60 protein-coding genes and 1 tRNA gene (1 of these 61 cut by a window edge) are annotated in these 54,373 nt (G+C 69.4%); 39 read left to right on the forward strand and 22 right to left on the reverse strand.

All coding sequences use genetic code 11. From position 1 onward, the window contains the following. From sufB to AC1DCT_RS01890, 7 genes are all read left to right on the forward strand, one after another. Window positions 1–450 carry the 3' portion of a Fe-S cluster assembly protein SufB gene (gene sufB, locus AC1DCT_RS01860; protein ID WP_440731682.1) on the forward strand. It extends 969 nt beyond the left edge of the window, so the window shows 450 of its 1,419 coding nt (coding positions 970–1,419); its start codon lies beyond the left edge, outside the window; the stop codon is at window positions 448–450. Next, the gene (sufD, locus tag AC1DCT_RS01865; RefSeq protein ID WP_441975849.1) at window positions 451–1,653 is read left to right on the forward strand and encodes a Fe-S cluster assembly protein SufD; all 1,203 of its coding nucleotides are present in this window, start codon (window positions 451–453) and stop codon (window positions 1,651–1,653) included. Then, window positions 1,650–1,985 carry a non-heme iron oxygenase ferredoxin subunit gene (locus AC1DCT_RS01870; RefSeq protein ID WP_292721013.1) on the forward strand — a complete coding sequence of 112 codons (336 nt, stop codon included), beginning with the start codon at window positions 1,650–1,652 and terminating at the stop codon, window positions 1,983–1,985. Before sufD ends, AC1DCT_RS01870 begins: the two co-directional genes overlap by 4 nt. A gap of 46 nt (window positions 1,986–2,031) precedes the next feature. After that, complete coding sequence (gene sufC / locus AC1DCT_RS01875) at window positions 2,032–2,802, forward strand: Fe-S cluster assembly ATPase SufC (RefSeq protein ID WP_440731684.1); 771 nt, start codon at window positions 2,032–2,034, stop codon at window positions 2,800–2,802. Window positions 2,803–2,811: 9 nt separating this feature from the next. Then, window positions 2,812–3,141: a metal-sulfur cluster assembly factor gene (locus AC1DCT_RS01880; RefSeq protein ID WP_045252088.1), complete on the forward strand. Its 330-nt coding sequence runs from the start codon at window positions 2,812–2,814 to the stop codon at window positions 3,139–3,141. 77 nt (window positions 3,142–3,218) lie between these two features. Beyond that, entirely contained in the window at window positions 3,219–4,394 is a 1,176-nt protein-coding gene (locus tag AC1DCT_RS01885) for a MalY/PatB family protein (protein ID WP_441975850.1), read from the forward strand. Next, the gene (locus tag AC1DCT_RS01890) at window positions 4,391–5,827 is read left to right on the forward strand and encodes an MFS transporter (protein ID WP_477427176.1); all 1,437 of its coding nucleotides are present in this window, start codon (window positions 4,391–4,393) and stop codon (window positions 5,825–5,827) included. Before AC1DCT_RS01885 ends, AC1DCT_RS01890 begins: the two co-directional genes overlap by 4 nt. Here the strand turns inward: AC1DCT_RS01890 and AC1DCT_RS01895 are convergent. Beyond that, window positions 5,790–6,362: a TetR family transcriptional regulator gene (locus tag AC1DCT_RS01895; RefSeq protein WP_477427178.1), complete on the reverse strand. Its 573-nt coding sequence runs from the start codon at window positions 6,360–6,362 to the stop codon at window positions 5,790–5,792. The genes AC1DCT_RS01890 and AC1DCT_RS01895 overlap by 38 nt on opposite strands. Before the next feature lie 99 nt (window positions 6,363–6,461). On the opposite strand from AC1DCT_RS01895, the gene AC1DCT_RS01900 reads away from it, so the two are divergent. The 4 genes from AC1DCT_RS01900 (at window position 6,462) to AC1DCT_RS01915 (ending at window position 10,018) form a co-directional block, all read left to right on the forward strand. Continuing rightward, window positions 6,462–7,031, forward strand: a complete 570-nt coding sequence (locus tag AC1DCT_RS01900; protein ID WP_477427180.1) for a biotin transporter BioY — start codon at window positions 6,462–6,464, stop codon at window positions 7,029–7,031. After that, entirely contained in the window at window positions 7,021–7,698 is a 678-nt protein-coding gene (locus tag AC1DCT_RS01905; protein WP_477229139.1) for an energy-coupling factor ABC transporter ATP-binding protein, read from the forward strand. Before AC1DCT_RS01900 ends, AC1DCT_RS01905 begins: the two co-directional genes overlap by 11 nt. 10 nt (window positions 7,699–7,708) lie before the next feature. After that, complete coding sequence (locus AC1DCT_RS01910; RefSeq protein ID WP_441975855.1) at window positions 7,709–8,311, forward strand: energy-coupling factor transporter transmembrane component T family protein; 603 nt, start codon at window positions 7,709–7,711, stop codon at window positions 8,309–8,311. Between the two features lie 108 nt (window positions 8,312–8,419). Next, the gene (locus AC1DCT_RS01915) at window positions 8,420–10,018 is read left to right on the forward strand and encodes an ABC-F family ATP-binding cassette domain-containing protein (protein ID WP_441975856.1); all 1,599 of its coding nucleotides are present in this window, start codon (window positions 8,420–8,422) and stop codon (window positions 10,016–10,018) included. Window positions 10,019–10,075: 57 nt separating this feature from the next. On the opposite strand, the gene AC1DCT_RS01920 is transcribed toward AC1DCT_RS01915, so the two are convergent. The 4 genes from AC1DCT_RS01920 to AC1DCT_RS01935 all read right to left on the reverse strand — a co-directional run bounded on the left by AC1DCT_RS01920 (window position 10,076) and on the right by AC1DCT_RS01935 (window position 12,090). Beyond that, window positions 10,076–10,906, reverse strand: a complete 831-nt coding sequence (locus AC1DCT_RS01920) for an SURF1 family cytochrome oxidase biogenesis protein (RefSeq protein ID WP_440731692.1) — start codon at window positions 10,904–10,906, stop codon at window positions 10,076–10,078. Beyond that, window positions 10,903–11,052, reverse strand: coding sequence for a hypothetical protein (locus tag AC1DCT_RS01925; protein ID WP_440731693.1), 150 nt, complete (start codon window positions 11,050–11,052; stop codon window positions 10,903–10,905). The genes AC1DCT_RS01920 and AC1DCT_RS01925 overlap by 4 nt, the downstream gene beginning before the upstream one ends. Window positions 11,053–11,117: 65 nt before the next feature. After that, a complete protein-coding gene (locus AC1DCT_RS01930; protein WP_440731694.1) occupies window positions 11,118–11,450 on the reverse strand; it encodes a DUF3099 domain-containing protein in 333 nt (110 codons plus the stop codon). A 76-nt stretch (window positions 11,451–11,526) separates the two neighbouring features. Next, entirely contained in the window at window positions 11,527–12,090 is a 564-nt protein-coding gene (locus AC1DCT_RS01935; RefSeq protein ID WP_477427182.1) for a DUF4190 domain-containing protein, read from the reverse strand. Between the two features lie 132 nt (window positions 12,091–12,222). Here AC1DCT_RS01935 and fabG point away from each other — a divergent pair, with 132 nt between their 5' ends. After that, window positions 12,223–12,933 (forward strand): 3-oxoacyl-ACP reductase FabG, encoded by a 711-nt coding sequence (gene fabG, locus AC1DCT_RS01940; RefSeq protein WP_440731696.1) that lies wholly within the window; start codon window positions 12,223–12,225, stop codon window positions 12,931–12,933. 39 nt (window positions 12,934–12,972) lie between these two features. On the opposite strand, the gene AC1DCT_RS01945 is transcribed toward fabG, so the two are convergent. The 3 genes from AC1DCT_RS01945 to AC1DCT_RS01955 all read right to left on the reverse strand — a co-directional run bounded on the left by AC1DCT_RS01945 (window position 12,973) and on the right by AC1DCT_RS01955 (window position 15,684). Further along, window positions 12,973–13,665, reverse strand: coding sequence for an alpha/beta fold hydrolase (locus tag AC1DCT_RS01945; RefSeq protein ID WP_477427184.1), 693 nt, complete (start codon window positions 13,663–13,665; stop codon window positions 12,973–12,975). A gap of 74 nt (window positions 13,666–13,739) precedes the next feature. After that, a complete protein-coding gene (gene serB, locus AC1DCT_RS01950; protein WP_441975860.1) occupies window positions 13,740–14,375 on the reverse strand; it encodes a phosphoserine phosphatase SerB in 636 nt (211 codons plus the stop codon). Between the two features lie 64 nt (window positions 14,376–14,439). Further along, window positions 14,440–15,684, reverse strand: a complete 1,245-nt coding sequence (locus AC1DCT_RS01955) for a glucose-1-phosphate adenylyltransferase (RefSeq protein WP_440731699.1) — start codon at window positions 15,682–15,684, stop codon at window positions 14,440–14,442. A gap of 46 nt (window positions 15,685–15,730) precedes the next feature. Here AC1DCT_RS01955 and glgA point away from each other — a divergent pair, with 46 nt between their 5' ends. The 3 genes from glgA (at window position 15,731) to AC1DCT_RS01970 (ending at window position 18,057) form a co-directional block, all read left to right on the forward strand. Then, window positions 15,731–16,927, forward strand: a complete 1,197-nt coding sequence (glgA, locus tag AC1DCT_RS01960) for a glycogen synthase (RefSeq protein WP_441975861.1) — start codon at window positions 15,731–15,733, stop codon at window positions 16,925–16,927. A gap of 4 nt (window positions 16,928–16,931) precedes the next feature. Then, complete coding sequence (locus AC1DCT_RS01965; RefSeq protein ID WP_477229135.1) at window positions 16,932–17,714, forward strand: ABC transporter ATP-binding protein; 783 nt, start codon at window positions 16,932–16,934, stop codon at window positions 17,712–17,714. A gap of 85 nt (window positions 17,715–17,799) precedes the next feature. Then, the gene (locus AC1DCT_RS01970; protein ID WP_233309421.1) at window positions 17,800–18,057 is read left to right on the forward strand and encodes a type B 50S ribosomal protein L31; all 258 of its coding nucleotides are present in this window, start codon (window positions 17,800–17,802) and stop codon (window positions 18,055–18,057) included. Window positions 18,058–18,108: 51 nt separating this feature from the next. Here the strand turns inward: AC1DCT_RS01970 and AC1DCT_RS01975 are convergent, their stop codons facing one another. Both AC1DCT_RS01975 and AC1DCT_RS01980 read right to left on the reverse strand, forming a co-directional pair. Further along, on the reverse strand, window positions 18,109–18,330 hold the full coding sequence (locus tag AC1DCT_RS01975; RefSeq protein WP_441975863.1) for a hypothetical protein: 222 nt from the start codon (window positions 18,328–18,330) through the stop codon (window positions 18,109–18,111). A gap of 96 nt (window positions 18,331–18,426) precedes the next feature. Further along, a complete protein-coding gene (locus tag AC1DCT_RS01980; RefSeq protein WP_441975864.1) occupies window positions 18,427–19,173 on the reverse strand; it encodes an exonuclease domain-containing protein in 747 nt (248 codons plus the stop codon). 90 nt (window positions 19,174–19,263) lie between these two features. Between AC1DCT_RS01980 and AC1DCT_RS01985 the strand changes: the two genes are divergently transcribed. Further along, entirely contained in the window at window positions 19,264–20,190 is a 927-nt protein-coding gene (locus tag AC1DCT_RS01985) for an alpha/beta fold hydrolase (RefSeq protein WP_477427186.1), read from the forward strand. On the opposite strand, the gene AC1DCT_RS01990 is transcribed toward AC1DCT_RS01985, so the two are convergent. Next, a complete protein-coding gene (locus tag AC1DCT_RS01990) occupies window positions 20,150–20,635 on the reverse strand; it encodes an Lrp/AsnC family transcriptional regulator (protein WP_440731705.1) in 486 nt (161 codons plus the stop codon). The two genes, AC1DCT_RS01985 and AC1DCT_RS01990, sit on opposite strands and share 41 nt — an antisense overlap. A 159-nt stretch (window positions 20,636–20,794) precedes the next feature. Between AC1DCT_RS01990 and AC1DCT_RS01995 the strand changes: the two genes are divergently transcribed. Genes AC1DCT_RS01995 through AC1DCT_RS02005 form a run of 3 tightly spaced genes read left to right on the forward strand, consistent with a single transcriptional unit; the run spans window position 20,795 to window position 24,301 of the window. After that, a complete protein-coding gene (locus AC1DCT_RS01995) occupies window positions 20,795–21,904 on the forward strand; it encodes a thiamine pyrophosphate-dependent enzyme (protein ID WP_477427188.1) in 1,110 nt (369 codons plus the stop codon). A gap of 1 nt (window position 21,905) precedes the next feature. Beyond that, complete coding sequence (locus tag AC1DCT_RS02000; RefSeq protein ID WP_477427190.1) at window positions 21,906–22,916, forward strand: alpha-ketoacid dehydrogenase subunit beta; 1,011 nt, start codon at window positions 21,906–21,908, stop codon at window positions 22,914–22,916. Beyond that, the gene (locus AC1DCT_RS02005) at window positions 22,913–24,301 is read left to right on the forward strand and encodes a dihydrolipoamide acetyltransferase family protein (RefSeq protein WP_477427192.1); all 1,389 of its coding nucleotides are present in this window, start codon (window positions 22,913–22,915) and stop codon (window positions 24,299–24,301) included. Before AC1DCT_RS02000 ends, AC1DCT_RS02005 begins: the two co-directional genes overlap by 4 nt. 33 nt (window positions 24,302–24,334) lie before the next feature. On the opposite strand, the gene AC1DCT_RS02010 is transcribed toward AC1DCT_RS02005, so the two are convergent. From AC1DCT_RS02010 to AC1DCT_RS02020, 3 genes are all read right to left on the reverse strand, one after another. After that, entirely contained in the window at window positions 24,335–25,615 is a 1,281-nt protein-coding gene (locus AC1DCT_RS02010) for an MFS transporter (RefSeq protein ID WP_440732426.1), read from the reverse strand. A gap of 112 nt (window positions 25,616–25,727) precedes the next feature. Next, the gene (locus tag AC1DCT_RS02015; RefSeq protein ID WP_440731709.1) at window positions 25,728–26,312 is read right to left on the reverse strand and encodes a histidine phosphatase family protein; all 585 of its coding nucleotides are present in this window, start codon (window positions 26,310–26,312) and stop codon (window positions 25,728–25,730) included. After that, window positions 26,309–27,145, reverse strand: coding sequence for a Sir2 family NAD-dependent protein deacetylase (locus AC1DCT_RS02020; protein WP_441975870.1), 837 nt, complete (start codon window positions 27,143–27,145; stop codon window positions 26,309–26,311). The genes AC1DCT_RS02015 and AC1DCT_RS02020 overlap by 4 nt, the downstream gene beginning before the upstream one ends. A 114-nt stretch (window positions 27,146–27,259) precedes the next feature. On the opposite strand from AC1DCT_RS02020, the gene AC1DCT_RS02025 reads away from it, so the two are divergent. Then, the gene (locus tag AC1DCT_RS02025) at window positions 27,260–28,075 is read left to right on the forward strand and encodes a TrmH family RNA methyltransferase (protein ID WP_441975871.1); all 816 of its coding nucleotides are present in this window, start codon (window positions 27,260–27,262) and stop codon (window positions 28,073–28,075) included. A gap of 51 nt (window positions 28,076–28,126) precedes the next feature. Here AC1DCT_RS02025 and AC1DCT_RS02030 read toward each other — a convergent pair whose 3' ends face one another. Next, the gene (locus AC1DCT_RS02030; protein WP_441975872.1) at window positions 28,127–28,951 is read right to left on the reverse strand and encodes an SGNH/GDSL hydrolase family protein; all 825 of its coding nucleotides are present in this window, start codon (window positions 28,949–28,951) and stop codon (window positions 28,127–28,129) included. A 141-nt stretch (window positions 28,952–29,092) separates the two neighbouring features. Here AC1DCT_RS02030 and AC1DCT_RS02035 point away from each other — a divergent pair, with 141 nt between their 5' ends. The 3 genes from AC1DCT_RS02035 (at window position 29,093) to AC1DCT_RS02045 (ending at window position 32,499) form a co-directional block, all read left to right on the forward strand. Further along, window positions 29,093–30,835 carry a DEAD/DEAH box helicase gene (locus tag AC1DCT_RS02035; RefSeq protein ID WP_477229131.1) on the forward strand — a complete coding sequence of 581 codons (1,743 nt, stop codon included), beginning with the start codon at window positions 29,093–29,095 and terminating at the stop codon, window positions 30,833–30,835. A 162-nt stretch (window positions 30,836–30,997) separates the two neighbouring features. Then, a complete protein-coding gene (locus AC1DCT_RS02040; RefSeq protein WP_477427194.1) occupies window positions 30,998–32,107 on the forward strand; it encodes a VIT1/CCC1 transporter family protein in 1,110 nt (369 codons plus the stop codon). Window positions 32,108–32,223: 116 nt separating this feature from the next. Continuing rightward, window positions 32,224–32,499: a hypothetical protein gene (locus AC1DCT_RS02045; RefSeq protein ID WP_477427196.1), complete on the forward strand. Its 276-nt coding sequence runs from the start codon at window positions 32,224–32,226 to the stop codon at window positions 32,497–32,499. A 62-nt stretch (window positions 32,500–32,561) separates the two neighbouring features. Here the strand turns inward: AC1DCT_RS02045 and AC1DCT_RS02050 are convergent. Beyond that, window positions 32,562–32,646: transfer RNA gene (locus tag AC1DCT_RS02050), tRNA-Leu, on the reverse strand. A 109-nt stretch (window positions 32,647–32,755) separates the two neighbouring features. Here AC1DCT_RS02050 and AC1DCT_RS02055 point away from each other — a divergent pair. Then, window positions 32,756–34,057, forward strand: coding sequence for a M20/M25/M40 family metallo-hydrolase (locus tag AC1DCT_RS02055; protein ID WP_441975875.1), 1,302 nt, complete (start codon window positions 32,756–32,758; stop codon window positions 34,055–34,057). Window positions 34,058–34,122: 65 nt separating this feature from the next. Then, window positions 34,123–34,947 carry an undecaprenyl-diphosphate phosphatase gene (locus AC1DCT_RS02060; protein ID WP_477229128.1) on the forward strand — a complete coding sequence of 275 codons (825 nt, stop codon included), beginning with the start codon at window positions 34,123–34,125 and terminating at the stop codon, window positions 34,945–34,947. 55 nt (window positions 34,948–35,002) lie between these two features. On the opposite strand, the gene AC1DCT_RS02065 is transcribed toward AC1DCT_RS02060, so the two are convergent. Beyond that, window positions 35,003–35,854, reverse strand: coding sequence for a PAC2 family protein (locus tag AC1DCT_RS02065; RefSeq protein WP_477229127.1), 852 nt, complete (start codon window positions 35,852–35,854; stop codon window positions 35,003–35,005). Between the two features lie 92 nt (window positions 35,855–35,946). On the opposite strand from AC1DCT_RS02065, the gene AC1DCT_RS02070 reads away from it, so the two are divergent. From AC1DCT_RS02070 to lnt, 9 genes are read left to right on the forward strand one after another with little or no spacing between them, the layout of a single operon-like run. Next, window positions 35,947–36,633: an HAD family hydrolase gene (locus AC1DCT_RS02070; RefSeq protein WP_441975878.1), complete on the forward strand. Its 687-nt coding sequence runs from the start codon at window positions 35,947–35,949 to the stop codon at window positions 36,631–36,633. Next, window positions 36,630–37,661 carry a tRNA (adenine-N1)-methyltransferase gene (locus tag AC1DCT_RS02075; protein WP_477427198.1) on the forward strand — a complete coding sequence of 344 codons (1,032 nt, stop codon included), beginning with the start codon at window positions 36,630–36,632 and terminating at the stop codon, window positions 37,659–37,661. The genes AC1DCT_RS02070 and AC1DCT_RS02075 overlap by 4 nt, the downstream gene beginning before the upstream one ends. Before the next feature lie 10 nt (window positions 37,662–37,671). Next, a complete protein-coding gene (locus AC1DCT_RS02080) occupies window positions 37,672–38,580 on the forward strand; it encodes an FKBP-type peptidyl-prolyl cis-trans isomerase (protein ID WP_440731720.1) in 909 nt (302 codons plus the stop codon). Next, a complete protein-coding gene (locus AC1DCT_RS02085; RefSeq protein ID WP_441975880.1) occupies window positions 38,581–39,567 on the forward strand; it encodes a helix-turn-helix transcriptional regulator in 987 nt (328 codons plus the stop codon). Beyond that, on the forward strand, window positions 39,564–40,553 hold the full coding sequence (locus AC1DCT_RS02090; RefSeq protein ID WP_440731722.1) for a helix-turn-helix transcriptional regulator: 990 nt from the start codon (window positions 39,564–39,566) through the stop codon (window positions 40,551–40,553). The genes AC1DCT_RS02085 and AC1DCT_RS02090 overlap by 4 nt, the downstream gene beginning before the upstream one ends. Before the next feature lie 37 nt (window positions 40,554–40,590). Beyond that, window positions 40,591–40,875 (forward strand): Sec-independent protein translocase subunit TatA, encoded by a 285-nt coding sequence (gene tatA, locus AC1DCT_RS02095; RefSeq protein ID WP_440731723.1) that lies wholly within the window; start codon window positions 40,591–40,593, stop codon window positions 40,873–40,875. 59 nt (window positions 40,876–40,934) lie between these two features. Further along, window positions 40,935–41,690 carry a twin-arginine translocase subunit TatC gene (tatC, locus tag AC1DCT_RS02100; protein ID WP_440732427.1) on the forward strand — a complete coding sequence of 252 codons (756 nt, stop codon included), beginning with the start codon at window positions 40,935–40,937 and terminating at the stop codon, window positions 41,688–41,690. After that, window positions 41,687–44,161 (forward strand): DEAD/DEAH box helicase, encoded by a 2,475-nt coding sequence (locus AC1DCT_RS02105; protein WP_441975882.1) that lies wholly within the window; start codon window positions 41,687–41,689, stop codon window positions 44,159–44,161. The genes tatC and AC1DCT_RS02105 overlap by 4 nt, the downstream gene beginning before the upstream one ends. Before the next feature lie 2 nt (window positions 44,162–44,163). Continuing rightward, window positions 44,164–45,753, forward strand: a complete 1,590-nt coding sequence (gene lnt / locus AC1DCT_RS02110; protein ID WP_477427200.1) for an apolipoprotein N-acyltransferase — start codon at window positions 44,164–44,166, stop codon at window positions 45,751–45,753. Here lnt and AC1DCT_RS02115 read toward each other — a convergent pair. From AC1DCT_RS02115 to AC1DCT_RS02130, 4 genes are all read right to left on the reverse strand, one after another. Beyond that, window positions 45,750–46,133: an RNA polymerase-binding protein RbpA gene (locus tag AC1DCT_RS02115; protein WP_440731726.1), complete on the reverse strand. Its 384-nt coding sequence runs from the start codon at window positions 46,131–46,133 to the stop codon at window positions 45,750–45,752. The two genes, lnt and AC1DCT_RS02115, sit on opposite strands and share 4 nt — an antisense overlap. 154 nt (window positions 46,134–46,287) lie before the next feature. After that, window positions 46,288–47,061 carry a glycerophosphodiester phosphodiesterase family protein gene (locus AC1DCT_RS02120; RefSeq protein ID WP_477427202.1) on the reverse strand — a complete coding sequence of 258 codons (774 nt, stop codon included), beginning with the start codon at window positions 47,059–47,061 and terminating at the stop codon, window positions 46,288–46,290. Continuing rightward, window positions 47,058–48,065 carry an SPFH domain-containing protein gene (locus AC1DCT_RS02125; RefSeq protein WP_477427204.1) on the reverse strand — a complete coding sequence of 336 codons (1,008 nt, stop codon included), beginning with the start codon at window positions 48,063–48,065 and terminating at the stop codon, window positions 47,058–47,060. The genes AC1DCT_RS02120 and AC1DCT_RS02125 overlap by 4 nt, the downstream gene beginning before the upstream one ends. A gap of 21 nt (window positions 48,066–48,086) precedes the next feature. Further along, window positions 48,087–48,563: an NfeD family protein gene (locus AC1DCT_RS02130; protein ID WP_440731729.1), complete on the reverse strand. Its 477-nt coding sequence runs from the start codon at window positions 48,561–48,563 to the stop codon at window positions 48,087–48,089. A gap of 136 nt (window positions 48,564–48,699) precedes the next feature. Here AC1DCT_RS02130 and AC1DCT_RS02135 point away from each other — a divergent pair, with 136 nt between their 5' ends. Then, window positions 48,700–49,464, forward strand: a complete 765-nt coding sequence (locus AC1DCT_RS02135) for an SDR family oxidoreductase (RefSeq protein ID WP_440731730.1) — start codon at window positions 48,700–48,702, stop codon at window positions 49,462–49,464. Window positions 49,465–49,525: 61 nt separating this feature from the next. Here the strand turns inward: AC1DCT_RS02135 and AC1DCT_RS02140 are convergent, their stop codons facing one another. Then, window positions 49,526–50,110: an HdeD family acid-resistance protein gene (locus AC1DCT_RS02140; protein WP_477427206.1), complete on the reverse strand. Its 585-nt coding sequence runs from the start codon at window positions 50,108–50,110 to the stop codon at window positions 49,526–49,528. 105 nt (window positions 50,111–50,215) lie between these two features. Between AC1DCT_RS02140 and AC1DCT_RS02145 the strand changes: the two genes are divergently transcribed. From AC1DCT_RS02145 to AC1DCT_RS02160, 4 genes are all read left to right on the forward strand, one after another. Next, window positions 50,216–50,653, forward strand: coding sequence for a helix-turn-helix transcriptional regulator (locus tag AC1DCT_RS02145; protein WP_477229121.1), 438 nt, complete (start codon window positions 50,216–50,218; stop codon window positions 50,651–50,653). A gap of 10 nt (window positions 50,654–50,663) precedes the next feature. After that, a complete protein-coding gene (locus AC1DCT_RS02150; protein ID WP_477229120.1) occupies window positions 50,664–51,074 on the forward strand; it encodes a VOC family protein in 411 nt (136 codons plus the stop codon). A gap of 90 nt (window positions 51,075–51,164) precedes the next feature. Then, a complete protein-coding gene (locus AC1DCT_RS02155) occupies window positions 51,165–53,519 on the forward strand; it encodes an ATP-binding cassette domain-containing protein (RefSeq protein WP_477427208.1) in 2,355 nt (784 codons plus the stop codon). Window positions 53,520–53,529: 10 nt separating this feature from the next. Continuing rightward, window positions 53,530–54,357, forward strand: coding sequence for a TrmH family RNA methyltransferase (locus AC1DCT_RS02160; protein ID WP_477427210.1), 828 nt, complete (start codon window positions 53,530–53,532; stop codon window positions 54,355–54,357). The last annotated feature ends 16 nt before the right edge of the window (window positions 54,358–54,373 follow it).

A 54,373-nucleotide genomic window follows, 5' to 3' on the forward strand; every position in this document is an offset into this window, starting at 1 on the left:
GCCTTCGCCGGTCCCGGTCAGCATCAGGACGCCGGCGCGAAGATGATCCACATGGCGCCGTACACGCAGTCGTCGATCGTGTCGAAGTCCATCGCCCGTGGCGGCGGCCGCGCCGGCTACCGCGGCGAGGTCAGGGTGGATGCGAACGCGCATCACTCCGCCAACACGGTGCGCTGCGACGCGCTGCTCGTGGACACGAAGTCCCGCAGCGACACCTACCCGGCCATCGACATCCGCGTCGACGACGTGCAGCTCGGCCATGAGGCCACGGTCTCCAAGGTCAGCGAGGAGCAGCTCTTCTACCTGCAGTCCCGCGGCATGCCCGAGGACGAGGCGATGGCGATGATCGTGCGCGGCTTCATCGAGCCGATCGCGCGCGAGTTGCCGATGGAGTACGCGATGGAACTCAACAAGCTCATCGAGATGGGCATGGAAGGATCGGTCGGCTGAATGACCGCCGCTACGACCGCGCCCGTTGAGGCGCAGGATACGCACGCCCACATCGACCCCGCCGCCCAGGTCGCGAACGCAGCCACCGCGCCGGTGCAGACCCGCTCCGAGCGGCCGCACTCGTTCGACGCGGCCGACTTCGGCGTGCCCACCGGTCGCGAGGTGAACTGGAAGCACACACCCGTCGCGCAGCTGACCGGGCTGTTCCAGACCAGCTCCGACAGCGACGGTGTCACGGTCGATGTGACGCCTTCCCGCTACCTCCGTACGGCACTCGGCTTCGGCGATGCCCCGCGCGGCGAGTTCTTCCGTCCCGAGGACGTCGTCTCCGCAGTCGCCTGGCAGGGCGGCACCGAGGCGCAGCACATCGCCATCCCCGCCGACGAGGAGATCGCCGAGCCGATCTTCGTGCAGCTGGTGGGGCAGGGCGCCGAGCTGCGCGCCGATCAGCACATCGTGATCGAGGCCGGCCCGAACAGCTCGGCGACGGTCGTGCTCCGGCACACTGGATCCGCCCAGCTCGCCCAGAACGTCGAGATCCTCGTGCGAGACGGCGCCCGGCTCACGGTCGTGAGCGCGCAGGAGTGGGCCGACGACGCGATCCACGCCTCGGCGCACCAGGCCCGCGTCGACCGCGATGCGTCGCTCACGCACTTCGTGGTGAGCTTCGGCGGCGGTGTCGTGCGCGTCAACCCGAACGTCGAACTCGCCGGAGCCGGATCCGAGGCACGCCTGTACGGTCTGTCCTACGCGGACGCCGGTCAGCACCTGGAGAGCCAGGTCTATATGCACCACAAGGGCGCGCACACGATCGGCGACGTGCTGTACAAGGGCGCGCTGCAGGGTCAGGGCGCGCACAGCGTGTGGATCGGCGACGTGCTCATCGGTCCCGACGCGACCGGTACCGACTCCTACGAGGCGAACCGCAACCTGGTGCTCACCGAGGGCGCACGCGCCGACTCGATCCCGAACCTCGAGATCGAGACCGGCGACATCCTGGGTGCGGGCCACGCCAGCGCCACCGGACGCTTCGACGACGAGCAGCTGTTCTACCTGCAGGCGCGCGGGATCACCGAGGAGGAGGCGCGCCGCCTCGTCGTCCTCGGCTTCCTCAGCGACATCGTGCAGCGTCTCGGCGTGCCCTCCCTCGAAGAGGAGCTGCTCGCCGCGATCGAGCTCGAGCTGCAGGCGGTGAACGCGTGACCGCCCAGCGGGCCTGCGCCGTGAGCGACCTGCAGGAGGACACTCCGCTGCGCGTCGAGCTCGACGGGGTGCCGATCGCGGTCGTGCTCGACTCCGAAGGGCAGATCCACGCGATCGGTGACACCTGCACGCACGGTGACATCTCACTGTCCGAGGGGTTCGTTGAGGGCACCACGCTGGAGTGCTGGGCCCACGGCTCTGCGTTCTCGCTGTGCTCGGGCAAGCCGCTGAACCTTCCGGCCTACGAGCCGGTCCCGGTGTACGTCACGGAGATCGTCGGAGACGACCTCATGATCGACCCCACCGTCACGAAGGATGTCAGCGGCCTCTGAGCCCGGCATCCGCACACGAAGCTTCACGAATACGAAGGAACCATCCATGACCGTCCTGGAGATCAAGGACCTGCACGTCACCGTCGAGACCGAGGCGGGCACCACGCCGATCCTCAACGGCATCACCCTCACCATGCGCACGGGCGAGACCCACGCCATCATGGGCCCGAACGGATCCGGCAAGTCCACCCTGGCGTACACGATCGCGGGTCACCCGAAGTACACCGTCACGAGCGGTTCGATCACGCTCGACGGTGAGGACGTCCTCGCGATGAGCGTCGACGAGCGCGCTCGCGCGGGTCTCTTCCTCGCCATGCAGTACCCGGTCGAGATCCCGGGTGTCACCGTCACCAACTTCCTGCGCACGGCGAAGACCGCGCTGGACGGCGAGGCGCCCTCGATCCGCCAGTGGACCAAGGACGTGAAGGCGTCCATGGCGAACCTGCGCATGGACCCGAAGTTCGCGCAGCGCAACGTCAACGAGGGCTTCTCCGGCGGTGAGAAGAAGCGGCACGAGATCCTCCAGCTCGAGGTGCTCAAGCCGAAGATCGCCGTGCTCGACGAGACCGACTCCGGCCTCGACGTCGACGCGCTGAAGATCGTCTCCGAGGGCGTCAACCGCGCCAAGGAGCAGACGGACCTCGGCGTCCTGCTGATCACGCACTACACCCGCATCCTGCGCTACATCCGCCCCGACTACGTGCACGTGGTCGTCGCGGGCAAGATCGTGGAGGAGGGCGGTGCGGAGCTCGCCGACCGTCTCGAGGACGAGGGCTACGATCGCTTCCTCGACCCCGCCGCTCCCATCGAAGCGTAGGCTGAAGGCATGACGGCAACGCTGACCGGAGAGAAGTACGACGAGGTCACCGAGGCGCTCAAGGACGTCGTGGACCCGGAGCTCGGGATCAACGTCGTCGACCTCGGTCTCATCTACGACCTCTCCTGGGACGAGGAGAATGACGCCCTCGTCATCCACATGACGCTCACGAGCGCCGGGTGCCCTCTGACCGATGTGCTCGAGGAGCAGACCGGTCAGGCGCTGGACGATGTCGTCGACCGCTTCCGCATCAACTGGGTGTGGATGCCGCCGTGGGGCCCCGAGCGGATCACCGACGACGGGCGCGACCAGATGCGTGCGCTCGGCTTCGCGATCTGACACGCTTCGACCGAAGGGTCTGACGCCGTATGACGGCGTCAGACCCTTCGGCGTTCCCGCGTCGATAGTCTCGAAGGGTGACTTTCGCCGCCGCACGCACCGCAGCCCTCCGCGCGCTGCCGCTCGAACAGCTTCGTCGCCGCTCCAGCACCAAATGGCGTACCTATCCGGACGACGTGCTGCCGCTGTTCGTGGCGGAGACGGACTTCCCCCTGGCCGAAGCGATCACCGAGCGTCTGCACCAGGCGATCGAGCTGGGCGACACCGGATACACCCCGCCCGACCCCGGCCTGCGGGACGCGTTCGTCGCGTACGCGCAGCGCCGGTTCGGCTGGAGCGTGCAGGGCTCGCACATTAGATCCACGTGCGACGTGATGATGGGCGTGGTCGAGATCCTGCGCGCGGTGCTGGCACCGGGGGACCGGGTGGTCGTGGCGCCGCCGGTGTATCCGCCGTTCTTCGACTGCATCGAGGAAGCCGGCGGCGTCGCGGAGCGCGTGCCGCTCCTGGACTCGGACGGATCCTGGGTCCTCGACGTCGACGGCATCGAACGCGCCCTCGCCGGCGGTGCGCGCGCCGTGCTGCTGTGCAACCCGCACAACCCCACCGGCACGGTGCACAGCCGCGCCGTGCTGGCGCGGCTGGCGGAGATCGCCGCGGCACACGGGGCCGTCGTGGTGAGCGACGAGATCCACGCGCCGTTGGTGCAGCCGGGAATCGACTTCACGCCGTTCCTCGCCGCGTCACCGCTCGCGGCGGAGATCGGCTACGCGGTCACCAGTGCGAGCAAGGCATACAACCTCGCCGGGTTGAAATGCGCGATCATGGTCACCGCGAGCGAGCAGACCGCCGCTGTGGTGCGCGGACTGCCGCCCGAGGTGGAGTGGCGCACGGGCCTCTTCGGCGCAATGGCGGCGGTAGCCGCCTGGGATCCCGCGAGCGACGCCTGGCTGGACGGCCTCCTCGTCGCCCTCGATGAGAACAGGCGACTGCTCGGTCGACTGCTCGCCGAGCACATCCCGGGTGCACGCTACCGCCTCCCGGATGCGGGCTATCTCGCCTGGGTCGACCTCCGCGACCTCGGCTGGGGCGACGACCCCGCCGGCCGGATACTGCGCGAGGCGAAGGTCGCGCTCAACCGCGGACCGACATTCGGCGCGGAAGGACGCGGGCATGTCCGCATCAATCTGGGCTGCTCGCCGGAGGTGCTGACCGAAGCCGTGCTCCGGATCGCGGCGCTGGTGCGCGGGTGACCACGCCGGCCCCCGCCGCGACCATCTGGGACCGCCACCGACTCGGCATCACCGTCGGATCCGTCGTGCTCATCTTCCTCGGCGCCATCGAGGCGCTGGCGGTGACGACGGTCATGCCGCTGGTCGCGGCCGATCTGCACGGTGATGCGCTGTACGCGGTGGCCTTCGCCGGGACGCTGGCGACCGGCGTCATCGGCATGGTCGCCAGCGGGGCATGGAGTGACAGGGTCGGCCCGAGGGCGCCGCTGTACACGGCCGTCGCGCTGTTCATCGTGGGGCTGGTGATCGCGGGGGCCGCCACCGACATGTACACGCTGGTGCTGGGCCGGCTCATCCAAGGACTCGGCGGTGGCGGGCAGACGGTCGCACTGTACGTCGTGGTGGCGCGGGTCTACCCTCCGTCACTGCACGGGCGCATCTTCGCCGCCTTCGCGGCCGCCTGGGTCGTCCCGTCGATGATCGGCCCGTTCCTCGCCGGTGCCGTCGCGCAGTTCGTGCACTGGCGCTGGACCTTCCTCGGCGTCGCCGTGCTGAACGTGATCGCATTCCTGCTCGTCATCGTCCGGCTCCGCGCCGTCGACCTGCGCACGCAACAGGATCACGCCGCCCCTGCGGACACGGCGCCGTCCGCAGGGCGGATCGGCGTCCGGATCCTGCTCTCCGTCGTCGTCGCGGTCGCCGCGGTCGCCGTCGGGTTCGCCTCCGATGCCGCCCCTGCCGTCGGCTGGCCCGTCGCCCTCGCGGCGATCGTCGCCATCGCCCTCGCGATCCGCCCCTTGCTTCCGTCCGGGGCGCTGCGTGCGGCGCCGGGACTTCCCAGTGTCGTGCTGATGCGCGGCCTCGTCGCCGGTGCGTTTTTCGCGGCAGAGGCCTACGTGCCCAGGATGCTCATGGAGCGGTTCGATTTCAGCCCCACCATCGCCGGACTCGCCCTGACCACGTCCGCCCTCGCCTGGTCGGCGGCGTCCGCCGTGCAGGGACGGTACGGCGAGAGGCTGGGCAGCCGACGGATGGTCGTCATCAGCCTGACGCTGCTGTCGGCGTCGCTCCTCGGGCTCGTCGCCCTCGCCGTCACGAGGTCGATGCCGTGGGCGGTCGTGGTGCTCTGGGGGATCGCGGGCGGCGGAATCGGGCTGCTCTACCCCCGTCTGAACGTGCTCACGCTGGCCTACTCGACGCCTGCGGACGAAGGGTTCAACTCCTCGGCGCTCTCGATCTCGGATTCGACGGGATCCGCGGTGACGATCGCCCTCGCGGGGCTGCTGTTCGTGAGCCTGCCGATCGGCGGTTCGGGGTTCCCTGCGGTGTTCGCCGTGTCGGCAGCCGCCATCGTGATCGCGGTGCTGCCCGGGCTGCGGATCGGGGACGGACCCGGTGCGACCGACGCGGATGCCGTCAGCGCGGTGTCGAGGCCAGATCCGCACCGCGGCTGAGCAGGGTGATCCCCGCGTCGAACACCGCGGCGTCATGGCCACCGCGGTCCAGGGCGCCCGTGGAACTCGCGGCGCCATAGCTCTCGCCGTGCATGCGCTGCTGCACGAGGGTGGTGTGGCCCAGGATGAACTGCAAGACGGCCGTGGCCGCGAGACCCGCGTCGGGAAGCGTCGGCGACAGCGCCGCGCGGAGCGCGTCCTCTGCGCGGGAGGGCCCGGGACGCAGAGCCGCGGAGCTCATGACGACCTCGGCGCCGTCGCGGTACGACAGCAGGGCATCGCGTACGGCGTGCGCCGCATCGAGCAGGTCCTCACCGGGGGTCGGTTCGGGGATGCCCGCGAGGATCCGGTCCGAGACGGCTGACAGCAGGTCCTGCTTGCTGTCGAAGTGCCAGTAGAGGGCACTCGCCTGCACCTCGAGCTCCGTGGCGAGGCGTCGCATGGTCAGATCAGGCAGGCCATAGCGGTCGAGCAGCTCGAGGGCGACGCCGATGATCTGCTCGCGATCGTGGCGTCCGGTGCGCGCAGGGGTCATGCGGATGAGTATACTGAACGCCGTTCAGGTGAACACTGTTCAGGAAGCGCGCCGGCCGTGACCGATCCGCCGCGCGCATGCAGATCCGAAGGGGAACCCATGACCTCGACCTCCCGTCCGTGGGGCGCCGACGCCGCCCGCATCGCCGTCTTCGCAGCGCTGATCATCGCACTGGGGCTCGTGATCTTCCCGCTGCCCGGGGGAGTGCCGATCACCGGACAGACGCTCGGCGTCATGCTCGCCGGCCTGATCCTCGGTCCGCGTCTGGCGCCGTTGTCCGTGCTCGCCGTCCTCGCCCTGGCCGCGATCGGCCTTCCGGTGCTGGCGGGCGGCCGAGGCGGCCTGGGGGTGTTCGTCGGTCCGAGCGCAGGGTACTTGCTGGGCTGGATCGCGGGCGTCGTCGTGATCGGACTGGTCCTTGGTTCGCGTCGTGTCACGTGGTGGCGAGCGGGTCTGGCCGCCGTGCTCGGGGGTATCGGAGTCGTGTACCTGTTCGGGATCCCCGTACAGGCGCTCGTCACAGGCGTACCGCTCGGCGCCACGGCGCTGTCGAGTCTCGTCTTCCTTCCGGGAGACCTGATCAAGGCGGCCGCCGCCACCGTGCTGTGCGTCGCGCTGCAGCGGGCTTATCCGCGGGCGTTCCTGCGGACGGCTGCGCGTGTCGCCTGACGTCGAGCTCAGCGCGGTCTCGCTGCAGCTGGACGGGCGGACGATCCTCGACGACGTGTCGATGACGCTGACGGCGCGAAGGACCGCCGTGATCGGCGCGAACGGATCCGGCAAGTCGAGTCTCGTCCGGCTGCTGAACGGGCTTCACGTCGCGACGACCGGATCCGTGCGCGTGGCAGGCCTGGATCCGGCGCGGAACACGCGCGAGGTGCGACGCCGGGTGGGCTTCGTGTTCGCGGATCCGGAGGCTCAGATCCTGATGCCGACGCCCGCGGAGGATCTGGCGCTGTCGCTGCGGGGCCTCCCCGCGGATGAGCGCACCGCGCGCGTGGAGGAGGCGCTGGACTGGTGCGGCCTGGGCGCGCTGCGCGACGCGCCCGCGTCGGAGCTCTCCGGTGGTCAGAAGCAACTGCTCGCCCTGGCCTCGGTGCTGATCGGCCGTCCGGAGCTCGTCGTCGCCGACGAGCCCACCACGCGCCTGGACCTGCGCAACAGCCGCCGCATCGGCGATGCGCTGCTGCAGCTGGAGGCGCCTCTCGTCCTGGTGACCCATGACCTCGACCTCGCCGGGCGCTGTGATGAGGTCGTGCTGATCGAGCAGGGGCGCGTGCTCGCGCAGGGCGCGCCGGACGACGTGATCTCCGCATACCTGCAGGTCTGCGCCTGAGGGCCCTGGGATGATCTCGCTCTACCGTCCCGGATCCGGCTTCCTGCACCGGACGCCCGCGGGGGTCAAGCTCGCGCTCCTGGCGCTGAGTGCGTTCTCCTTCTCGTTCGTCCCGGCGACGCAGGGCGCCGGCATCGCCGTCGGCGGTGCGGCGGCGGCGATCAGCGCGCTGTTCCTGCTGGGCGGGCTCGGCGCTCGCGCTCTGGGGGAGGCCTGGTGGCGTCTGCGCTGGTTGGTGCTCATCCTGGGCGCGACGCTCGTGGTCTTCGTGGGCATCCCGGCGGCGATCGTGAACACGGGTCGGCTCGTTGCGCTCCTGCTGCTGGCCGAACTGCTCACCCGCACCACATCGACCAGCGAGCTGATGGCGGTCATCGCATGGCTGCTCCGACCGCTGCGACCGCTCGGGGTCAACCCCGAGGCCGTGGCCCTCGTCCTGTCGCTGACTCTCACGATGGTCCCGGTCGTCGGCGGCTTCGTGCGCCGCGTCCGCGAAGCGCAGGAAGCCCGCGGAGTGCGACTGGGGCCGCGGATGGCTGTTCCCCTGCTCGTGCGCACGCTGCGGCACGCCGACGCGGTGGGGGAGGCCCTCGCCGCGCGGGGGCTGGACTGAGGCCCGCTCGTCCCGTCCCCGGCACGCAGATCCGGCCCAGCCACGCGTCCTATACTGGGAGGCTGGCCATCCGGCCGCTCACCCCCTTCTGAAGAACGGACGTCTGCTGTGCTCGCCGTGCACGATCTCGAGATCCGCGTGGGAGCGCGTCTCCTCATGGAGAACGTCTCCTTCCGCGTCGCCGACGGCGACAAGATCGGTCTCGTCGGCCGCAACGGCGCCGGCAAGACCACGCTCACGAAGGTGCTGGCAGGAGATCTGATCTCCGCCGACGGCAAGGTGGAGCGCAGCGGTGAGCTCGGGTACCTGCCGCAGGATCCTCGTTCCGGCGATCCGGAGATGCTCGCACGCACCCGGATCCTGGATGCACGCGGCCTCGGCTCCCTGCAGCTCGGCATGCGCGAGGCTTCGGAGCAGATGGGCTCGTCGGATCAGGCCGTCGCCGAGAAGGCGATGAAGCGATTCGGGAACCTGACCGAGCGGTTCGAGGCGCTGGGTGGCTACGCCGCCGAGGCGGAGGCCGCGTCGATCGCGAACAACCTGTCGCTGCCGGACCGGATCCTCGACCAGCCGCTCAAGACGCTCTCCGGCGGTCAGCGGCGGCGCATCGAGCTTGCCCGGATCCTGTTCTCCGATGCCGAGACCATGATCCTGGACGAGCCCACCAACCACCTCGACGCGGACAGCGTGGTGTGGCTGCGCGAGTTCCTGAAGGGTTACAAGGGTGGGCTGATCGTGATCAGCCACGACGTGGAGCTCGTCGGCGAGACGGTGAACCGGGTGTTCTACCTGGATGCGAACCGTCAGATGATCGACATCTACAACATGAACTGGAAGAACTACCTGCGCCAGCGGGTGGCCGATGAGGAGCGCCGCAAGAAGGAGCGTGCGAACGCCGAGAAGAAGGCGACCTCGCTGCAGCAGCAGGCCGCCCGGTTCGGCGCGAAGGCCAGCAAGGCCGCCGCCGCGCATCAGATGGTCGCCCGTGCGGAGAAGCTGCTTTCGGGGCTCGACGAGGTGCGCCAGGTCGAGCGCGTCGCCAAGCTGCGCTTCCCGAAGCCGGCGCCCTGCGGCAAGACCCCGCTCATGGCCTCGGGGCTGTCGAAGTCCTACGGTTCGCTGGAGATCTTCACCGATGTCGACCTGGCGATCGACCGCGGCTCGAAAGTCGTCGTACTCGGTCTCAACGGCGCCGGCAAGACGACGCTGCTGCGCATACTCGCAGGGGTCGACCAGCCCGACACCGGTCAGCTCGAACCCGGGCACGGCCTCAAGGTCGGCTATTACGCGCAGGAGCATGAGAACCTCGACGTCTCCCGCTCGGTGCTGGAGAACATGATGTCGGCCGCCCCCGACATCAATGAGACCGAGGCGCGCAAGGTGCTGGGATCGTTCCTGTTCACCGGCGACGACGTGCTCAAGCCGGCGGGCGTGCTCTCCGGTGGCGAGAAGACCCGTCTGTCACTCGCGACGCTGGTCGTCTCGGCGGCGAACATGCTGCTGCTCGACGAACCCACGAACAACCTCGACCCGGCCTCTCGCGAAGAGATCCTGGGTGCGCTCGCGCACTACGAGGGCGCCGTCGTGCTCGTCTCCCACGACCCCGGTGCGGTGCAGTCGCTCAACCCGGAGCGGGTGCTGATCCTGCCCGACGGTGTCGAGGACATCTGGTCGCAGGAGTACCAGGACCTCATCGAGCTCGCCTGACGCTCGACCGCCGTCGCTCTCGGAGCGGCGACGACGCGGAGGTGCGAATCGAGCGCCTCAGTGCTGCTCGACGGCGTCCAGCAGGGCGTCCTCGTCGGCCATGTCGCGGTCGCGGCGGCGCCGCGGCCCGCGCGGGGCGCGACCGGCGGCCTCGTCGCGGTGCTTGACGACCTCGGTGCGGATCACGTATCCGATGAAGATGAAGCCCATGATCGCGAACAGGATCCACTGGATCGCGTAGGAGAGGAACGGACCGGGGTCGTCGGAGGGTGCTTCGAAGGCGTGCGGGCGGGTGGCCGGCGCAGGGGACTCGCTGACGAGTTCTCCGTATGCGCCGGTGTCGACGGCGGACCCGTCGCCGATCTTGTCCGCCACGAGTGCGAGGTTGATGCTGGGCACCTGGCCCTCAGGGGCCCCGCGGCCCGACGGCGGCAGCGGTTCGGCGGGACGCAGCCGTGCGACCACCGTGGCTTCTCCGGCGGGAGGCGCCGGGATCGACGTCGGCACGTCGGATCCGTCCCCGGCGATCACCCAGCCGCGATTGACGATGAACACGCGTCCGTCGTCGGTGCGGAACGGCACGAGCACTTCGAAGGCACTGGTGCCGCCGTGCGGTCGGTTGCGCACCAGCAGCTGTCCCGATGGCTCGTACCGGCCGTGCAGCTCGACCGGGTGCCACTGCGCCTTCTCGGGAAGAGCCTCTCCCGGCGCCAGCATTTCGCCGAGCGGCACGGGCTTCGCATGGTAGTTCTGCTGCACCAGCTCGAGCTGCGTCTGACGGCCGTCATTGCGGGAGAACTGCCAGTTCGACAGATAGGCGCACACGACCGCGAAGACGAGTGCGACGGCGAGGTACGCGCTCCAGCGGAGCAGGCGCTGGCGCATCATTCGAGTTCGCCCTCACCCACGGCCGTGTCGATGCGCGCCGGGAAGTCGCGGGCGCGCAGATAGTCGTACAGGAACCTCAGGTGCTCGCCGCACGCGAGCCACACCTTCTCCCTCTCGGGTCCGTGGATTCGCGGGTTGCGCCACACGATCCGATGCGTCGCCGCCGCGCGACAGCCGGCACGCGAGCATTTCAGGACGGGTTCCCTGGGGTTCACGAGCGCGGCTCGGCGGGATGCGCGACGGTCTCGGAGATCGTGATCACCGAGGGCTCCTGCGACGCGGAGGGCCGCTCCTCGGCAGGGGCCTCGATCTCGATGCGCGGCGATTCGACGCCGGTGGGTACGGAGTCGTCGCCGGCATTGGCGAAGACGACCGCGATGTACGGCAGCACGGCGGCGGCGATGCCGAACGCCCAGGTCCACCAGCCCATCGGCTGCACCACGAACATCAGCACGAAGCAGATCATGCGGATCGACATCGTGATCACGTAGTGGCGCACACGATTCCTCGCCTCGTCACGCGGTGCGCGCGGGAGGGAGGTCACGGCGGCGTCTGGAGTCCTTCTCACGATGACTCCAGCCTACGCCGCCGCGACCGGGCGGGATGCCGGGGGCGGCGGATCAGTAGCTGCTGCTGCCCTGCGAGATGCCGTAGATGATCAGCAGGAGGAAGCCCACGCCGATGATCAGGTTGAGGACCGCGCCGACGTAGCCGAGCACGAGGCCGGTGATCGCGAGAGCCTTGCCGCCGAGCGCCGAATCACGCTTGATCCTCCCCAGAGCCATGTGGCCCGTGATGATCGCGGTGAGCGATGCGAGGAAGGGGATCACGATGTAGGCGAGCCAGCACAGGAGTACGCCCGCGATGCCGCAGATGAGAGCCGTGATCGCAAGGCCGTTCGACTTCAGCGGCGCAGCGTACGGCTGGCCGTACGGCTGCGCATACGACGGCGCGGGGTATCCGGGGGACGCGGGGGCGGCACCCGGATAAGACGGCGCAGTCGACTGCTGCGGCGCGGGGTAGGCCGGCTGCTGCGGGGCCGAGGCCGGGTAGCCCGGCGCCGGCGGCACCGGAGCCTGCGGGGCGGCGGCCGGGTAGGCGGGCTGCTGCGGGGGCACCGGCGCGCCGGGATAGGCGGGGGGCTGCTGGCCCTGGGGCGGGATGCCGCCGTTGTCGTTGCTCATGCTGCTCCTCGCGGTCGATCACAGAGACTGGTCACCTCACAGATTCGCGTGCCGTCAGGGCTCTGTCAATTCCTGCCGCCACTTCCGCTCGATAGGCTTGCGTGCCGTACACCTCGATTCTTGGGAGCCCGCATGAGCACTGATCGCGTCGTCCTCGTCACCGGCGGAAACCGCGGCATCGGTCGCGCGATCGCCGAGCGCTTCGTGCGTGACGGCTACCGCGTCGCCGTCACCGCGCGCAGCGGCGAAGGTCCCGAAGGCACACTGACCGTGCGCGCCGACGTCACCGACGCGGCGGCCGTGGACGCGGCGTTCACGGAGGTCGAGCAGAAGCTCGGCCCCGTGGAGATCGTCGTCGCGAACGCGGGCATCACGAAGGACACGCTGCTGCTGCGGATGAGTGAGGACGACTTCGACAGCGTCGTCTCGACGAACCTGGGCGGATCGTTCCGCGTCGTGAAGCGCGCGTCGAAGGGGATGCTCAAGGCGCGGTTCGGTCGGGTGATCCTCATCTCCAGCGTGGTCGGGCTCTACGGCTCGGCGGGGCAGATCAACTACGCCGCGTCGAAGAGCGGGCTGGTCGGCTTCGCGCGCTCCCTCACCCGCGAGCTCGGCGCCCGCGGGATCACCGCGAACGTCGTCGCGCCCGGATTCATCGAGACCGACATGACCGCCGAGCTGCCCGAGGACACGCAGAAGCAGTACAAGGCCAGCATCCCTGCGGGCCGCTTCGCCTCGGCCGACGAGGTGGCCGGTGTGGTCACCTGGCTCGCCTCCGATGACGCCGCATACATCTCCGGCGCCGTGATCCCGGTCGACGGCGGCCTCGGCATGGGGCACTGAAGCAGTCCTGACGGGCCGAGCCGGCGGGGATCGCTGCTGTCAGTGCACAGCCGCGACCAGGAGCTCTGCGAGCCGCTCCGGCGCCGAATACTGCGGCCAGTGGCCGGATCCGATCCGCACGACCTCGGCGTTGCGGATGCTGCGGTATTCGTCGCCGTACGAACCCCACTGCTCGAGGTATCCCTCGAGTTCGGGCTGAGTGAGCGATCCCATGAGCAGCGTCACAGGCACGTCGTAGCGACGCGGATCCGTGAGCGCGATCGGATCCGTCGGCACCTGTGCCGGCACGCTCTGCGCGGTCTCGGCAGCCGCCGCCCGCGCCCGGGCATCGAGGTCGGCGACGTCATCGGCGTCGAAGAAGTCCCAGCCCGGGAACGGGATCACTCCGTCGACGACGGGGAACTCGCTGATGCCGCTGCCGGGCGGAGGCGGGACGGTGTCGACGAACACGGCGCGACGCACGCGATCGGGCCGGGCGTCGACGGCGCCCCAGATGACGTTGCCGCCTCCGGAATGGCCGACGAGCACCACATCGCCCGCGGATTCGTCGATCGCGGCGACCACCGTGTCGACCCAGTCGCTCATGCGGATGCCGGACGATTCCGGCGCAGGGACGCCGGCTCCGGGCATGGTCAGCGGGCGCGGAGTATGACCGGCGCCGCGAAGCGGTTCGAGCACGGGTGCCCACGAGTCGGCGTCGAGCCACAGGCCGGGAACGAGGAGGATGTCCATGGATCCACGCTAAGCAGGCCCACCGACAAAGCGCCAGACCCGGCGCCGTCCGGTCTGGCGACACAGGTGTGCGATCAGGGGAGCAGCGGGATGACCTCGGACAGGTCGACAGGGCCCACCACGAGCGAGGCCGCGGCGCGGACGGCGGGCTTGGCGTTGAAGGCCAGACCGAGCCCGGCCGCGGCCATCATCTGCAGATCGTTCGCTCCGTCACCGATCGCGATCGTGGCGTGCGGCGCGACGCCCAGCTCGGCGGCCCATTCCCGCAATGAGGCCGCCTTGGCCGCGGCGTCCACGATGTCTCCGTCGACCCGTCCGGTCAGGGCGTCGCCGCGGACTTCGAGACGGTTGGCGCGCCACCGGTCCACGCCGAGTGCGGGCGCGACGGCGTCGAGGATCTCGTGGAAACCGCCCGAGACCACGCCGACCACGCCGCCGCGCTCGTGCACCGCTGCGATGAGCTCGCGCACGCCAGGGGTGGGCTGGATGCGGCTCCGCACACGCTCGAACGCCGCTGTGGGGACTCCCGCCAGCGCGTCCACGCGCGAGCGCAGACTCGTTGCGAAGTCGACCTCCCCGCGCATGGCGGCCTCGGTTGCGGCCTGCACCTCGGCGCGGCGCCCGGCCTCGTCCGCGAGGAGCTCGATCACCTCGTTGCGGATCAGCGTGGAATCGGCATCGAGGACGACGAGGAAGCGCGCGGAGGTCACTCGACGAGCGTAGCGGCCGGGGTCGGCCGTCTCCGCCGCTGTGACGATCACGGCAGGGGAGTGGTCAGCGCTCGATGCGCTGCCCCTTGCCCACCACTGTGAGCCCGGTCTCCGTGATCGTGAAGCCGCGCTCGAGATCGCGCTCACGATCGACGCCCACGGTCGCACCGTCCAGCAGCACCACGTTCTTGTCCAGGATCGCCCGGTGCACGCGCGCGCCCTGGCCCACCCTCACCCCGTCGAAGAGCACGGAGTCGGTGATGGTCGATCCGCCAGCGGCGAGGGTCCAGGGGCCGACCACGCTGCGCTCCAGGTGTGTGCCGGAGAGCACGGATCCGAGCGAGACGATGGAGTCGATCGCGTTTCCGATCCGTCCCACGGAGTCCCGCACGAACTTCGCCGGCGGCGAGTTCACCGCCTGGGAGTGGATCGGCCACTCCATGTTGTAGAGGTTGAAGATCGGCAGCGTCGAGATGAGATCCATGTGCGCGTCGAAGAACGACTCGATCGTGCCCACATCCCGCCAGTAGGAGCGATCGCGCGGGGAGGAACCGGGAACCTCGTTCTGCTTCATGTCGTAGAACCCGGCCTCGCCGCGGTTCACGAAGTACGGGATGATGTCGCCGCCCATGTCATGGTCGGACCCTGCGAGCTCGCCGTCGGCCTCGACGGCCTCGATGAGAGCGTCGGCGTCGAACACGTAGTTGCCCATCGAGGCCAGCACCTCGTGCGGCGAGTCCGGCAGCCCGGTCGGATCGGAGGGCTTCTCCAGGAATTCGTTGATGCGGCCGGAGTCATCGCCCGCGACGTCGATGACGCCGAACTGCGAGGCGAGTGCGAGCGGTTGACGGATGCCGGCGACCGTGGCGCGTGCGCCGGAGGCGATGTGCGCCTCGATCATCTGGGTGAAGTCCATGCGGTAGACGTGATCGGCGCCGATCACGACCACGATGTCCGGCTTCTCATCCAGGATCAGGTTCAGGCTCTGCAGGATCGCGTCGGCGGAACCGGAGAACCAGCGCTTGCCGAGACGCTGCTGAGCGGGCACCGAGGCGACATAGGAGTCGAGCAGCGCGGACATCCGCCACGTCTGCGAGATATGCCGATCCAGGCTGTGCGATTTGTACTGGGTGAGCACCACGATCTGCCGCAGTCCCGAGTTGATCAGGTTGGAGATCGCGAAGTCGATCAGCCGGTACTGCCCGCCGAACGGCACGGCGGGCTTGGCCCGATCCGCCGTCAGAGGCATGAGTCGCTTGCCCTCGCCGCCGGCGAGGATGATCCCGAAAACCTTCTTTGGTGCCGACATGCGTCCACCATAGAGCCCCGTCGCTGCGATGTACTACCTTCAGGACATGCGCGTCGACATCATCACCAAGGAGTACCCGCCCGAGATCTACGGAGGGGCCGGCGTGCACGCCGCAGAACTGGTGAAAGCGCTGCGCGGGAGCGTCGACGTACGGGTCAGGGCGTTCGGTGCGGACAGGGATGAACAGGGGGTTACGGCTTATCGGACTCCTGCCGAACTCGCCGATGCGAACGCCGCACTGCAGACGCTCGGCACGGATCTCGACATGGTGCCGGACATCGCCGGGGCCGACGTGGTGCACAGCCACACCTGGTACGCGAACTTCGCCGGGCACATCGCCTCGCAACTGCACGGCATCCCTCATGTGCTCACCGCGCACAGCCTGGAACCGCTGCGTCCATGGAAGGCCGAACAGCTCGGCGGCGGCTATGCCGTCTCGAGCGGCATCGAACGGCTCGCATACGAGAACGCGGCTGCGATCATCGCGGTGAGCGGAGGCATGCGCAACGACATCCTGCGCGCGTACCCGCAGGTGGACCCGGCGAAGGTGCACGTGATCTACAACGGCATCGACGTCGACGCCTGGCAGCCGGTCGACGATCCCGCGGTTCTCGCGAAGCACGGGATCGACCCGTCGCGGCCGTCCGTCGTCTTCGTCGGACGCATCACTCGGCAGAAGGGCCTGCCGTATTTCCTCCGCGCCGCCGAGAAGCTGCCCCCTGAGGTGCAGCTCGTGCTCTGCGCGGGAGCACCGGACACCCCGGAGATCCTGGATGAGGTGCGCGGTCTGGTGGCCGAGCTCACCGCGACCCGGACCGGAGTGGTCTGGATCGAGGAGTTCCTTCCGCGTCACGAGCTGTCCGCCATCCTCACTGCCGCCACGACGTTCGTCTGCCCATCGGTGTACGAGCCGCTGGGCATCGTGAACCTCGAGGCGATGGCCTGCGGCGCTGCGGTCGTGGGCACTGCGACAGGAGGCATACCCGAGGTGGTCGTCGACGGCGTGACAGGACGGCTGGTGCCGATCGAGCAGGTGCAGGACGGCACCGGGACGCCCGTGGATCCGGACCGCTACGTGTCGGATCTTGCCGCCGTGCTGACCGAGGTCGTCTCGGATCCGGAGCAGGCTCGGGCATATGGCGAGGCGGGTCGGCGCCGTGCGGCGGAGGAGTTCAGCTGGGCTGCGATCGCCGACACGACGACGGCGCTCTACGAGGAGCTCACGGCCCGACCGATAGGCTGAGGGCATGTCTGCCGTCCTCGAATTCTCGGACGTCGTGGTGCGCCGCGACGGACGCAACATCGTCGATCATCTCTCCTGGACCGTCGAGGACGACCAGCGCTGGGTCGTGCTGGGGCCGAACGGCGCGGGCAAGACGACGCTCCTGCAGCTCGCAGACACGCTGATGCACCCGACGCAGGGCCGGGTGGACATCCTGGGGGAGACTCTCGGGCGGGCCGACGTCTTCGAGATCCGTCCGCGGATCGGTTTCGCCTCTTCGGCGATGGCCCGCCGGATCCCTGCCGATGAGACCGTGCTGAACACCGTCATGACGGCGGCGTACTCCGTGATGGGGCGGTGGAACGAGTCGTACGAGTCGATCGACGAGCGCCGTGCGATGCGGGTGCTCGAGCAATGGCACCTGGAGCACCTCGCCGAACGTCACTTCGGCACGCTCAGCGACGGCGAGCAGAAGCGCGTGCAGATCGCCCGAGCCGTGATGACCGACCCGGAACTGCTGCTGCTGGACGAGCCCAGCGCGAGCCTCGACCTCGGCGCACGCGAGGAGCTGCTCGCGTTGCTCGGCGGATTCGCGCAGTCGCCCACGACGCCGGCGATGGTGATGGTGACCCATCACGTCGAGGAGATCCCCGTCGGGTTCACGCACGTGCTGCTGCTGCGCGACGGCGCGATCGTCGCGGCGGGGCCGATCGAGCAGACCCTCACCGCAGAAGCGCTGAGCGAGGCCTTCGGCATGTCCATCTCGCTGGACCGGGCCGACGGGCGGTACGCGGCGCGCGCCGCGTGATCTGTTAGAATCGATCCTTGGTGCTCATTGCGCCACAGACTTCCCTCGCCCCTGGCACAATCCAGGGCACCACGTAAGGAATCCCATGAAGACTGACATCCACCCCACGTACCAGGCCGTCGTGTTCCGTGACCTCGGCTCGGGCGACACCTTCCTGACCCGTTCGACGGTCACGAGCGACAAGACGATCGAGCTGGACGGCGTGGAGTACCCCGTCATCGACGTCGAGATCTCCTCGGCCTCGCACCCGTTCTACACGGGCAAGCAGCGCATCATGGACTCGGCCGGACGTGTCGAGAAGTTCAACCAGCGCTTCAAGAACTTCGGCGGTTCCTCCAAGTAATCGCCTCTGCGAAGGCCCCCGTCCTCGATCGAGGCGGGGGCTTTCCGTTGTCTATGCGGCGCCCGGGCCGTCGACGGCGGGCGCCGTCGAGCGGATCGTCTCGAGGGCGAAGCGGATGCCGTCGATCTTGCCCTCTGCGTGCCGGATCACGCGTCGGAAGCGATTCTTGCGCTTCGGCTCCTGAGCGAACGTCATGTGCAGGAAGTCGATGACCGTCTGCATCCTCTCGATCTCGTGTTCGAGCATCTCGATGCGCTCGGTGTCGGTCGTCATGGCGATCGCGTCTCCCTCCATCGGGTAACCCTCCATTTTACGACCCGGACCGTGGGGGCGGTATGGCGCCGGGTTCTTCGCGATCGAGCGGCAGCGTCAGAAGGATCCCGCGGGGGCGTGACGGCGGGAGGAATCGTCGTCGCGGACGGGCCAGCGGCCGTCGACGCGTTCGGTGGGCTCGATCCGGCCTATCCGCACGAAGTAGTCGGTCAGGCTCGCGGCCTGCGCACGTGCCCAGCCGATCTGCCGGGTGTGCAGCTCGCCTGCGCTCTCCGGCAGGGGGAAGCGCTGCGCGAGTGCCTGCGCGACCCGCCCTGCCGCGACGGCGTCGGCCGAGGCGTCGTGCGCGCCGGTCAGATCGACGCCGTAGTGCGCGGCCACGATCTCCAGGGTCCGCTTGCCCGGCCGGTACCGGTCGTAGGTCTTGTCGATGATCAATGGGTCGATCACCGGGGAGGGGTTCTCCAGTGGCGAGATCCGGTGCCGACGCGCCTCATGAGCGAGCAGGGAGAAATCGAAGGCCGCGTTGTACGCCACGACCGGGACGCCCTGATCGAGCAGCGACCGCAGTGCGGCCACGACCCCGGCGACGACCTGCGCAGCAGGGGAACCGTCGCGGTACGCGCGTTCGGACGTGATGCCGTGGATCGCCGTGGCACCGGCGGGGATGGGGATCCCAGGGTCTGCCAGCCAGGTGCGGGCCGCGATCTCTGCGCCGTGGTGGTCGAGCACACCGACGTGCGCGGTGACGATGCGATCCCGGGTGACGTCGATCCCGGTGGTCTCCAGGTCGAACACTCCGACGCGGGTCAACCAGGGCGGAAGGGGCGTCGAAGCGGTCATGACGCCACCGTAGGGTGCGGCTCGGACATCGCCGTTCCGGCACGCGGCAGTGCGCTCAGGCGATGCCGATCCCGCCCGTAGACTCGATGCATGCCCGCACCCTCGCCCTATGCTGCGCGTCTGGATCGCATCGCGGTGCACCGGCAGGAGGCCGAGGTCCTCGGCGGGCGTACGGCGTATTGGAGCTACGGCCCCGACGACGCCGAGGTCACCGTGCTGGCAGTGCACGGCTTCCGTGGCGAGCACCACGGGCTGGAGCCCGTTGTCGCGCACCTGCACGGTGCCGGTGGGGCAGGCTTCGCCGCCGGGATCCGCGTGATCATGCCTGATCTGCCGGGGTTCGGTGAGACCGCGCCGCTGCCCGGCCGCGTGCACGACATCGATGCGTACGCGCAGTGGCTCATCGACTTCGCCGCGGAGGTGGCTCCCGGAGCCGTGATCCTCGGGCATTCGTTCGGTTCGATCGTGGCCTCTGCCGCTGTCGCCGGCGGGCTGGAGACCCCGCGGCTGATCCTGGTCAACCCGATCGGCGCGCCGGCACTGGAGGGTCCGAAGGCCGTGCTCACGCGTCTCGCGATCCTCTACTATGCGCTCGGTGCGCGGCTGCCCGAGGGCATCGGCACCGAGCTCCTGCGCAACAGGATCATCGTGCGGGGCATGAGCATCGCCATGGCGAAGACCCGGGATCCCGAACTGCGCCGGTTCGTGCACGACCAGCACGACACGTACTTCTCACGGTTCGCTGACCGCGAGGTCCTGAGTCAGGCGTTCCGCACGAGTGTCTCGCACGATGTCCGGGAGTTCGCGCCGCACATCGCCGTCCCGACGCTGCTGATCGCGGCGCAACGCGACGACATCACGCCGATCGAGGCGGAGCGGCGCCTGGCGACGCTGTTCCCCGACGCCGAGCTCGTCGAGATCGCACACGTCGGGCACCTGATCCACTACGAGACGCCGGCCGAGGCGGCGGGAGCGATCAGACGCTTCCTCCGGCCTCTCGCCGTGCCAGCCCCATAAGACCACCGACGCGGAACGGGATGACCTCGCCCATCGCGAGCGAGGTCTCGGTCCGCTCGACGCCGTCGATCGAGAGGATGCGGGCGTCGGTGTCGAAGAGATGGCGGGCGTCGCGGCACGCGACCAGGGCGAGCAGATCGATCGAGCCGCTCAGCCCGTGCGCCTGCACGACCTCCGGCACGCGCGCGAGCTCCGCGATGATCCGCGGCAGCTCGGTCTGACGGACGCCGATGCTTACGAACGCCTGCAACGGGTAGCCGATCACGGCGGGGGAGAAGGCGCGCTCGTAGGGGAGGAACACGCCGGTCTGGTCGAGGCGGGCCATCCGAGCCTGGATCGTGTTGCGGGAGAGCCGGAGCTTCTCGGCCATTGCGACCACGGTGGTGCGAGGGTCGGCCGAGAGCATCTCGAGGATGTCGAGATCGGTGCGATCGAGGGTTGCCATGTTGCCAAAGGCTAGCACCCTGCTCAGGGCGTTGATTTGGCAACATGCTCAGGACCTGCGGGAATGCTTGAGCGACGTGTCAAGCGGACGTACTCTCAAGGCAAAGCGAAGACGCACCGGATCCTTCTCACGAGGGCGGATCCACTGAGGAGGACGAAGATGTCAACCCACCTTGATCCGATCACCGTCACCGGCATCGGCCTGGACGAACCGGCCGGCCTCATCGACGCCCACGGCCGTCGCCGCAATGACACGCGTCTGACCCCGTACGTGGCCGACATCAGCTCCGCACAGCTGCTGTCGCTGCTGCGCGACATGATCGTGCTGCGCCGCCTCGATTCCGAGGGCGTCGCGCTGCAGCGTCAGGGACAGCTCGGCCTGTGGGCCCCGTGTCAGGGCCAGGAAGCCGCGCAGATCGGCTCCGCCCGCGCCCTTAAGAACGACGACGTGGTGTTCCCGAGCTACCGCGAGACCGGCGTGATGCTGGCGCGCGGGGCGCAACCCGGCGACTACGTGCGGATGTGGCGCGGTGAGGAAGGCGCCGCCTACGACCCCGCCGTGATGCACATGGCTCCGCTGCAGATCATCATCGGCGCGCAGACCCTGCACGCGGTCGGCTACGCGCTCGGCATCCTGCACGACGGCTCCGACCAGGTCGCGGTCACGTACTTCGGCGACGGCGCCACCAGCCAGGGCGACGTCAACGAGGCCATGGTCTTCGCGTCCTCCTACCGCGCCCCGGTCGTCTTCATCTGCCAGAACAACCACTGGGCGATCTCCGAGCCGGTCGCCGTGCAGTCGCAGCATCCGATCGCCGGACGCGCCCCCGGCTTCGGCATCCCCAGCATGCGCGTGGACGGCAACGACGTGCTCGCGGTGTTCGCCGCGACCCGCTGGGCTCTCGAGCAGGCCCGTGGCGGAACCCCGGCGTTCCTGGAGCTGGTCACATACCGTATGGGTCCGCACACCACGGCTGACGACCCGACCCGCTATCGGGACCCGGCCGAGCTCGAGTACTGGCGCGGCAAGGATCCGCTGGCGCGTGTGGAGGCCCTGCTGCGCGCCGAGGGTGCGCTCACCGACGAGATCACCGCGGGCTTCGCGGCGGAGGCCGATGAGGCCGCCATGCAGATGCGGGCGGCCTGCCTCAGCCTCACGACGCGCGAACCGCTCGCCGTGTTCGACGGGGTGTACGCGGAACCGCACACCGGCATCGCCGAGGAGCGCGCCGACTACGAGCGCTACCTCGCGACTCTCGCGGAGGTGTGACATGGCGCAGATGACGATGGGCAAGGCGCTCGGCGCCGCCCTCCGGCAGTCGCTGGCGGCAGATCCGAAGGTCGTGCTGCTCGGCGAGGACATAGGCAAGCTCGGCGGAGTCTTCCGCATCACGGACGGGCTGCTGGACGAGTTCGGCGCGGAGCGGGTGATCGACACTCCGCTGGCGGAGTCCGGAATCGTCGGCACTGCGGTCGGCCTCGCCATGCGTGGCTACCGCCCGGTCGTCGAGATCCAGTTCGACGGATTCGTGTATCCCGCCTTCGACCAGATCGTGTCCCAGGTCGCGAAGCTGCATTACCGCACGCAGGGCACCGTCCCGATGCCGATCACGATCCGGATCCCCTGGGGCGGCGGCATCGGCGCGGCCGAGCACCATTCCGAGTCGCCCGAGGCGTACTTCGTGCACACCGCAGGACTCCGCGTGGTCGCCGTGTCGAATCCTCAGGACGCGTACACGTGCCTGCGCCAGGCCATCGCCAGCGACGACCCGGTCATCTTCTTCGAGCCCAAGCGGCTCTACCACGCCAAGGGCGAGGTGGACCTGGAGACCCCACTTGCGGACGCGGCACCGATGGGGCTCGCCCGAGTGGTGCGCGCCGGTACCGACGTCACCGTCGTGACGTACGGCGCGATGGTGCGCACCGCGCTCGATGCGGCGGAGGCCGCCGAGGCGGAGGGACGGTCGCTCGAGGTGATCGATCTGCGCTCGCTGTCGCCGGTCGACTACGCCACGGTGTGCGCCTCGGTGCGCCGCACCGGTCGCGTCGTGGTCGTGCACGAGGCCGCGCGCGAGGCGGGGGTCGCTGCCGAGGTCATCGCCAGCATCACGGAGAAGTGCTTCACCTGGCTCGAGGCGGCTCCGTTGCGCGTCACGGGCCACGACATCCCCTATCCGCCCGCGAAGCTGGAGAAGTTCCACCTCCCCGACCTCGACCGGATCCTCGACGCGGTCGATCGGGTCTGCGACGACGAGCAGCTGCTGGAAGGGGTCGACCGATGAAGCAGGAGTTCCTCCTCCCCGACCTCGGTGAGGGCCTCACCGAGGCGGAGATCGTGCAGTGGCTGGTCGCCGAGGGCGACACGGTCACCCTGAACCAGACTCTCGCCGAGGTGGAGACGGCGAAGGCCATCGTCGAACTGCCCTCACCGCACGCCGGCGTGATCACGTCGCTGCACGCCGCCGCCGGCGACGTCGTTCCGGTCGGCGCCCCGCTGGTGGGCTTCGAGATCGAAGGTCAGGCTGCCACAGCCCCCAAGGCTTCGGCGTCCGCCGAGGTCGAGGAGGGCTCAGGGCCGAACCTCGTCGGCTACGGTGCCGCGCCGTCGAACGGTCGGTCGCAGCGTCGTGCCCGCCGGGCCGCCGCCGGATCCGCGTCCGCGACGACCACGGTCGCCTCCGACGTCGACGTGCGCGTCGCCGCACCGCACGATGACATCGTGGTCGTCCCCGCGCCGCCCGTGCGCGGGGAGCGTCCGCGCTCGACGCCGCCGGTGCGGGCCTACGCGAAGAGCCTGGGCGTGGACCTCGTGCTCGTCTCCGCCGAGCTCGGCGACCGGGTGATCACCCGCGCCGACGTGGACGCCTACCGTGAGCGCGTCGGGCAGCGCGGCGCAGGCGCGCCCGCCGAGACGACTGCAGCTCCGGCGCCGACCGCAGCGCCCGCCCGCGCCGCCCGGGGGGAACGGGCGACCACCCGCATCCCGATCAGGGGCGTGCGCAAGCACACCGCCGAGGCGATGGTGCAGAGCGCGTTCACCGCACCGCACGTGACCACGTTCCACACGGTCGACGTCACCGCGACGACCGAACTGATCGCCTCGCTGCGGGCGAGCGCCGCGCCGGACGCATCGCGCATCGGAGTGCTCACCGTGGTCGCGAAAGCCGTCTGCCTCGCGCTCGCGTCCTATCCCGGGCTGAACTCGCGGTGGGACGGCGAGGCGGGCGAGATCGTGCAGCAGCATTTCGTGGACCTCGGCATCGCCGCCGCCACCGAGCGCGGGTTGATCGTGCCCATCATCCGCGATGCCGAACGGATGCCGCTCGGTGAACTCGCGGCGGCGGTCGCCGAGCTGACCCGCACGGCGCGGAGCGGCAAGACCCCGCCGACCGATCTGGTCGGCGGCACGTTCTCGCTCACCAACATCGGCGTGTTCGGGATCGATGCCGGCACCCCGATCCTGCCGCCGGGGCAGACCGGGATCCTCGCGCTCGGCGCAGTGCGGCGCATGCCGTGGGAGCACAAAGGCGAGATCGCGCTGCGCGACGTCATGACGCTCAGCCTGTCCTTCGACCACCGGATCGTGGACGGGGCCGAGGGGGCGCAGTTCCTGAGGGCCGTCGCCGACGTGCTGCAGGAGCCCGGTCGGGCGATGCTGCTGGGCTGAACGTGCCTGACCGCGCGGTCCTGGGCCGCGCGGTCAGCGGTTCCGGGGGCGGTCCAGCCCGAGCACCCGCCGGGTCAGGCGCCGCTCCCGCACGATGAAGACCGTGCCGAGCACCCAGAGCGGGACCTGGGTGAGGAACGCCCAGCGGAACGCGTCGAGCGAGTAGGTGGCAGGCGTGCCCGCGCCCTGCAGGTCGAGCGCCAGGCCGATCAGGAAGATCGCGATGAGCGCGGCGAGGAAGCCACCGCCGTTGACCACTCCGGTGGCGGTGCTCAGCCGATGCTGGGGGTTGTGCGTGCGCGCGTGGTCGAACGCGACCATCGAGGCCGGGCCGCCGGTGGCCAGCGCGATGGCCAGCAGGATGAGCAGCCACAGCGGCGCGGTGCCCGGCCACAGGATCACGCCGAGCCAGACGAGCACCTGGAGGGCGATCGTCGGCAGCACGAGCATGAGCGATCTGCTCGTCGGATGGCGCGCCGACAGCGTCCCGAGGACAGGACCGAACAGGATCCCGAAGAACACGTAGACCGTCGTCACGAGCGAGGCTGCGCCGATCGAGAGGCCCTCGCCGCTCGTGAGGAACGGGATGCCCCACAGCATCATGAAGGCCGTGCCGGCGAACGGCGTCGTGAAATGGGTCCAGAATCCGAGTCGGGTCCCGGGATGCGCGAGCGCCTCACGCAGGGAGACGCGCAGATCCGCCTGAGAGGTGACGACGCGAATCGCGCCGGTGTCGGTGTTGACCGAGACGTCCTCGGTCAGCTCAGGCGGGCGGTTGCGGATCAGGGCGAACACGAGGACCGTGAACAGCACGCCGAGCCCCGCGAGAGAGCCGAACGTGACGGACCACGTGGTGGAGTGCAGCAGGACGGGCAGGGGGAGCAGCGCGACGAGCTGACCGAGCTGGCCGACGATCCCGGTCAGTTGGGCCATCAGCGGGCCGCGCTGCGCGGGGAACCAGATCGCGACGAGGCGCAGCACGCCGGGGAAGATCGCGGCGTCGCCGGCGCCGAGGATCATGCGCGCGACGATCGCGACCCCGACGTTCGGCGCGAACGCCATCACGAGCTGGCCGACGGCCATGAGCAGCATGCCGGCGACCATGATCGGCCGGGATCCGAAACGGTCCAGCAGCAGACCCACGGGGATCTGCATGAGCCCGTACACCGCGAGCTGGAGCACCGCGAAGAGCGACAGCGTCGATGCGTCGGCCTGGAACAGGTGCGCGGCGTCCACTCCAACGGCGGACAGGGACGTGCGGTTCGTGATCGACAGCACGTAGGCCGACACGCCCACGATCCAGATCAGCCACATCCGCCAGGTCGGTGCAGGGGCGGGATTCACGGCTCTCCTCGGGATCGGCGGCGTCTTCGATCCTACGCCCGACCTCGTTCCCGACCGGGTCGCCGCCCCACGGGATCGACGTTCAGACGGTGGCCGTGTCGAGCAGCCGCAACCCGCCGCCGTCCATCGCGAAGCGGTGCACGGAGGCGTTCCCCAGTCGTTCGCCGGGCGCCGGGAGCGTGCCACCCGAGGCATGCTCGAGCAGGGCCCGGATCACGCCGCCGTGGGTGCACACCAGCACCGACTCGACTCGTGGTGCCGAGCGGCGCCGCGCCGCCAGATCGATCCGGGCGAGCGATGCGAGTGCGCGCTCCGTCAGCTGCTGTGCAGTCTCGGCACCGGGCACCTCGTCGCGACGCGCTCCGAACCGCTCCCGGTACTGGTCCCAGAGCAGGCCCTCCGCCTCACCGAACTCGTGCTCGCGCATTCCCACGGTGATCAGCGGCGCCGGGAGCCCGAGCTCGTGGGCGATGATCTCCGCGGTCTCCCGCGCCCGGCCGAGCGGGCTCGCATAGATGTGATCGAAAGAGGCGCCGGCGAGTCGCGCGGCGGCGGCTCGCGCCTGGGCGCGCCCGGTGTCGTTCAGAGGGATGTCGGTGGATCCCTGGATCCGGCCCTCGAGGTTCCAGTCCGTCTCGCCGTGTCGGATCAGGGTGATGAGGGTCATGAGAGCAGCTCCTGAAGGGCCGGGAGGACGACGCTCGTGGACGCCGCGATGGTCGCGGAGGCCCAGGCGTCGGCCCGGGTGGGCTCGAGATTGACGATGACGATGGGAAGACTGCGGCGGCGGGCGCGCTCGATGATGCGGATCCCGGAGTTCACGACCAGCGAGGATCCGGCGACGATCAGCGCGTCGCCCGAGCGCAGCAGCGCCTCTGCAGTGGCGAACCGCTGGGCCGGGATGAACTCGCCGAAGAAGACGACGTCGGGCTTCAGCGGCCCTGCGCAGACCGTGCAGATCGGCAGGACGAAGCCCTCGGTGGTCTCGGGGCGGACGTCGCCGTCGGGCCCGAGCAGCACCTCGTCCGGAACGTCGAGCCAGGCGTTGCGCGCCTCGATCTGCGCTGCCACGGCGTCGCGGGAGAAGCTCTGCCCGCAGTGCAGGCAGAGCACCGCGCGCATGGTGCCGTGCAGCTCGACGACGCGCGCGGATCCGGCGGCGAGGTGGAGGCCGTCCACGTTCTGCGTGATGACGCCGGCCGCGCGGTCGGCCTTCTCGAGCCCGGCGATGGCACGGTGGCCGGGATTCGCCGCGGCGGTGCCGAACGAGCGCCAGCCGAGATGTCCGCCCAGCCAGTACCGGCGCTGCGCGTCCTGTGAACCGAGGAAAGTCTGCACAGTCATGGGCGCACGCCGCGGTGTCGATCCGGCTCCGCGGTATGCGGGGATGCCCGAGTCGGTGGAGAGCCCGGCCCCTGTGAGGAAGGCGATGCGACGGCCGGCGAGCAGTTCCGCGACGGGCTCGAGCTGCGCGTGCAACGACGACATGCTGCTGTTCATCCGGCCTCCCCGCTCGAGTCTACGGGCGCGATCATGGACGCCCGCTGCGTCATCGGTACGGTCCCCGGGCGGCCGCGGGGCTCATCCGTCCGAGCGACCTGCAAGAGTGGATCCGTGCACGAGACCCGCATCGACGACCCCGCAGATCCTCGCCTGGACGACTACCGCGGGCTCACCGACACCGCGCTGCGCATTCGCGGCGATGTCGACAACGGTCTGTACATCGCCGAATCGCTCAAGGTCATCGAGCGCGCCGTGCGCGCGGGACACCGCCCTCGCTCCATCCTGACGCAGGAGCGCTGGTTGCGCGGCCTTCGCTCGCTCTTCAGCGGCGACGCCGAAGTCGAGGTCTACATCTGCCCGGACACGGTGGTCGAGGCGGTGGCCGGGTACCCGGTGCACCGCGGGGCGCTGGCGGCCATGCACCGGCCCGCGCTCCCGGCCCTCGCCGATGTCGTGCGCGGAGCCCGCACGATCCTGGTGCTGGAAGATCTCATCGAGCATCAGAACGTCGGATCCGCCTTCCGCGCGGCCGCGGCGCTCGGCGCCGACGCGGTGCTGGTCTCCGTGCGCTGCGCCGATCCGCTGTACCGCCGCAGTGTGAAGGTCAGCACGGGCACGGTGTTCCAGGTGCCGTGGACGCGTTTCGATGGCTGGGATGAACTGGCGCCGATCCTGCGGAGCGAGGGGATCCGGCTCGCCGCGCTCGCGCTCCGGGACGACGCCGAGACACTCGAGGCCTACGCCGCGCAGCGCCCGGAACGCGTGGCTCTGGCATTCGGATCCGAGGGCCCCGGCCTGACCGCCCAGGCGCTGGAGGTCGCGGACTCGGTGGTGACGATCCCCATGTCGGGCGGGGTGGACTCGCTCAACGTCGCCTCCACTGCGGCCGTCGCGCTCTGGGCACTGCAGCACGCGCCGCGCGACTGAACGGCCGCTCGCGTCGCGCGCACGCGGCCGGCTCATGCCATGTGGGACGACTCACTCGTCGTGCGGCAGCACCACCGGCATCGGCTCGGGGCGCTTGGCCTCGATGCTGTCCCCGGACGACTGGTGGCGCAGACGCCGCAGCACCCACGGCACCAGGTGCGTGCGCGCCCAGACCAGGTCCTCATTGCGTGCCTCGCGCCACGTGCGTGTGGGGAACGGGTCGGCGACCATCTCCTGCAGATCGCTGGGCACGTTCAAGGCGCGCAGCACCATGCGGGCGACCTCGTGGTGGCCGAGCGGGTTCATGTGCAGCCGGTCGTCGGCGAAGAAGCGCGGATCCTGGATGGACTTCAGACCCCACTGATCGGCGACGATGCAGTCGTGCCGTTCCGCGATCGCCCGCACGTTCTCGTTGTAGATCGCGACCTTGCCGCGGAACGGGCGGAACACCGGGGTGAAGTTCGTGTCGATGCCGGTGAACAGCACGATCGCGGCGCCGGTGCGATCCAGACGCGTGACCATGTCGTCCAGCAGCGCCGCGATCTCGTCGGGATCCGTTCCGGGGCGGATGACGTCGTTGCCTCCGGCGCACACTGTGATCAGGTCGGGGTTCAGTGCGATCGCCGGGGCGATCTGCTCGTCGCTGATCTGCCCGATGAGCTTGCCGCGCACGGCCAGGTTGGCGTACGCGAAGTCCTCGCTCTGCGCCCCGAGCACCTCGGCCACGCGATCGGCCCAGCCTCGATGGCCTCCGGGGACGGCCGGATCGGGGTCTCCGATGCCCTCGGTGAACGAGTCGCCGATCGCCACGTAGCGGTGCCACGGATGCGGCGTCTCGTTGGGGATGTACGGGGTGCGCGGTTCGTGACCGGACATGATCGTCTCCTCCTCGCGGGCGCCTGCGCGGCGCGGCACAGCATCCGAGACTACCCGCGCGCGGCGGCATCGGGGCGGACACCGCGGGCGAGGTTCGCTCATGGTCCGGGATGTCTCCGGCCTCGTCTATCGTGGAATCCCATGCTCTCCCCGTCCTTCCCTCAGCGCGCCCCTTGGGGTACCGCCGACAGGCTGAGGGCGTGGCAGCGCGAGGCCCTGGAGGAGTACTTCCGCGTTCCCGAGCGCCGGGACTTCCTCGTCGCCGCGACACCGGGCGCCGGCAAGACCACGTTCGCGCTCACGCTCGCCGTCGAACTGCTGCGCACGAACGAGATCGACCGCGTGATCGTGGTCGCGCCCACGGAGCACCTCAAGACGCAGTGGGCGGACGCCGCCGCGCGCGTGCACATCCGGCTGGATCCGCGTTTCCGCAACAGCCATTGGGCGCCCTCCCGGCAGTACCACGGCGTCGTCGTGACCTATGCGCAGGTCGCGGCGAAGTCGTCGGTGCACAAGCACCTCACGGAGGACGCGCGCACGCTCGTCATCCTCGACGAGGTGCACCACGGCGGCGACGCGCTCAGCTGGGGCGACGCCATCCGCGACGCCTATGGGCCGGCGAAGCGGCGCCTGCTCCTGAGCGGCACTCCGTTCCGCAGCGACACCGCCCCGATCCCGTTCGTCGAGTACCTCCCCGACGAGTCGGGTGCGCGGATCTCCAGCACCGACTACGCGTACGGGTACGGGCGAGCGCTGCAGGACGGCGTGGTGCGTCCCGTGCTGTTCCACATGTACGCGGGCAAGATGCGCTGGCGCACGAGCGCGGGCGACGAGCTCGAGGCGCACCTCGGTCAGGACAACACCAAGGACGTCACCTCCCAGGCCTGGCGTACGGCGCTGGACCCGGAGGGGGAGTGGATGCCTGCCGTGCTCTCGGCCGCCGACCGCCGGCTCACCGAGATCCGCCATCACGTCCCCGACGCGGGCGGTCTTGTACTGGCGACCGATCAGACCGTCGCCCGCGCGTACGCAAAGATCCTGCACTCGCTGACAGGGCAGCGCCCCACCGTGGTCCTGAGCGACGATGCGACCGCGTCGGAGCGGATCGAGAAGTTCAGCGCGTCGGGCGACCGCTGGATGGTCGCGGTGCGCATGGTGTCCGAAGGCGTCGACGTGCCCCGGCTCGCCGTCGGCGTCTACGCCACGTCGTCATCGACCCCGCTGTTCTTCGCGCAGGCGATCGGCCGCTTCGTGCGCGCCCGCCGTCGCGGCGAGGCCGCGAGCGTGTTCCTGCCCAACGTCCCCGTCCTCATGAAGCTCGCGAACGAGCTCGAGAGGCAGCGGGACCACGCGCTGGACAGGCAGTCGAAGGACGACGACGGCCTCGAGGACTCGCTGCTGGAGAGCGCGAACCGCGAGGACGAAGCCTCCGACGCACTCACCCAGGAGTTCAGCTATCAGGCGATCTCCTCGCTCGCGCACTTCGACCGCGTCGTCTTCGACGGCAAGGAGTTCGGCCAGCTCGCCGAGCCCGGCACGCCCGAGGAGGAGGAGTTCATCGGGATCCCCGGTCTGCTCGAGCCCGAGCACGTGCACGAATTGCTCATGCAGCGTCAGTCCCGGCAGTCGCGGTTGCGGGAAGCGCGCGAGGCCGTCACTCCCGCACCGACCACGACGCTGCCGGAGCCGCTGCATCGCACACTGCGTGAACAGAGGCAGCTGCTGAACAGCCTCGTCGGCGTCTATGCGCGCCAGACCGGCGATCCGCACGGTGCCGTGCACGCCGAGCTGCGCCGGCTGTGCGGCGGTCCCGCGGTCGCGCAGGCCACCGTGACCCAGCTGCAGTCTCGGATCGATCTGCTCCGGCGCCGCGTGCGCTCCTGAGCCGGCCGGCCGCTGAACCGTCCGGAAGGACGCGCCCGGAATCGGCCCCTGAGCCTGTCGAAGGGTTCGGATCCCCGAAATGCTGTCAATCCCCGTCCTGGCGCGGAATCCGCGGCTTCGGATCGATAGCGTGGAGCGGTTGCCCGACTCGTGAAGGACCTCATGAACAGCCCCGCCACTGCCCCTGCCGAGCCCACTGCGGCCGATCGCCGCCGCTGGGCGCGCTATCTCGTGGAGGAGCGCGCGGAGGCGCACGTCTATCAGCAGCTCGCTCAGCGTCGCGACGGCGAGGAGCGCGAGATCCTGCTCGAACTGGCCGCGGCCGAGGGACGCCACGAGGCGCACTGGCTCGAGCTGCTGGGCGGGGAGCCGCAACGTCTGCCGCGCCCCGGCCTGCGCGCCCACATCCTCGGCTGGATGGCAGGCCGCTTCGGATCGATCTTCGTGCTGGCCCTCGCGCAGAGTGCCGAGGCGCGATCTCCGTACGACTCCGAGGTGTACGCCACTCCGGCGATGCGCGCCGACGAGAAGGTGCACTTCGAGGTGGTCCGCGGTCTCGCCGCACGCGGCCGGCGCCAGCTCTCCGGTTCGTTCCGGGCCGCGGTGTTCGGTGCGAACGATGGCCTGGTGAGCAACCTCGCGCTCGTGCTCGGCATCGGCGCCACGGGCGTGAGCAGCGGATTCGTGCTGTTCAGCGGCTTCGCGGGCCTGCTCGCCGGAGCACTCTCGATGGGCGCGGGCGAGTTCGTGTCCGTGCGCTCGCAGCGCGAACTGCTGGAGGCGACGGAGGAGAACGGGCACGGGGACGCCACCGCGAGCGACCTCGACCTCGATGAGAACGAGCTCGCCCTGGTGTACCGCGCCAGAGGCATGGACGCCGACGAGTCGCTGCAGCGCGCCCGCCGGGTCGTGAGCGCGGCCAAGGCGGGCATGGCGCAGCGCGCCACCGGGCCGTTGCGCGTGCCGACCGGCGACGGCGACGAGCATGAGATCATCGGCAACGCCTGGCCTGCTGCGATCTCGAGCTTCCTATTGTTCGCCTCCGGTGCGATCGTGCCGGTGCTGCCCTGGATCTTCGGCATGCAGGGCACTCCCGCGGTGCTCGTGGCCCTCGCCCTGGTCGGCGTCGCTCTGCTCGGCACCGGCGCGACCGTGGGTGTTCTGTCCGGCGGCCCGCCCCTGCGTCGCGGCCTGCGCCAGCTGGCGATCGGCTTCGGCGCGGCCGCGGTCACCTACGTGCTGGGTCTGCTCTTCAACGTCAGCATGGGCTGAACCCTCCGCGACGCGGCCGGCTGCGTATCGTCCGCCCGCTACGGCGCCCTGTTGTCAACCCGCTGGTCATGCTGCGTCTGCGCGCGCATCCTGGGCGCAGACGAAAGGAGCATGCGATGAGTGACCAGGGCAACTCGCACGACGAGTTGAACGCCGAACGTGAGGGTGTGCAGGACCAGACGCCGAGCCGCACCTCCCAGGAATCGGATGCAGGCGATCGATCCGATGAACCGACCGCCGCGGAGATGCGCAAGCCGAGCACGGAGAAGGACGTCGACGAAGAGCCGAAGGCGCCGAACGACGAGCACGATGAACCGGAGCCGAGCCATCGCGCCACAGGAATAGGCGTCATCGCGTCCGAACGGCCCGATCCCGGCGAGGCTCCGCTCTGACCGCCGATCCGCAGACGAAGAAGGCCCCGGATCCTTTCGGACCCGGGGCCTTCCTACCAGCGTGCGCGAGGGGGGACTTGAACCCCCACGCCCTATTCGGGCACTAGCACCTCAAGCTAGCGCGTCTACCTATTCCGCCACCCGCGCTGGTGTTTTCGGCTGTTCCCAACCGAAGATCGAGATTAGCACGATCCGGGGGGCTGCTCGAACCAGGGTGCGCGTCGGGCGCGTCGCGCGGGTTCGATAGCCTGGTGCCATGCCCCAGCCGGATGCCGAACTTCCCGAGGTCGCGCGGATCGCCGCAGAGCTCATCCGCTTCGACACATCCAACTTCGGCGGTGGCGACGCGAAGGGCGAACGCGAGGCTGCGGAGTACGTCGGGGCGTACCTGGAGTCGCTCGGCCTGCAGCCGGAGTACTACGAGCCCATCCCGCGGCGCACCAACGTCATGGCGCGGGTGGAGGGTCGGAACCGGGACAAGCCGGCGCTCGTCGTGCACGGACATCTCGACGTCGTGCCGGCGATGGCCGGCGACTGGAGTGTGGATCCGTTCGCCGGCGTCGTGCGGGACGGCATGCTCTGGGGACGCGGCGCCGTCGACATGAAGAACATGAACGCCATGATCCTGACGTCGGTGGCTGAGATCCTGCGGGCGGGGGAGCAGCCCGAGCGTGACCTCATCCTGGCGTTCTTCGCCGATGAGGAGAACGGCGGCGTCGAAGGCTCTGCCCTCGTGGTGCAGAACCGTCCGGAATGGTTCGCCGGTGCGACCGAAGCGATCAGCGAGGTCGGCGGATACTCGATCCCCGTCGGTGACCAGCGCGCCTACCTGCTGCAGGTCGGCGAGAAGGCGCTGATGTGGATCCGCCTCATCGCGAAGGGCAGGGCCGGGCACGGCAGCCGCTTCCACCCCGACAACGCCGTGACGAAGCTCGCCGAGGCCGTGGCCACGATCGGACGTACGGCGTGGCCGATCCAGCTCACCGACACGACCCGCGAATTCCTCGATCGCATGAGCGCCCTGACCGGCGTTCCTGTGGACGATCCCGATGCCCTCGCCGCGACGGCGGGCCCCGCGGAGGCGTTCCTGCGCTCCACACTGCGCACGACCACGAACCCCACGGTGCTGCAGGCCGGCTACAAGCACAACGTGATCCCCGAGCGCGCCGAGGCGCTCGTCGATGTGCGAGTGATCCCGGGGCAGGAGGAAGACGTGCTCGCGCAGCTGCGTGCGCTCGTCGGCGACGACATCGAGCTGGAGATGGTCGTGCAGGACATCGGCATGGAGACCCCGTTCGCCGGTCCACTCGTCGATGCCATGGTGGCGGCGCTCGAGCGGCACGATCCGGGTGTCCCGGTCATCCCGTACCTGCTCGGCGCCGGCACCGACAACAAGGCGCTCGCCTTCCTCGGCATCACGGGCTACGGCTTCGCGCCGCTCAGGCTGCCGGCCGACCTGGACTTCACCGGCATGTTCCACGGCGTGGACGAGCGGGTGCCGATCGACTCCCTCGTCTTCGGGCAGCGCGTTCTGACCGACCTCTTGCGCACCTACTGACCGCCGCTGCGGATCACGACCACACACCGACCCGCGCGAGCCTGCGCACGACGCGAAAGCGATCCATGCACCTTCTCGAAGCCATCTTCCTGGGGATCGTGCAGGGACTCACCGAGTTCCTGCCGATCTCCTCCAGCGCACATCTGCGGATCGTCGGCGCCTTCCTGCCGAGCGCGCAGGATCCCGGTGCGGCGTTCACCGCGATCACGCAGATCGGCACCGAGGCGGCGGTCGTGGTGTTCTTCTGGCGCGACATTGTGCGCATCGTCGGGCGCTGGTGGTCGGCGCTGATCGGCCGCATCCCGCGCAACGACCCTGACGCCCGGATGGGCTGGCTGATCATCATCGGCAGCATTCCGATCGTGGTGCTCGGGCTGGTGTTCAAGGACCAGATCGAGACCGTGTTCCGCTCGCTGTGGCTGGTCGCCATCATGCTGATCGTCTTCGGCGTGCTGCTCGGTGTCGCCGACGCGATCGGCGCGCGGCGCCGCACCCTCAAGGACCTCACTCTCGGACACGGCATCGTGTACGGGCTCGCCCAGTCCCTCGCGCTGATCCCCGGGGTGTCCCGGTCCGGCGGCACGATCACGGCAGGGCTGCTGCTCGGCTACGAGCGCGAGGCAGCCGCGCGCTACGCGTTCCTGCTCGCGATCCCCGCCGTGTTCGGATCCGGCGTCTACCAGGCGGTGAAGAGCATCGGCGAGCCTAGCGTGTTCTCCGCCGGCGAGACGCTCGCCGCGACGGGCATCGCCTTCGTCGTGGGCCTGGGCGTGATCGCGTTCTTCATGCGCTGGATCTCCCAGCGCAGCTTCCTGCCGTTCGTGGTCTACCGGATCCTGCTCGGCATCGTGCTCATCGTCCTGCTCTCGCTCGGCGTGATCAAGCCCTGAACGGCCACAGGATCGCTCCCTGAGCCCGTCGACGCGGCCAGGCGGGTGCGGCTCGTCAGCGCTTGTGCTCGCCCGGGCCCTCGCCGTTGCGGCGGAAGAACCGCTCGAAGGCCTGCGCGATGGCCTCGCCGGAAGCGTCGGGCGACTCCCAGGTGTCGCGCTTCGTCTCGAGCTGCGCGATGTAGGCGGCCATCTCCTCGTCCTCCGCGGCGGCCGCATCGATCGTCGCCTCCCACATGGCGGCCTCGGTGGACAGCGATCCCCGGGGCACATCGACCCCGGTCACCTCGTGCAGCCGGTCCAGCAGCGCCAGCGTGGCCTTCGGGGACGAACCGCCGGTCTGCACGTAATGCGGCACGTTGGCCCACAGCGACAGGGCGGGGATCCCGGCCTGCTCCGCGGCGTGCTCGAGCGCTGAGAGGATGCCGATCGGGCCCTCATAGGTCGAGCGCTCGATCCCGAGCGCCTCGCGGACCTCGGCGTTCTCGCTCGACGCGAAGATCGAGATCGGCCTCGTGTGCGGCACGTCGGAGAGCATCGCGCCGAGGGTCACGAATCCGGTGACGTCCTCGCTCAGCGCCGCGTCGATGAACTCCGCGCTGAACGCCTGCCACGCGCGGGCGGGTTCGGTGCCCGTGAGCAGCCAGAGTCGCGGCTCCGCACCGTCCGCGCTCCCGGTGGGCCGTAGCATCCGCGCCGAGGGCCAGCGCAGGCTGCGGTTGCCCTCCTGGTCGCGTTCCAGCGTCGGGCGGGCCCACTGGTAGTCGAAGTACAGCTCCGGATCCGCCGCGTGCACGACGTCATAACCGCCGTCGTCGATCTGCTCGGCGGCGGCCGACGCGGCCTCGCCGGCGTCGTTCCAGCCGTCGAAGGCGGCGACGACGATCCGGGTTCCGAGTACCTGCACGGTGTTCCTTCCTGCGGCGACCTGCGCCGCGTGTTCCGTCCAGGCTAGTCCCCGCCACCATCGGCGGCGCGGCCCGCCGGTACGATGGGGGAGTGAATCAGCACCCTCGCGCGGTCCTCTGGGACATGGACGGAACCCTTGTCGACACCGAACCGTACTGGATGGACGCCGAGACCGATCTCATCGAGTCCTTCGGCGGCACCTGGACGCATGAGCAGGCGCTGCAGCTGGTCGGCAACGGCCTGATCGACAGCGCGATCATCCTCCAGGGCGCCGGGGTGAAGATGGGCGCTCAGGAGATCGTCGACGAACTCACTGAGCGTGTGCGCGTGCGCCTGCAGCAGGACGGCGTGCCCTTCCGGCCGGGCGCACGCGAGCTGCTGCGCGAGCTGCGCGCGGCGGGCATCCCGACGGCGCTCGTCACCATGTCGCTGCGGAGGATGGCCGAGGACATCGTCTCGCTCATCGGCTTCGATGCCTTCGATGTGATCGTGGGCGGTGACGACGTCGAGCGGCCCAAGCCCTTCCCCGACCCGTATCTGCGGGCCGCCGACGCGCTCGGCGTCGACATCGCCGACACGGTGGCGCTCGAGGACTCGCCGACCGGCCTGCAGGCGGCGCTGTCCGCCCGTGCGGTGGCGATCGGCATCCCGCACATCGTCGAGCTGGACGGACTCGGGGCCGACGCGATCTGGGAGTCGCTCGCAGGCCGCAGTGTCGACGATCTCCTCGCCGAGTTCACTCGCGTCCGCTCGCTCCGTGCGGAGGCCGCGCTGTGACCGCGCAGCGGCCGAGCGGGCCGTTCCGCGAGGGCGACCGCGTGCAGCTGACCGGTCCCAAGGGGCGGATGCACACGATCACGCTGCGCGCGGACGGGGAGCTGCACACCCACCACGGCGTACTACGGCACCGCGACCTGATCGGCCTCCCCGACGGATCGGTCGTGGAGAACAGCTCCGGCAACGATTACCTGGCGCTGCGCCCGCTGCTGCGGGACTTCGTGATGTCGATGCCACGCGGTGCCGCGATCGTGTACCCGAAGGACGCTGCGCAGATCGTCACCCAGGCGGACATCTTCCCCGGCGCGACCGTGGTCGAGGCCGGTGTCGGGTCCGGAGCGCTCTCGCTCTCGCTTCTGCGTGCCATCGGGCCGACGGGGCGACTGGTCTCGTTCGAGCGCCGGGACGACTTCGCCGAGGTGGCGAGCGCCAACGTCGAGACCTTCCTGGGTGAGCTCCCGGACTCCTGGCGGATCGTCGTGGGCGACCTTCAGCAGGAGCTCGGCGCCGTGTTCGAGCCGGGCACGGTCGACCGCGTGGTGCTCGACATGCTTGCGCCGTGGGAGTGCATCGATGCCGTCGCCGAGGCTCTTGCTCCCGGCGGAGTGGTGCTCTGCTACATCGCCACGGCGACGCAGCTCTCCCGCGTCGCGGAGTACGTGCGCGGCACGGGTCTGTTCACAGAGCCCGAGTCCTCGGAGACCATGGTCCGCGGCTGGCATGTCGAGGGCCTGGCGGTGCGACCCGATCACCGCATGGTCGCGCACACGGGCTTCCTCATCACCGCACGTCGTCTCGCCCCCGGCGCCATCCCGCCCGACGTGAAGCGCCGCGCCGCCAAGAAGCCCAGCTACGGCGATGAGGACGTGGAGGCATGGACCCCCGGCGCCGTCGGCGATCGCGAGATCACCGACAAGAACCTGCGCAAGCGCGTCCGCGAGGCGCAGCGGGCCGCCGGCGGCGCGCGCCTCGCCGCATCGCGCGACGCGGATGCCGAAGGGGCCGAGGCGGGCGATCCGTCCGCATAGACTGGAGCGCGTGCGTAAGACTGCCGCTGCTCTGATCACCCTCGGCCTCGCCGCCCTCGCGCTGGCCGGCTGCTCCGCAGGCCCCTCGTTCGCCGGGAAGGCCTGCCCGACGCAGCCGAGTTCGTCCGGGCTCACCGACTCCGTGACGGTGAAGGGCGACTTCGGCGCCGAGCCGACCGTCACCATCGCGTCGCCCACCAAGGTGCAGAAGGCGAGCGTCGACGATCTCATCGTCGGCACCGGCACTCCGATCACGGCGAAGAACCAGCCGATCGTCGTCGACATCGCGCTGTACGACGCGCGGACCGGGCAGAAGATCGGCGCGACCGGTTTCGACAAGACGACGGCCGCTTCGGACGTGAACACCCTGGCATCACAGGCCAAGCCGCTCGGCGACGCGCTGCAGTGCGCCACCGCCGGATCGCGGCTGCTGGTAGGTTTCCCCGCCGGGACCGCGGCCGAGGGGGCCGCGGTCGCGGTGCTCGACGTGCGCACGGTGTTCCTGCCGCACGCGGAGGGCTCGCTGCAGTACAACGACGCGCTGGGCCTGCCCACCGTCGTGCGCGCCCCGGACGGGCGCCCCGGCATCATCGTCCCGGACGCGAAGAAGCCCGCCAAGCAGGTGGTGCAGACACTCATCCGCGGCGAGGGCCAGAAGGTGAAGAAGACCGACGGCGTCCGCGTGCAGTTCACCAGCGTGGACTGGGACACCCGCAAGGTGGTCAACAGCACGTGGGACTCCCAGTCCGCGGTGATCTCCGGTGCCGCGGGCATCGAGGGCCAGACCGTCGGATCGCAGGTCCTCCTGATCGTTCCGCCTGCGGATGCGAGCGCGGGTACCGGTGCCGACGGCAACGGCACGCAGGCGATCGTCGTCGACATCCTCGGCATCGACGACTCCGCCACGACGGGTCAGTAGATGGCGGAACGGATCCCCGCGGAGGAGCGTCTGACGAATCTCGTCGTGGCGCTCATGGCCACGGAGATCGGGCTGACCAAGCAGCAGATCCTCGCGTCCGTCTCGGGCTACCGCCAGCGGGCGGAGGGCAAGGCGGACGCCCTGGACAAGATGTTCGAGCGCGACAAGGAAGAGCTGCGCTCGCTCGGCATCCCGATCGAGACGCTGGGCGATCACGCCGATCCGAACGATCTGCGCGAAGCCCGCTATCGCATTCCGAAGGCGGAATACGATCTGCCCGTCGACATAGAGTTCACGCCGGCCGAGCTCGCCGTGCTGCGCCTGGCCGGCAGTGTCTGGAGTGAGGAGTCGCTGTCCGCCGACGCCCAGGCGGGGGTGCGCAAGATCCGCGCCCTGGGGATCGACGTGGACGAGCCGATCATCGGCTTCGCGCCGCGCATCACCGCGCGCGAGGCCGCCTTCGCCCCGTTGCAGGGTGCGATCGAACGCAGTGTCTCCGTCGCCTTCGATTACCTGAAGCCGGGGGAGCAGGCTCCCCGACGCCGCCGTGTGCAACCGCTCGCCCTCGTGGAATACGAGGCGCGCTGGCACGTGTTCGGTCGGGATGTGGATGCCGAAGGCGATCGCATGTTCCTCCTCACCCGCATCGTGGGCGACGTCACGGTCACGAACAACGCGTTCCCCGCCGAAATGCGCGAGGGCGCGGGGGAGCGGGCACTTGCGAGCCTCGAGGCCGTCGCCGCTGCGCACTCGGCCCTGCTGGAGGTCACGCCCGGAACGGAGGCGGCGCTCCGCCTCGGCCGGCGTGCCGAGCCGGCTGCGCAGGGCATCCGCGTGCGCTACGTCGATCTGCACATCTTCGCGGACGAGCTCGCCTCGTACGGGCCGGAGGTCCGCGTGGTGGAACCCGCCGTGCTCCGCGACGCGGTGATCGTGCGTCTGCGCGCGGCGGCCGCGGCGCATGCAGACGCGAAGGACGGGGAATGATGGCGCAGCGCAAGCCTCTGCTGAGCTCGGACCGCGTCCGCGCCTATCTCACGCTCGTTCCCTATCTGCTCGAACGCGGCGAGGTCTCGCTGGCCGAGGCAGCAGCCGAGTTCGACATGACCGAGGCGCAGATGCGCGCCATGGTCGAGAAGCTCACGGTGATCGGCCTGCCCGGAGACGAGGGCTATTGGCAGGCGCCGCAGGAGCTGTTCGACATCAACTGGGACCTGCTGGATGAGCAGGGGATCATCGAGATCACCAACGATGTCGGCCTGCGCCGCGTGCCGAAGTTCACCGCTCGCGAAGCCGCGGCCCTGGTCGCGGGCCTGCAGCTGGCCTCGGCAGTGCCGGGCGTCGCCGACTCCACTGTCGTGCAGGCGCTCATCGCGAAGCTGTCCAGGGGTGCCGCCGGCCTGCCGGCGGACGTCATCGTCGCACCGGGTCCGGTCGATGAAGTCCGCACCGTCGTCGCGACCGCCCTGAAAGAGCACGTCGCGGTGTCGTTCACGTACCGCGCGCCGGACGCGGCGCCCACGACCCGCACCGTGGACCCGGTGACGGTCCTGATCACGAACGGGCAGTGGTACTTGCAGGGCTGGTGCCATCTGCGCCGCGCGATGCGCACCTTCCACCTGGACCGCGTCAGCGAGCCGCGGCTCACCGACATCGCGATCACGCACGGCGACGAACCCGTGCCCGAGCTGTTCGCCGGGGACGGGGAGAGCGACGAGGCGGTGATCCGCTTCCCGGAGCGCCTCGCGCCGTTGCTGCGCGACTATCTGCGCCGCGCCGAGGCCGGCGTCCAGGACGATTCCATGACCGCTACGCTGCATGTGGGGGATCCGCTCAGCCTCAAGCGGCTGGCCGCTCGTTTCGGCGGCGCGGTGGAGATCCTCGAACCCGCATCGGCGCGTTGCGCCGCTCGGGAATGGGCCGTCGCAGCACTTGCGCTGTACTCCGAACAAACCAACCCGCAGTCACGGTAGACTGTGCGCAACACCCGATCCATCAAGGGAGATCATCATGTTCGCCGGACTCAACGGATGGCATCTGGTCATCATCCTCGCCGTCATCCTGCTGTTGTTCGGCGCGGCCAAGCTTCCCGCGCTCGCCAAGAGCATGGGCCAGTCTGCTCGCGTCTTCAAGGGTGAGATGAAGGCGATGAAGGACGAGGACGCAGCAGCTTCCGCGACGGACGCCGCCGCATCGACCCAGGCGCCCGCGACGACCGCTCTGCCGACCCCGGTGCAGAACGCGGCCGACACCACCGCCGTCAACCCGCCGCACGACGCCGGTACCCAGCGCTGACGGGCGTGACCGACGCGTCACCGGCGACGAAGGGGCGGAAGCCGCGTCGCGACAGCACCATGCCCCTGGCCGGGCATCTCATCGAGTTGCGCAAGCGACTTGTCTTCGCCGCCGGCGCTCTCGTCCTCGGCATGGTGATCGCGTTCTTCGTCACCGACCCGATCCTGCATTTCGTCACCGGGCCCATCCGTCAGGTCGCCGAGGAGCGGGGCAAGGACCTCGTCGGGTTCACGTTCTCGTCGGTGACCGCGCCGTTCGACCTGCGCATGCGGATGGCGTTCTCGATCGGCATCTTCCTCTCCGCGCCCGTGTGGCTGTGGCAGATCTGGGCCTTCATCATGCCCGGTCTCACGCGGAAGGAGATCAGGTACACGATCGGTTTCGTCGCGTCGGCCGTCCCGTTGTTCTTCGCCGGTTGCTACGTGGGCGTCCTGGTCATGCCGCACATCATCGAGTTGATGGCGGGCTTCACACCTGAAGGTGCGCAGAACCTCTACAACGCGCAGGATTACTACGACTTCATCTTCAAGCTGATGATCGTCATCGGGGTCTCCTTCATCATCCCGGTGTTCCTCGTGGCCCTGAACTTCGCCGGCATCATGTCCGGCCGGGCGATTCTGAAGGCCTGGCGGATCGCGATCCTGATCGCGTGCCTGTTCGCGGCCCTGGCGACGCCCGCCGCCGACGTGGTGAGCATGCTCATGCTCGCCGGCATCCTGATCGTGCTGTACTTCGCGGCAGCAGGGCTGTCGATGCTCTTCGACAGGCGCAAGCACAAGCGCCAGCAGGAGTTCCTCGAGGAGTCCACGGTATGACGTCGCCGGCGGATCGATACGCCGCCGCTCGCGCCGCTCAGGACCACCCCGCCACGACCGCCTTCGCGGCGATGCAGCGCTTTCAGCTGGATCCGTTCCAGATCGAGGGCTGCCATGCCCTGGAGCGCGGCAGCAGCGTCCTCGTTGCGGCGCCCACCGGTGCCGGCAAGACGATCGTGGGCGAGTTCGCGATCCACCAGGCGATGTCGACTCCGGCGGACAAGGCGTTCTACACGACGCCGATGAAGGCGCTGTCGAACCAGAAGTTCCGAGAGCTCGTCGACGTGTACGGCGCGGACCAGGTGGGTCTGCTCACCGGTGACGTCAACATCAACGGCTCGGCCCGCATCGTGGTGATGACCACCGAGGTGCTGCGCAACATGATCTACGCGGATTCCCGCGCCCTCGAGGATCTCCGCTACGTGATCATGGACGAGGTGCACTACCTCGCCGACCGCTTCCGCGGCGCGGTGTGGGAAGAGGTGATCATCCATCTCCCGCAGAGCGTGCGGCTCGTCGCGCTGAGTGCGACGGTGTCCAACGCCGAGGAGTTCGGCGATTGGCTGGACACGGTCCGCGGCAATACCGAGGTGATCGTCTCCGAGATCCGTCCGGTGCCTCTGGAGCAGCACGTGCTCGTGCGAGACGACCTGCTCCCGCTGTTCGACGACCGCGCCGGGATCGCGACCGCGCAGGTCAACCAGGAGCTGCTCCGGATCCGCTCGTTCGGTGGGGCCAATTACGAGCGCAACCGCGATGCCCAGCAGTACCGCAGTGCGCGCCATGCGGGAGCCCAGGGGAGGCGACCGCAACGCGGGGGCAAGCGCCCCGTGCGCTCGGCCAATGTGCGCCGCATCGAGCGGCTCGACCGCCCCCAGGTCGTGGACCTGCTGGACCGCGCGAACCTGCTGCCGGCGATCTTCTTCATCTTCAGCCGCGTCGGCTGCGATTCCGCGGTGCAGCAGGTGCGGCGCTCCGGGCTGCGGCTGACCACGGTGGAGGAGCGTCGCGAGATCCGCGCGATCGTCGAGGATCGGGTGCGCACCCTGCGCGACGAGGACCTCGCGGTGCTCGGTTACTGGGACTGGCTGGACAACCTGGAGCGCGGTGTCGCCGCGCACCACGCGGGGCTGCTGCCGGCGTTCAAGGAGGTCGTCGAAGACCTCTTCAAGCAGCGCCTGCTCAAGGTCGTCTTCGCGACGGAGACGCTCGCCCTGGGCATCAACATGCCGGCGCGCACTGTCGTGCTCGAGCGCATGGAGAAGTTCAACGGTGAAGCGCGGGTTGCGATCACTTCGGGGGAGTACACCCAGCTCACGGGTCGTGCCGGCCGCCGCGGCATCGACGTCGAGGGGCATGCCGTCGTGCAGTGGACCGAGGGCATGGACCCGCAGGCCGTCGCCGCCCTCGCCTCGCGGCGCACCTACCCGCTGAACTCCAGCTTCCGGCCCACATACAACATGGCGGTGAACCTGCTGGACCGGTTCGGGCGCAACCGCTCTCGTGAGGTCCTCGAGTCGTCGTTCGCCCAGTTCCAGGCCGACCGCGCGGTCGTCGGACTCGCGCGCACGGTGCGCGAAGCCGAAGCATCGCTGGAGGGCTACCTCGGGTCGATGACCTGCGACCGTGGTGACTTCACGGAGTACTCGGGGATCCGGCGCGAGCTCAGCGATCTGGAGAAGAAGAACCGCGCCGATCAGCAGGCGCCGCGCGCGGTGCGCGAGAAGCGACTGCATCAGATCGAGTCGCTCCGTCGCGCGATGCAGCGCCACGCCTGCCACCGCTGCCCGGATCGCGAACAGCATGCGCGTTGGGCTGAGCGGTACTGGAAGCTCAAGCGGGAGACCGACCGCACCCGACGCCAGATCGAGAACCGCACGGGCACGGTCGCCCGCGTCTTCGATCGGGTGCTCGACGTGCTCGCCGAGGTCGGCTATGTGCAGGGGAGCGGAGACCAGCTCACCCTCACCGACGCGGGCCGCACCATGCAGCGCATCTACGGGGAGCGGGACCTGCTCGTGGCGGAGTCGCTCCGGCGGGGACTGTGGGACGGTCTGGACGCGCCGTCCCTCGCCGCCATGGCCTGCGCCCTCGTCTACGAACCCCGGCGCGACGACGGCTCGATCGACCCCCGCGATCTGCCACGCGGCCGCTTCCGCATCGCCTGGGAGCGCACGCAGGAGCTCTGGGCAGAGCTCGACGACCTCGAGCACGACAACCGGCTACCAGGATCCGATCGTCCCTCGGCGGGACTCGCCGGCGCGATGCACGCCTGGGCGCGGGGGATGTCGCTCGATGCCGTGCTGGAGGATGCCGACATGGCAGCTGGGGACTTCGTGCGCTGGGCGAAGCAGACCATCGACCTGCTGGACCAGCTCTCCATCGTCGCGCCGAACGCCGACACCGCGCGCACGGCCCGTGCCGCGCTCGACGGTGTCCGCCGCGGCATCGTCGCCTACTCCTCGATGTGACCGTGACCGCCCGCATCGCCGAGCCCGCCGAGGCACGCTCCACGCGCCCTGCATCTCGCCCTGTGCTGCCGCTCTGGGCGGCGCTGCTCGCCGCGGCGACCGCAGGGGGGCTTCTCAACCTGGCGTTCCCCGCGCTGTCGGTGTGGATCGCTGCGTTCCCCGCCGTGGCCCTGCTCCTCGTCGCGCTGATCGGACGCCGCACTTGGTCCGCCCTGCTGGTGGGGTTCGTGTACGGCGCAGTGCTGTTCCTGGTCCTCGTCTCCTGGACGGCGCGCTACCTGGGGCCGATACCGTGGCTCGCTCTGGGCCTGCTCGAGGCGGCGCTGACGGCGGTCGCCCTGATCCCAGTGACGCTCGCGTACCGCTGGATCCCGGTGCTGGTCCGTCCGGGTCTGCTCCGCGCCGGCATCCTCTCCGTGGTGGTGGCGGCCCTGTGGATCGGCCGCGAGCTGTTCCTCGGGAACTGGCCCTACGGCGGGTTCCCCTGGGCGCGCATCGCCTACACGATGTCCGACACCGCGGCGGCGCGGGTCACGAGCTGGATCGGGATCAGCGGACTCGGATTCCTGATGGTGCTCCTCGTGGCGTTCCTCGTCGAACTCGCACGCAGTCGCCCGCGTTCGCGCGGCGCGGCGGTGGTGCCGCCGATCGTGCTGGTGGCGCTGCTCGCGCTCCTTCCGTCGTTCCCCACCGCAGCGGACGGCACGATGCGGATCGGCGCGGTGCAGGGCAACGGTCCGACCGGGTATTTCGACAAGCGCGAGCCACTCGACGTGCTGACCGCGCAGGCGGCGGCGACGGAGCCGCTGTACGGCAAGCGCATGGATCTGCTGGTCTGGCCGGAGGGCGGTCTCGACGGCGATCCGTTCCAGTACCCGGTGCTGTCGGACGCGCTCGACGGGATCGCCACACGCGCGCAGGCACCGATCCTCGCGAATGCGGCCACGCAGAAGGGCGAGCTGTTCTACAACACCTCGTTCCTGTGGCCGACCGACAATCACCGCACGCTGGCGAGGGGTGACGTGCAGACGCATTCGAAGCGGCACCCCGTGCCGTTCGGCGAGTACGTGCCCGATCGTGCGTTCTACAACGCGATCGTGCCGGATCTGATCGGCCTGATCGGCCGAGGGTACACGCCGGGCGCCGATGCACCGACCGTGCGCGTGGGCGCGACGACGGTGGGGCTGGCCATCTGCTTCGACGTGATCTATGACGAGGTCATCGCCGAGGGCATCGACGGCGGCGCCCAGGTGCTGGTGTTCCAGACGAACAACGCGGACTTCCGCGGCACGGTCGAGAACCTGCAGCAGCTCGGGATCGCGCGCATGCGGGCCGTCGAGACCGGGCGAGCGGTCGTGAACATCTCCACGGTCGGCACCAGTCAGGTGATCCGTGCCGACGGCTCCACGCAGGCCTCTCTGGACGAGGATCGCCCCGGTGCACTGCTCGAAGATGTCGAACTGCGCACCGGGGCGACTGCGGGTGTGCTCATCGGGCCCTGGCTGGAGCAGGTCCTGCTGTGGGGCGGGCTGCTCGTGGTCGTCGTCGCGGGTGTGTCCGGTCGGGTACGACGGGGCCGGTCGGAGGCTTAGGCGCCGATCCGTTCGCGGGTCGGGTCTTCGCCGGCGCCGCGACGTGCGCGGATGAACGCGAGGCGCTCTTCCAGGAGTTCCTCGAGCTCGGCACGGGTGCGGCGCTCCAGAAGCATGTCCCAGTGCGTGCGTCCGCCCTTGTCGCCGTCCGCCGCGATCTCGACGGACTTGCCGTCGATCTGCAGTCGGGCGTCAGCGCCGCACGCGCGGCACTCCCAGGTGGCCGGCGGCTCGGCATCGGCCGCGAACATCAGTGTGGTCACGTGGCCGCAGGTGTCGCAGGAGTATGCGGTCTGCTGGCGTTCCATGAAGACGACGCCCTCTTCGCTCTGAAGGCTCTGGGCGCCGAGTCGGATTCCCCGAAGGCTGCGATCTGCCATTGTGTGGTCCTCTCGTCGCCCTCAGGTATATCGGCCCGGGCTGTGCAGAAGGTGCGAAGGGGGCAAACCATGAAGGCTTTCACAGTCGATACCCAGCCCGGGAGCGCTCAGCACGCGAACTGGGACTGGGTCCGCCGTACGACGAAACTGGATCTCAGCGCGGGGCGAGGGCCTTGATCGCGACGTCCGCACGATCGGTGACGATGCCGTCGGCGCCGGCGGACACCAGCGCGCGCATGCGTTCGGGGTCGTTGACGGTCCACACGTGCACCTCGACGCCGGCGTCATGCGCGGCGCGCACGAGTGCCGGCGTGAACACCCGCAGCGCACCGAACCGCTCGGGGATCTGCACGGCGTCCAGCCCTCGCAGTATGCGGCGCGCCCAGCCGCGAAGACGCAGGGCCGACGCCAGACGCAGCAGCGCGATCGCGGTCCGCCCGCCGGAGGAAGCCGGCAGCACCTCGGCGCCCGCAGCCGCGGCGGCCTCCAGCGCGGCGCGACGGTTGCGGTCGTCGAAGCTCGTGAGCAGCACCCGATGCCCGTGCGCGGCCGCAGCGCGTCCCACGTCCCCGGCAGCTGCGAGCGCCTTCACATCCACGTTGAAGCGCAGCAGCGGGAAGGACTCGAGAGCGTCGGCGAGTGTGAGCAGTCCGCCGTGGGCGGCGAACAGCGCGACCAGCTCGGCCGTCGTGACCTCGGCGACCGGGCGGGGATCTCCGAGCAATCGTTGCAGCGTCTCGTCGTGGAACAGCACGGCATCGCCATCAGCGGTCGCCCGGCAATCCGTCTCCACGTACTCCGCGCCCGCGGCGTCAGCGGCGGCGATGGCGAGAGCGGAGTTGTCGAACACGGACGAGTCCTCGCCCACCAGACCGCGATGAGCGAGGACTCGCGGCGCCGATGCGCCCTGGAAGTACGGGTGCGTCACGCGGCGCCGTTTGAAGCTGACGCGGGAGGAGTGGCAGCAGCGGCAGCCGCCGCGCGCGTGGTCGGGACCGCCGCTGCGGGTGCCGTCGAGGTGAACGGAGTGGATCCGCCCGCCCCCGGCGTGAAGGCGCCGCCGAAGTTCTTCAGCGCCTCGGTGAACTCGCTCGGGATGATCCACAGCTTGCTGGACGAACTCTCACTGATCTTCGGCAGCATCTGCAGGTACTGGTAAGCGAGCAGCTTGTCGTCGGGCTGGCCCTGGTGGATGGCGTTGAAGACGTTCTGGATCGCCTCTGCCTCACCCTCGGCGCGCAGCACCGCGGCCTGCTTCTCACCCTCGGCACGGAGGATGTCCGCCTGCCGCTGACCTTCGGCCTCCAGGATCTGCGACTGCTTGGTGCCCTCCGCGGTGAGGATCGCCGCACGACGGTCGCGCTCGGCGCGCATCTGCTTCTCCATCGAGTCCTGGATCGAGACGGGCGGGTCGATCGCCTTCAGCTCGACGCGGCCGACCCGGATGCCCCACTTGCCGGTCGCCTCGTCGAGGACGATGCGCAGCTGACCGTTGATGTTGTCGCGGCTGGTCAGCGCCTCCTCGAGGTTCAGTCCACCGACCACGTTGCGCAGCGTGGTGGTCGTGAGCTGCTCGACGGCGCCGAGGTAGTTCGCGATCTCGTAGGTCGCGGCGCGGGCGTCGGTCACCTGGAAGTACACGACGGTGTCGATCGACACCACGAGGTTGTCCTCGGTGATCACGGGCTGCGGCGGGAACGAGACGACCTGCTCGCGCATGTCGATGAGAGGGCGCAGGCGATCGATGAACGGCACGAGCAGGTTCAGGCCCGGCATCAGAGTCTTGTGATACCTGCCGAGCCGCTCGACGACGCCGGCGGTGGCCTGGGGGATGATCCTGACCGAACGGGCGATGGTCACCAGCACGAAGATGATGACGGCGATCGCCAGGATCCATCCGATGGCGGTGGGGATGAAGGACGCGCTGTCCATGAAGGGCTGCTCCTGTTTCTCCTAGACGTGGGTGGAACGGACGTACGCGGTGGCGCCTTCGATCCGCTCCACCGTCACGGGGGCGCCGGGGGAGAGGGGCGCGATGACGGGAGCCTCGGAGGCGAGGCGGGCGGTCCAGGTGTCGCCGTTGCTGAGCTTGACCTGACCGGTGAGCGTCGTGACCTCGAGCAGCACAGTGCCGTGCAGCCCGATCAGCGCAGCGACGTTGGATCGGGTCTGGTCCTCGCCGCGATGGAGGCGACGCAGCAGCGGCGGGCGCAGCACGAAGATGAGCAGCACGGCGGCGAGAGCGGCGATGATCACCTGCACCCAGACGGGCCATCCGGTGAGCGTGGAGAGCAGGCCCACGGCCGATCCGAGTCCGAGCATGAGGAAGGTCATGTCGAGAGTGAAGATCTCGATGACGAAGAACAGGACCATGAGGACCAGCCAGCCGATCCACGCCCAGTCCTGGAACATCTGCAGGATCGTGTCCATACCGCCCCCTCTTTTTGCCAACCTATCACGCGGTCAGTGCGCCTCTTCCGCGTCACTCTCCGCGGAATCACGCGGATTGGTAGGGTGTTCTGGTCCCACCCGCGCGCCGCGTGCGCACCCTCTCCGAGGAGTCCCCGTGTCTCAGACCCTTCCCGCAGAATCGCTGACCGGCAAGGTCGCCCTCGTCACCGGATCCTCCCGTGGCATCGGCGCCGACACGATCCGGTACTTCGCTGAGGCCGGGGCGGACGTCGTCATCAACTTCCGCAACAAGGCTCCGCGCGCGGAGAAGCTCGCCGGCGAGGTGCGGGCGCTGGGCCGCCGCGCGCTGGTGATCGGCGCCGATCTGACGGATCCGACCTCTGTCGCCGGGATGTTCGACGCGGTGAAGGCGGAGTTCGGCGGGCTGGACGTGCTGGTGCTGAATGCCTCCGGAGGCATGGAGGCGAACATGGGTGAGGACTACGCACTGCGCCTCAACCGCGACGCCCAGGTCAACGTGCTGGAGACCGCTCTTCCCCTGCTGCGCGAGGGCGGGCGCATCGTCTTCGTCACCAGCCACCAGGCCCACTTCATCCGGACCACGCCGACGATGCCGGAGTACGTGCCGGTCGCGCTGTCCAAGCGTGCCGGCGAGGACGCGCTGCGCGAGCTGATCCCCACGATCGAGGCGCAGGGCGTCGAGTTCGTCGTCGTCTCGGGCGACATGATCGAGGGCACCATCACGGCGACGCTGCTCGAGCGCGCGAACCCGGGCGCGATCTCGCAGCGTCGCGAGTCGGCGGGGCGTCTGTACAACGTCGCCGAGTTCGCCGCTGAGGTGGCATTGGCGGCCGTCGAGCCCGTGCCCGCCGACCACACCCGTCTGATCGGCGACGTCAGCGGGTTCGTCGCCGAGTAGTCCGAACACGCGGAAGCGGCCCGGAGCAGATGCGCCGGGCCGCTTCCGCGTGCAGGAGGAGTCAGAGACCGGCAGTGTCCGCGACGGCCTTAGCGTCCTTCGCGATCGTGATCGCGCGCACGATCTGCATGACGCCGAGCACCACGAGCGAGATGCCGAGGAACAGCCAGAAGAACGGCACGGCCGCGAGCCCCAGGCTGATCACGGCGATGCCCGCCACGATGCTGAGCAGCGCGTAGAGCAGCGTCCAGGTCTTGGACCCGTCCTGCCCCATGAGGCTCAGCGAGACGACGCCGTCGAAGATCCAGCTGACGCCGATGAAGATCACGGTGACGAGCGCGAACGCGACGGTCGCCGCCTGGATGTTCGAGAACGCGATGACGCCCGCGACGATGTAGAGGAGTCCGAGGGCGATGTGGCCGACTCGGGCCCAACCGGACTTCGCGGCGCTGAAGATGCCGAGGCCGATGTAGACCACGCCGGCGACGATCAGATAGGCGGCAACGATTCCGGTGAGGACGAAAGCCGTCTTGACCGGCCACACCAGCATCACGATGCCTGCGATGAGTGCGATGATGCCGGACACGGCGAGGAAGATGCGAAGCGACTTCACGAGGCTCTTCGCATCGGCAACTGCTTCGGACATGGGGGACCCTTTCTGAGTAATCCCTGAGAATCTGGGATGGCCTTACTGTACCGCTCGGCACGGAAGGGATCCGCGAACCCCGCGCCGCCGTGCGAGGATCGGGGGATGAGCCCGGCCGCCGACGAGGATCACCTGCGGGATCTCGCCGCACTGCGAAGGGTCCGGGACCGCATCGATCGGGACTACGCCCAGCCGCTCGACGTCGAGGCACTGGCCGCAGGAGTGCATATGTCGGCGGGGCATCTGAGCCGCCAATTCAAGATCGTCTACGGCGAGCCTCCGTACTCCTATCTGATGACCCGCAGGATCGAGCGGGCGATGGCCCTGCTGCGTCGCGGCGACGTGTCGGTGACGGAGGCGTGCTTCGCCGTCGGATTCCAGTCGCTCGGGACGTTCAGCACTCGGTTCTCGGAACTCGTCGGTGTCTCCCCGAGCCGCTATCGCGCCGACCCGGGCCTGGGACCGGGGATCCCGTCGTGGATCGAGAAGCAGGCCACCAGACCGATCAGGAATCGAGAAGCCCCGCAGGATCCACCCGCGTAGCGTGAGCGGCATGGACATCATGATCAACGCCAGCTTCCTCCCGCACACCGATGCCGAGGAGTCGCTCCACTTCTACCGCGATGTGCTCGGGTGGGAATTGCGCAAGGACGTCGGTTACCAGCAGATGCGCTGGCTGACGGTGGGACCGGCGAACCAGCCGGACACCTCCATCGTGCTCACCCCGCCGGCGGTGGATCCGGGCATCAACGACGACGAGCGGCGCACGATCCTGGAGCTCATGGCGAAGGGCAGCTTCGGGGGAGTGGTGCTCGCGACGGAGAATGTCGACGCGGCGTTCGCCGAGATCGAGTCGCGCGGCGGCGACGTCGTGCAGGAGCCGATCGACCAGCCCTATGGGATCCGCGACTGCGCGTTCCGTGACCCGGCTGGCAACATGATCCGTCTGCAGCAGGTGGGCTGAAGCCTGCGCGGTGCCCCCGGCGACGACGCCGGGCACCGCTATCCTGTGACGCGCCCCTTGCCACCCCGTCCGATCCGGAGAATCACGCCGATGATAGAGCCGCACGTCGCCGACACTCACGATGTGATCCGGGTGCAGGGCGCCCGGGAGAACAACCTGAAGGACGTCTCGATCGAGTTGCCGAAGCGCCGGCTGACGGTGTTCACCGGAGTGTCGGGTTCGGGTAAGAGCTCGCTCGTGTTCGACACGATCGCCGCCGAGTCCCGGCGCATGATCGACGAGACCTACAGCGCTTTCGTCCAGGGTTTCATGCCCTCGGTCCCGCGCCCCGACGTCGACGTGCTCGAGGGGCTGACCACGGCGATCCTCGTCGATCAGGAGCGCCTCGGCGCGAACCCGCGTTCGACCGTGGGCACCGTCACGGACGCGAACGCGATGCTGCGGATCCTGTTCTCCAAGCTCGGAACGCCGTACATCGGCGGGCCGACGGCGTTCTCCTTCAACATCCCCACTCAGAAGGCCAGCGGCGTGATGACCGGGCCCGGCGGCGAGAAGAAGATCGTCAAGGATGCGATCTACCTCGGCGGCATGTGCCCGCGGTGCGAGGGCAGAGGGGTGGTTTCGTATCTGGATCTCACCCAGGTCGTCGATGAGACCCGGTCGCTGAACGACGGCGCGATCATGGTGCCCGGGTACACCGCCGACGGGTGGATGGTTCGTCAGTTCGCCGAGTCTGGCTTCTATCCGGCGGACCGGCCGGTCTCGACATTCACGGAGAAGCAGCGTCAGCTGTTCCTGTACGGCGAGATCACCAAGGTCAAGATCAACGGGATCAACATCACCTACGAGGGACTCATCCCGAAGATCACGAAGTCCATGCTGTCGAAGGACATCGACGCGCTGCAGCCGCACATCCGCGCCTTCGTCGAGCGGGTCGCCACGTTCGCGGTCTGCCCGGAGTGCGACGGCACACGGCTCACCGAGGGGGCGCGTTCCTCGAAGATCGACGGCGTGAGCATCGCGGATGCCTGCCGCATGCAGGTCACCGATCTCGCCGCATGGGTGCGTTCGCTCGACCTCCCCGGCGCCGGACCCCTGCTCGAGGCGCTGCGGGCCAACCTGGACGCGTTCGTCACGCTGGGGCTCGGCTATCTCTCGCTCGAACGGCCGAGTGGCACGCTGAGCGGGGGAGAGGCGCAGCGGATCAAGATGCTCCGCCACCTCGGATCCTCGCTCACCGATGTCACCTACGTGTTCGACGAGCCCACGATCGGCCTGCATCCGCATGACATCCAGCGCATGAACCGGCTGCTCGAGCAGCTGCGCGACAAGGGCAACACCGTGCTGGTCGTCGAGCACAAGCCCGAGACCATCGCGATCGCCGATCACGTGGTCGACCTCGGGCCCGGTGCGGGCTCTGCCGGTGGCGAGATCTGCTTCGAGGGCACGATCGAAGGGTTGCGTGCCAGCGGGACGCTGACGGGGCGTCACCTCGACGACCGTGTAGCGCTCAAGCCCTCGGTGCGGGAGCGCACGGGGGCGATCGAGGTGCGGGGCGCCACGACGAACAACCTGCAGGGCGTCGACGTCGACGTGCCGCTCGGCGTCCTGACCGTGGTGACCGGTGTCGCCGGCTCCGGCAAGAGCTCGCTGATCCACGGCTCCGTGGCCAAGGGCGAGGGCGTCGTCTCGATCGACCAGACGGCCATCAAGGGCTCCCGTCGCAGCAACCCCGCCACCTACACAGGGCTCCTGGAGCCGATCCGCAAGGCGTTTGCGAAGGCGAACGGCGTGAAGCCCGCACTGTTCAGCGCGAACTCCGAGGGCGCCTGCCCTACATGCAAGGGCGCGGGGGTGATCGTCACAGAGCTCGGCTTCATGGACACGGTGGAGAGCCCCTGTGAGGACTGCGGCGGAAAGCGCTTCCAGGCTGCGGTTCTCGAGTACAAGCTGGCCGGGAAGGACATCACCGAGGTTCTCGATATGCCCGTGGCGCAGGCGCACGAGTTCTTCCGTGGGGGAGAGGCCAAGATTCCCGCCGCGGTGACGATCCTGAGCCGCCTCGAGGATGTCGGACTGGGCTACCTCTCGCTCGGCCAGCCGCTGTCGACGCTGTCGGGAGGTGAGCGTCAGCGCATCAAACTCGCGACCCAGATGGCCGACGGCGCCGCGACCTATGTGCTGGACGAGCCGACGACGGGTCTGCACCTGGCCGACGTGCAGAACCTGCTCGGGCTGCTGGACCGCCTGGTCGACTCCGGCAGATCCGTGATCGTGATCGAGCACCACCAGGCCGTGATGGCGCACGCCGACTGGATCATCGACGTCGGCCCTGGCGCCGGCCATGACGGTGGGCGCATCGTCTACGAGGGCACTCCGGCCGACCTCGTCGCGGCGAAGTCGACCGTGACGGGGGAGCACCTCGCCGCCTACGTGGGTGCGTGAGGGGGCGACGATGGCAGACCTCCGGATCTCGACGCGCAACTCGCGGTTCCAGCTGCTCGAGGCGCTGACGCGCAACCGCAACCACCGCTCACGCGAGCACCGTTTCGTGGTGCAGGGCGTTCGACCGATCTCGCAGGCGATCGAGCACGGCTGGACGATCCTCACCGTGATCCACGACGCACAGCGCACGCTGTCGCCGTGGGCCCGGGATGCGCTGCAGCAGGCGCAGGAGACGATCGCGATGAGCCCGGCCCTGCTCGCTGAGCTGGCGGACAAGGACGAGGGTGCCACCGAGATCATCGCCGTGGTGGCGATGCCGCCGGACGATCTGTCCCGGATCCCGGTGCCGCGCGACTTCCTCGGGATGGTGTTCGACCGGCCCACGCAGCCCGGCAACATCGGATCCATCCTGCGCTCCATGGACGCGCTCGGCGGGCACGGTCTGATCGTCTCGGGTCATGCGGCCGATCCGTACGACCCGAAGTCGGTCCGCGCCTCGACGGGGTCGCTGTTCGCGACGCCCGTGGTCCGCGCGGCATCGGGCCGCCCGGTCTTCGACTGGGTGCGAGATGTTCGCGCGCAGGGCACGCCGCTCACGCTGGTCGCGACCGACGAGCACGGCGATGTCGATGTGTGGGACTACGACTTCGCCCAGCCCTCGCTGGTGCTGATCGGCAATGAGACGACCGGCCTCGCGCGCGGATGGCGCGAGGCCGCGGACGTGATCGTCCGCGTGCCGATGAGCGGTTCCGCGAGCTCGCTGAACGCCTCGAACGCCGCCACACTCATGCTGTACGAGGCCGCACGGCAGCGCGCGGCCATGCGGGGGAGCGCGTGAACCGGGTGAGAGGGAC

The organism is Microbacterium sp. 10L49, assembly GCF_056395125.1.

Excerpts from the sequence above, each read along its gene's own strand:
- sufD (WP_441975849.1), top strand. The coding sequence starts at position 451 with ATGACCGCCGCTACGACCGCGCCCGTTGAGGCGCAGGATACGCACGCC.
- sufC (WP_440731684.1), top strand. The coding sequence starts at position 2,032 with ATGACCGTCCTGGAGATCAAGGACCTGCACGTCACCGTCGAGACCGAG.
- AC1DCT_RS01880 (WP_045252088.1), top strand. The coding sequence starts at position 2,812 with ATGACGGCAACGCTGACCGGAGAGAAGTACGACGAGGTCACCGAGGCG.
- AC1DCT_RS01895 (WP_477427178.1), bottom strand. The coding sequence starts at position 6,362 with ATGACCCCTGCGCGCACCGGACGCCACGATCGCGAGCAGATCATCGGC.
- AC1DCT_RS01900 (WP_477427180.1), top strand. The coding sequence starts at position 6,462 with ATGACCTCGACCTCCCGTCCGTGGGGCGCCGACGCCGCCCGCATCGCC.
- AC1DCT_RS01910 (WP_441975855.1), top strand. The coding sequence starts at position 7,709 with ATGATCTCGCTCTACCGTCCCGGATCCGGCTTCCTGCACCGGACGCCC.
- AC1DCT_RS01920 (WP_440731692.1), bottom strand. The coding sequence starts at position 10,906 with ATGATGCGCCAGCGCCTGCTCCGCTGGAGCGCGTACCTCGCCGTCGCA.
- AC1DCT_RS01935 (WP_477427182.1), bottom strand. The coding sequence starts at position 12,090 with ATGAGCAACGACAACGGCGGCATCCCGCCCCAGGGCCAGCAGCCCCCC.
- fabG (WP_440731696.1), top strand. The coding sequence starts at position 12,223 with ATGAGCACTGATCGCGTCGTCCTCGTCACCGGCGGAAACCGCGGCATC.
- AC1DCT_RS01945 (WP_477427184.1), bottom strand. The coding sequence starts at position 13,665 with ATGGACATCCTCCTCGTTCCCGGCCTGTGGCTCGACGCCGACTCGTGG.
- AC1DCT_RS01955 (WP_440731699.1), bottom strand. The coding sequence starts at position 15,684 with ATGTCGGCACCAAAGAAGGTTTTCGGGATCATCCTCGCCGGCGGCGAG.
- glgA (WP_441975861.1), top strand. The coding sequence starts at position 15,731 with ATGCGCGTCGACATCATCACCAAGGAGTACCCGCCCGAGATCTACGGA.
- AC1DCT_RS01965 (WP_477229135.1), top strand. The coding sequence starts at position 16,932 with ATGTCTGCCGTCCTCGAATTCTCGGACGTCGTGGTGCGCCGCGACGGA.
- AC1DCT_RS01970 (WP_233309421.1), top strand. The coding sequence starts at position 17,800 with ATGAAGACTGACATCCACCCCACGTACCAGGCCGTCGTGTTCCGTGAC.
- AC1DCT_RS01975 (WP_441975863.1), bottom strand. The coding sequence starts at position 18,330 with ATGACGACCGACACCGAGCGCATCGAGATGCTCGAACACGAGATCGAG.
- AC1DCT_RS01980 (WP_441975864.1), bottom strand. The coding sequence starts at position 19,173 with ATGACCGCTTCGACGCCCCTTCCGCCCTGGTTGACCCGCGTCGGAGTG.
- AC1DCT_RS01985 (WP_477427186.1), top strand. The coding sequence starts at position 19,264 with ATGCCCGCACCCTCGCCCTATGCTGCGCGTCTGGATCGCATCGCGGTG.
- AC1DCT_RS01990 (WP_440731705.1), bottom strand. The coding sequence starts at position 20,635 with ATGGCAACCCTCGATCGCACCGATCTCGACATCCTCGAGATGCTCTCG.
- AC1DCT_RS01995 (WP_477427188.1), top strand. The coding sequence starts at position 20,795 with ATGTCAACCCACCTTGATCCGATCACCGTCACCGGCATCGGCCTGGAC.
- AC1DCT_RS02000 (WP_477427190.1), top strand. The coding sequence starts at position 21,906 with ATGGCGCAGATGACGATGGGCAAGGCGCTCGGCGCCGCCCTCCGGCAG.
- AC1DCT_RS02005 (WP_477427192.1), top strand. The coding sequence starts at position 22,913 with ATGAAGCAGGAGTTCCTCCTCCCCGACCTCGGTGAGGGCCTCACCGAG.
- AC1DCT_RS02010 (WP_440732426.1), bottom strand. The coding sequence starts at position 25,615 with ATGTGGCTGATCTGGATCGTGGGCGTGTCGGCCTACGTGCTGTCGATC.
- AC1DCT_RS02015 (WP_440731709.1), bottom strand. The coding sequence starts at position 26,312 with ATGACCCTCATCACCCTGATCCGACACGGCGAGACGGACTGGAACCTC.
- AC1DCT_RS02020 (WP_441975870.1), bottom strand. The coding sequence starts at position 27,145 with ATGAACAGCAGCATGTCGTCGTTGCACGCGCAGCTCGAGCCCGTCGCG.
- AC1DCT_RS02030 (WP_441975872.1), bottom strand. The coding sequence starts at position 28,951 with ATGTCCGGTCACGAACCGCGCACCCCGTACATCCCCAACGAGACGCCG.
- AC1DCT_RS02035 (WP_477229131.1), top strand. The coding sequence starts at position 29,093 with ATGCTCTCCCCGTCCTTCCCTCAGCGCGCCCCTTGGGGTACCGCCGAC.
- AC1DCT_RS02040 (WP_477427194.1), top strand. The coding sequence starts at position 30,998 with ATGAACAGCCCCGCCACTGCCCCTGCCGAGCCCACTGCGGCCGATCGC.
- AC1DCT_RS02045 (WP_477427196.1), top strand. The coding sequence starts at position 32,224 with ATGAGTGACCAGGGCAACTCGCACGACGAGTTGAACGCCGAACGTGAG.
- AC1DCT_RS02055 (WP_441975875.1), top strand. The coding sequence starts at position 32,756 with ATGCCCCAGCCGGATGCCGAACTTCCCGAGGTCGCGCGGATCGCCGCA.
- AC1DCT_RS02060 (WP_477229128.1), top strand. The coding sequence starts at position 34,123 with ATGCACCTTCTCGAAGCCATCTTCCTGGGGATCGTGCAGGGACTCACC.
- AC1DCT_RS02085 (WP_441975880.1), top strand. The coding sequence starts at position 38,581 with ATGGCGGAACGGATCCCCGCGGAGGAGCGTCTGACGAATCTCGTCGTG.
- AC1DCT_RS02090 (WP_440731722.1), top strand. The coding sequence starts at position 39,564 with ATGATGGCGCAGCGCAAGCCTCTGCTGAGCTCGGACCGCGTCCGCGCC.
- tatA (WP_440731723.1), top strand. The coding sequence starts at position 40,591 with ATGTTCGCCGGACTCAACGGATGGCATCTGGTCATCATCCTCGCCGTC.
- tatC (WP_440732427.1), top strand. The coding sequence starts at position 40,935 with ATGCCCCTGGCCGGGCATCTCATCGAGTTGCGCAAGCGACTTGTCTTC.
- AC1DCT_RS02105 (WP_441975882.1), top strand. The coding sequence starts at position 41,687 with ATGACGTCGCCGGCGGATCGATACGCCGCCGCTCGCGCCGCTCAGGAC.
- AC1DCT_RS02115 (WP_440731726.1), bottom strand. The coding sequence starts at position 46,133 with ATGGCAGATCGCAGCCTTCGGGGAATCCGACTCGGCGCCCAGAGCCTT.
- AC1DCT_RS02125 (WP_477427204.1), bottom strand. The coding sequence starts at position 48,065 with ATGGACAGCGCGTCCTTCATCCCCACCGCCATCGGATGGATCCTGGCG.
- AC1DCT_RS02130 (WP_440731729.1), bottom strand. The coding sequence starts at position 48,563 with ATGGACACGATCCTGCAGATGTTCCAGGACTGGGCGTGGATCGGCTGG.
- AC1DCT_RS02140 (WP_477427206.1), bottom strand. The coding sequence starts at position 50,110 with ATGTCCGAAGCAGTTGCCGATGCGAAGAGCCTCGTGAAGTCGCTTCGC.
- AC1DCT_RS02145 (WP_477229121.1), top strand. The coding sequence starts at position 50,216 with ATGAGCCCGGCCGCCGACGAGGATCACCTGCGGGATCTCGCCGCACTG.
- AC1DCT_RS02150 (WP_477229120.1), top strand. The coding sequence starts at position 50,664 with ATGGACATCATGATCAACGCCAGCTTCCTCCCGCACACCGATGCCGAG.
- AC1DCT_RS02155 (WP_477427208.1), top strand. The coding sequence starts at position 51,165 with ATGATAGAGCCGCACGTCGCCGACACTCACGATGTGATCCGGGTGCAG.
- AC1DCT_RS02160 (WP_477427210.1), top strand. The coding sequence starts at position 53,530 with ATGGCAGACCTCCGGATCTCGACGCGCAACTCGCGGTTCCAGCTGCTC.